The organism is Bacillota bacterium (assembly GCA_013178305.1).
GTDB lineage: Bacteria > Bacillota > Sulfobacillia > JABLXB01 > JABLXB01 > JABLXB01.
On the sequence record JABLXB010000008.1, the window covers coordinates 1 to 57,001 of the forward strand.

Sequence of the window (57,001 nt, forward strand, 5' to 3'; positions counted from 1 at the left end):
GAGACCGTTTGCGCACGGACTCCGAGGTCGGTCTCCACGAGGGCTGGGTTTAGCGGGGGAGGCAGGCGCAAGCCGGCTGAGTTCGCGGACCGCTTCGACGCACACTGTTTAGTTTTGAGAGACCAAGTCATGGGCGCATAGCTCAGGTGGTAAGAGCGCACGCCTGATAAGCGTGAGGTCGGTGGTTCGAGTCCACCTGTGCCCACCATATAAGAAAAGGTTTGCGTGGGGGCGTGGCTCAGTCGGGAGAGCGCCTGCTTTGCAAGCAGGAGGTCGGCGGTTCGATTCCGCCCGTCTCCACCAATTGCACCTTGACAACCGCACAGCGTGAGAAAGGCCGGGTAAAGACCTGCGCGTGGTTGGTGGCTGGTGGTTTGCCGGGGGCGCTCGAGAGGGTGTTTCTGGTGGCCGTGAGGGCCTGGGGTATGATTGGAAGGATACTGCTGGGTATTAGCTGCCGACCTTGGATGGTCAAGATATGAAGGGCGCACGGTGGATGCCTTGGCGCCAAGGGCCGAAGAAGGACGTGGTAAGCTGCGAAAAGCCTCGGGTAGCCGCAAGCGGGCGTAGATCCGGGGATATCCGAATGGGGAAACCTGGCGCGTAGAGATGCGCGTCATCCTTACCTGAATAGATAGGGTAAGGAAGGGCACCGGGGGAACCGAAACATCCAAGTACCCCGAGGAAGAGAAAGCATGAGCGATTCTCCGAGTAGCGGCGAGCGAAAGGGGAAGAGCCTAAACCCTGCGTGCGAGATAGCCAGCTGGCGTTGCATGCAGGGGGTTGTGGGACCCCCACCAGAGGCGGCTGACTCTGGGAGGAGTAAGAAACCTAGCTGCTAGCAGAAGCGGGCTGGAAAGCCCCACCGTAGAAGGTGAGAGTCCTGTAGGTGAAAGCGGGTAGGCTCCTGGGGGTATCCCGAGTAGCACGGGACACGCTAAGTCCGTGTGAATCAGGGAGGTCCACCTCCTAAGGCTAAAGACTCTTGGCGACCGATAGTGGACGAGTACCGTGAGGGAAAGTTGAAAAGAACCGCGGGAGCGGAGTGAAATAGAACCTGAAACCGTGTGCCTACAAGCAGTCCGAGGCCTATGGTGGAGACACCAGGCTGAGGGCGTGCCTATTGAAGAATGAACCGGCGAGTTACAGGTTCAAGCGAGGTTAAGTGCCTGGAGGCATGGAGCCGTAGCGAAAGCGAGTCTGAAAGGGCGAGTAGTTTGAACTTGTAGACCCGAAGCCGAGTGAGCTACCCATGGCCAGAGTGAAACGCGTATAACAGCGCGTGGAGGCTCGAACCACATTAGCGTTGAAAAGCTATGGGATGAGCTGTGGGTAGGGGTGAAATGCCAATCGAACTCGGAGATAGCTGGTTCTCCCCGAAATAGCTATAGGGTTAGCCTCAGGTGATGACGTATGGAGGTAGAGCACTGATTGGGCTAGGGGCCCTACAAGGTTACCGAACCCATTCAAACTCCGAATGCCGTACGTAAAGGAGCCTGGGAGTCAGACTGCGGGTGCTAAGATTCGTAGTCGAGAGGGAAAGAGCCCAGATCATCGGCTAAGGTCCCAAAGGTCAGGCTAAGTGTAAAAGGATGTGGGGTTACTTAAACAACCAGGATGTTGGCTTAGAAGCAGCCATCATTTAAAGAGTGCGTAACAGCTCACTGGTCGAGTGGCGCTGCGCCGAAAATAAAACGGGGCTAAAGCCTGACACCGAAGCCATGGGATGCGCTTATGAGCGCATCGGTAGGGGAGCATTCCGTATTCGCAGAAGGTTGACCGGAAGGACAGCTGGAGGATACGGAAGAGAGAATGCCGGTATGAGTAGCGAAAAGGCTGGTGAGAATCCAGCCCGCCGAAAGCCTAAGGTTTCCTGAGGAAGGCTCGTCCGCTCAGGGTTAGTCGGGACCTAAGGCGAGGCCGCAAGGCGTAGTCGATGGACAACAGGTTGATAATCCTGTACCGTCTCACACGCGATTGGAGCGAAGGGGTGACGCAGAAGGGTAGGCGTAGCCGGTGGATGGAGATACCGGTCCAAGCCTGTAGGGAGTTTCCGCAGGGAAAGCCGTGGGGACAATCCTGAGAGGCGAGAGGGAGCGAAAATAGAGTAGCGAACTAGCCGACCCCAGACTGCCGAGAAAAGCCTCTAGTGAGTGTGTGGGATGCCCGTACCGGAAACCGACACAGGTAGGCGGGGAGAGAATCCTAAGGCGCGCGGGACAACCCTCGTTAAGGAACTCGGCAAAATGACCCCGTAACTTCGGGATAAGGGGTACTCGTTCTGGTGACGCCCGTACGGGCGGAGCTGGGAAGAGTCGCAGAGAAACGGCTCAAGCGACTGTTTAACAAAAACACAGGTCTCTGCTAAAGCGAAAGCTGATGTATAGGGGCTGACACCTGCCCAGTGCTGGAAGGTTAAGGGGAGGGGTTAGGGCTGAGAGGCTCGAGGCTCTGAACCGAAGCCCCAGTGAACGGCGGCCGTAACTATAACGGTCCTAAGGTAGCGAAATTCCTTGTCGGGTAAGTTCCGACCCGCACGAATGGTGTAACGACTTGAGCGCTGTCTCGACGAGGGGCCCGGTGAAATTGAATTACCTGTGAAGATGCAGGTTACCTGCGGCTGGACAGAAAGACCCCGTGGAGCTTTACTGTAGCCTGACATTGGATTTTGGTGTTTCATGTACAGGATAGGTGGGAGGCTGGGAACCACGTTCGTTAGGGCGTGGGGAGCCGGTGGTGGGATACCACCCTTGAGACATTGAAGTTCTAACCTTGGACCCTAGACGGGTTTGGGGACAGTGTCAGGTGGGCAGTTTGACTGGGGCGGTCGCCTCCCAAAAGGTAACGGAGGCGCCCAAAGGTTCCCTCAGCGCGGTTGGAAATCGCGCGGCGAGTGTAAAGGCAGAAGGGAGCTTGACAGCGAGAGAGACATCTCGAGCTGGGACGAAAGTCGGGCTTAGTGATCTGGTGGTACCGGGTGGAAGGGCCATCACTCAACGGATAAAAGCTACCCCGGGGATAACAGGCTGATCTCCCCCAAGAGTCCACATCGACGGGGAGGTTTGGCACCTCGATGTCGGCTCATCGCATCCTGGGGCTGGAGTAGGTCCCAAGGGTTTGGCTGTTCGCCAATTAAAGCGGTACGTGAGCTGGGTTCAGAACGTCGTGAGACAGTTCGGTCCCTATCCACCGCAGGCGCAGGAAACTTGAGGGTAGCTGCCCCCAGTACGAGAGGACCGGGGTGGACGTACCGCTGGTGTACCAGTTGTCCCGCCAGGGGCAGAAGCTGGGTAGCCATGTACGGACGGGATAAGCGCTGAAAGCATCTAAGCGCCAAGCCTCACCCAAGATGAGGTTTCCCACGGAGTCAATCCGGTAAGGTCCCTGGAAGATTACCAGGTAGATAGGCCAGGAGTGTAAGGGCCGCGAGGTCTTAAGCGGACTGGTACTAATAGACCGAGGTCTTGACCATTACGATAGGTCGGCAACTAATACCTGGCGGTATCTCAGCGCTGTGCGGAAGCAAGGTGGCGGAGCAAGGAAGAATGTGCTCCGGTGGATGACATGTGAATAGGGAATAGAATTCCCGGTGGAGATAGCGGAGGAGTCACACCCGATCCCATTCCGAACTCGGTCGTTAAGCCCTCCAGCGCCGATGGTACTTGGGGCGAAAGCCCCTGGGAGAGTAGGTCACTGCCGGGAGCTAAATCGAAGCCCAGCCCAAGAGGACTGGGCTCCTTCATTTCCCCGTCAGCCTCGCGGACTCGAGGCCGCGGTGTCGCCGGGGCCGGCGTGCCCCCCGCCGTTTGCGGTGAGTTCCGGGAGGTCGTGGAGCACTTCAACTATGTCGAGGTCCGGGCGGCGGTCCATCTCCACTTCATACGGGCGCACTGGGCCGAGCCGGTCGTCGGTGAGCACGATCACGATCGGCCGCGCAGGGTCGGAATACGACTGCCGGGAGACGATGCCTACCTGTCCTGTCGACAGCCTCACCGGTGTTCCCGATGGGAACATGGCAAGCCTCGCCAGCAGTGAGCGCACGTAACCAGGGTCGAGATGGTCACCCGCGAGGCTGAGGAGGTACGGTCCGGCACGGTGTGGCGGGAGGGCGTCCCGGTAGGGTCGTTCCGCGGTGAGCGCGTCCATTATGTCGGTAACCGAGGTCATCCGCGCGAAGCGGTGGATCTCACTGCCCTGGAGCCCCCGCGGGTAGCCCAGGCCGTTCATTCTCTCGTGATGCTGGTAGGCGACGTGCGCCGACAACAGGCTGATCCCGGGCTGGACGCGGAGTATTTCGAAACCCTCCGTGGCGTGGATCTTTACGATCTCCATTTCTTCATTCGTAAGCTGCCCGGGCTTGTTCAACACCTCGACCGGTACGACGACCTTGCCGACGTCGTGCAGCAGGGCGCCCACGCCAAGGTCGATGAGGTCGTAGCGGTTGAGGCTGTTCTCGGCGCCGATAATCAGGGACAACACGCAGACGTTGAGGCTGTGGACGAACGTGTACTCGTCGAGGTTCCTTATCGAGGCTATGCCCACTGCGACGCTCTTCCTGGAGTTGACGCTGTCCGCGATTTCCTCCACGACGCCGGTGACCCGAGACGAATCGAGCGGGCGCTTCTCGGCCAGGTCCATGAGGCCATCCTGCAGAGTCGCAAGCGCCCTGGCCTGCGTCATCTCGTCGAGGACGTCATCCGGCTCAATGCCCGCCGAGAAGTCGTCCTCAATGTACAGGAATCTGTAGCCTTTTGCCTGGAGACGAGTGATGTAGGACGACGTTAGCGAGGTCCCTGCCGTCAACAAGGCCCTCCCATCAGGGGAGAAGATGGTCTTGCCGAGGGTTTTCCCCTCCAATGTTGGGGAGAGGCGAGCGATTCTCAATCCAAACCGGGTCCTTTCAAGGCGCTGTTCTTTCCCTAGTCTACCATTTTCGGCTATTATGGACAACGCGCAGGCATACCGGCCGGCGGCGTTGAAATCACAAGGTTGTGACCGGACTCGTATGGGGGTGGCGTGTGTGGCGACGATATACTTGAACGGCAGGATTCACACGATGGGACAGAAGGACTCCATAGCGCAGGGGATGCTGGTGGATAACGGTGTTATCGCCGCGCTGGGTTCGGCGGACGAGGTCAGGAGCCTCGCTCCGAGGGGGACTCGCGAGGTCGACCTCGGCAGCCACGTGGTTGTGCCAGGGCTCACCGATTCGCACACCCACTTCATGATGTTTTCGCTGGGACTCAATAACGTGATCCTCGACGTGGTGCCGAGCCTCAGGGAGGCGCTCTCCAGGGTCGAAGCGGGGGCCCGGAAGCGTCCGAAAGGCTCGTGGGTACTCGGGGGCGGCTTCAACAAGAACCTGTGGGAAGGCGCGAGATTTCCGACGCGACACGACCTCGACTCCGTGTGCCCCGACCACCCTGTAGCGCTGAGAAGCAGCGACTATCACACGCTCTGGGTAAACACGCTCGCGCTGAGGATCGCCGGCATCACGGCGTCAACACCGGTCCCGGACGGGGGCAGGATAGATGCCGGGCCGGACGGGGAGCCGGCCGGGATTATCGGGGAGAACGCAATGCCCCTGATAGAGAAGCACATTCCGAAGCCCACTGAACAGGAAATGGATGAGGCCGCGATTGAAGGCATGAAGCTCTCGAACAGGTACGGCCTGACCGGCGTCCACGTAATGGAAGGCGCCGACTCCCTCCGGACGTTCCAACGGCTCCTCGGGCGGGGGCTTCTCACGCTGAGGGTCTCCATGTATGTACCGGTAGACAACCTCGACGACGTGGCGCGGCTGGGGATCCAGTCGGGCTTCGGCGGGGACATGATCAGGATAGCGGGGATAAAGACGTTCACCGATGGGGCATTGAACTCGCAGACCGCCGACATGCTGGAGCCTTTCGAGGGCACAGACAGCCGCGGAATCGCGACGTTGTCGGAGGAGGAGCTGGACCGGATCGTCGGCAGGGCGGTCCAGTCAGGGCTCGCCGTGGCCATCCACGCGATCGGTGACAGGGCGAACCGGAAGACCCTCAACGCCCTCGCGAAGCACCAGGCGGCCTCCAGGGCAAAGGGCCTTCGGAACCGGATAGAGCACGCGCAGCTCCTCCACCCGGACGAGCTGCCGCGCTTCGCGAGCACCGGAACGATCGCGTCGGTCCAGCCCCTGCACGCGACCTCGGACCGCTACGTTGCGGACCGGCTGTGGGGCAAGCGGGCGAAGTACGCCTATCCGTTCAAGTCGCTCATAACGAACGGGGCCAGGGTCACGTTTGGTTCGGACGCGCCCGTCGAGACGATCGACCCGATGAAGGGGGTATACGCCGCGATCACACGGAAGCGGGAGGACGAGCCCGCCTCCAGACCGTGGTATCCTGAGGAGATCCTGTCCATACAGGAGACCGTCCGCGGATACACGAACGGACCGGCCTTCGCATCTTACAGGGAGGGCACAGAGGGCTCCCTCGAACCCGGCAAGGTCGCCGACTTCATAGTGCTGTCGGAGGACATCTTCTCCGGTCCACCCGAGAGCGTGCTGAGGTGCAGGGTGCTGCTTAACGTGGTCGGAGGGCGCGTGGTGTACGAAGCGTGACCCCGGCAGCCAGCGCGTGAGCGCGGGGCCGCTTTTCTTGAATGTTGGAAGTCTTTCGGGTATAATCAGTTTGCCTAACGACCAGTTGCGGACTGATATGGATTTCCTGGCGCCGATGCCGGTTACGGCATCGCACCTGTTTGTGTGGACAGGGGCGCAATTCGAGGAGGAGTGCTGTGGTAATGAAGCAGTACACTGCGGAAACGATTAAGAACGTGGGCCTCATATCACACGGTGGAGCCGGTAAGACCTCGTTCGCCGAGGCCATGCTGTTCGATGCAGGGATGGTCGATAGGCTCGGCAGGACCGAAGACGGCAACACCACGATGGACTACGACCCCGAAGAGATAAGACGGAAGGTCAGTATCAGCACCTCCATCGCCCCCGCCGAGTGGAACGGCGTCAAGATCAACATCCTCGATACCCCCGGATACTTCGACTTCGTAGGTGAGGTCAAGTCGGCGCTTCGTGTGGTCGACAGCGTCCTTGTGCTGGTCGACGCGGTCGCGGGGGTGGAGGTAGGCACCGAACTCGTCTGGCAGTACGCGGACGAGCGCCACCTTCCCAGGATGGTCGTCATAAATAAGATGGACCGTGAGAACGCGAATTTCGACTCGACGCTCGCCACCCTTAAGCAGGCTTTCGGGGGTAAGGTCGTCCCCCTTCAGATGCCGGTGGGCCAGGAGGCGTCTTTCCGGGGCGTGATCGACCTAGTCGATGTGAGGGCCGTCACCTACCAGGACGGCCAGGGTCAGAAGCCGCAGAGCGGCGACATTCCGGCCGACCTCAAGGGCAGGGCCGGGGAGCTCAGGGATTCCCTCATCGAGGCGGCGGCCGAGGGTGACGACGAGATCCTCATGAAATACCTCGACGGCAACGAACTCACGGCGGAGGAGATCAGGACCGGTCTTCGCAAGGGCGTGATGGTGGGCAAGATAGTGCCCGTTCTCTGCGCGTCTTCGACGAAAAACGTGGGCATCCAGCCGGTTATGGACGCCATCGTGAATTACCTCCCGTCTCCCGCCGGCGCTGGCGAGGTCAGGGGCCTCAACCCCAGGACGAAAGAAGAGGAAACGCGGAAGTGCGCGAAGGACGCGCCGTTCTCCGCGCTCGTGTTCAAGACGATGGCCGACCCGTACGTGGGCAAACTCACCGTTTTCCGCGTTTACTCCGGTACGCTCAAGTCCGACACTCAGACATACAACGCCTCGAAGGATCGTACCGAGAGGATCGGCCAGCTGTTCGTCCTCAAGGGGAAGCAGCAGGAGGCGGTCCCCGAGGTTGGGACCGGCGACATAGGCGCGGTGGCCAAACTCCAGGAGACCACGACAAACGACACCCTGGCGGATGCCGCTAAGCCCGTGGTCTACGAGCCGACGAAGTTCCCAGCGCCGATTTTCTCCGTCGCCGTGCAGCCGAAGGCGAAGGGTGACGAGGAGAAGATCGGGTCGAGCCTCGCAAGGCTTACGGAGGAAGACCCCACTCTGAAGGTGGAACGCAACGCCCAGACGCTCCAGACCATCCTGTCCGGCATGGGAGAACTCCACCTGGATATCACGACCGAGCGTCTCAAGAGGAAGTTCGGCGTCGACGTGACCCTGGGCGCCCCGCGGATCCCGTACAAGGAGACGATCAGGGGCAACACCAAGGTCGAGGGCAAGCACAAGAAGCAGACCGGCGGCCGCGGCCAGTATGGCCACGTTTTCCTTGAGCTCGAGCCGCTCGAGCCCGGCAAGGAGTTCGAGTTCGTCGACAAGATATTCGGTGGTGCGGTTCCGAGGCAGTACATCCCCGCGGTCGAGAAGGGTGTGCGCGAGGCCATGGTGGAGGGCGTGCTGGCGGGCTATCCCGTCACGAACCTCAGGGTGACGCTGTACGACGGCTCGTACCACCCCGTTGACTCGTCGGAAATGGCCTTCAAGATCGCGGCGTCGATGGCGTTCAAGAAGGGCTGCCTCGAAGCGCGACCCGTGATGCTCGAGCCTATCATGAACGTCGAGGTACTCGTGCCAGACCAGTTCATGGGCGATGTCATGGGGGATCTCAACAAGAAGAGGGGAAAGATCCTGGGCATGGAGCCCCGCGGCAGGAATCAGGTAATCAAGGCGCTCGCGCCGCTGGCCGAGATGTCCAGGTATGCGATCGACCTCCGCTCGATCACTCAGGGTCGTGGTGTCTACAGCATGGAATTCTCCCACTACGAGGAGATACCGTCGAACGTCGCTGAGCAGGTCATCGAGCAGGCGAAGAAGGAGAAAGAGGCACAGTCGAAGTAAACGACCAGAAAATCCAGTATTCGGATAAGACTATTCCCGGGCGCTTCTTCGGCCGGGAATTCTTGTCCGGGGAGGTACGAGCGGTGGGTACGTACGATGTCGTGATAATGGGCGCGGGTCCGGCGGGACTCACAGCGGGGATCTACGCCTCGCGGGCGCGGTTGAGCGTGGCGATAATAGAACGAATGGCGCCGGGCGGCCAGGCGGCGACCACCATCCGGATAGACAACTACCCCGGGTTTCCTGACGGGATAGAGGGGCCCGAACTCATGGCGCGGATGGAGCAGCAGGCCCGCAAGTTCGGCGCTGAGATGATCCCGGCGGAGGTGCAGTCCATCGGACAGGCCGCGGCCGGAGCGGCGCGGTTCACGGTGAGCACCACCGGGGGTGAGATCGGCGCGCGCGCGATCATCGTGGCGACGGGCACCCGCGAGAAACCCCTGGGAGTGCCGGGGGAGCAGGAGTTCAGAGGGCGCGGCGTGTCTTACTGCGCCACGTGTGACGGGGCGTTCTTCAGGGATAAGAAGGTGGCAGTGATCGGCGGCGGGGATTCCGCCGTCACCGAAGCGATATTTCTGACGAGATTGGCCTCCAGCGTGACCGTGATACACCGCCGTGACGCGCTGAGGGCGAACAAGTACCTGCAAGAAAAGGCGATGGCCAACCCGAAGCTGCGTTTCCTGTGGGACACGGTGGTCACTTCCATCGACGGCGCCGGCCAGGTCGAGAGGCTGGGTGTCAGGAACGTCAAGACCGGCGAGGCGTCGAGTGTCGAAGCCGACGGGGTGTTCGTATACATTGGATTCCTGCCGAATACCGCGTTCCTCGGGGGACTGGTGAATCTGGACGCGGCCGGGTACGTCGTCGCCGACGACATGATGAGGACGCCGGTCGAGGGAATATTCGTGGCCGGGGACGTGAGGTCGAAGCAGCTCCGGCAGGTCGCCACAGCCGTCGGCGATGGCGCCGTCGCGGCCGTCTCAGTCGAGCGGTACCTTACCGGGACCCTGTAAGGGGCCGGAGCCGGGGGCCGGGTCTACCGGCATCGCGGGCTGAGTAACGGGTGTGCGGCGTACCGGGTGGCCGGTCTGAGGGGGGGCTACACTTGGCGGTCGTCCAGTTGAAGAAGGGCATGCACCACCGGATTGCCTCGGGGCACCCGTGGCTGTACCGGACGGAGATCCTCGAGGTTAACGGCCAATTTCGCCCCGGGGACGTGGTGGACGTGGTGGACTTTCGCGGGAAGCCTCTTGGCCGGGGATACATCAATCCGAAGTCGCAGATAACCGTGCGCATGCTTACGTGGCGTGAGGAATCCGTGGACGAAGCGTTCTTCAGGCGGCGGATCGAGGCCGCCCTGGATTATCGCCGGAGGGTTCTCCCCGGGGAGCGCTCGTACAGGCTCGTGTTCGGCGAGGCGGATTTCATCCCGGGTCTTATCGTCGACAAGTTCGAGGAGTACCTCGTAATACAGACGCTCGCCCTGGGCATCGACAGGTGGAAGGACACAGTAGTGGATATCCTGCGGGACCTGCTGTCGCCGAGGGGCATTTACGAACGGAACGACGCGCCGGTCAGGGAGCTCGAGGGACTCGACAGCCGTGCGGGCTTCATCGGCGAACCGTTCAACCCCACGATACGGATCGAGGAGAACGCACTGTCGTTCCTCGTCGACGTGGAGAAAGGGCAGAAGACAGGCCATTTCCTCGATCAAAGGGCGAACCGCCTCGTGGTGATGCGACTGGCTTCCGGCAGGCGCGTGCTGGACTGCTTCTGCTACACCGGGGGGTTCTCGGTCCACGCGGCCGCCGGTGGGGCGCTGTCGGTCGAAGGGATCGACGCTTCCGAGTGGGCCGCGGGCATGGCGCGGGAGAACGCCTCGCTCAACGGCGTCAGCGGGAGGTGCGCTTTCGTCGCCGGGAACGTGTTCGACGAACTGAGGGGAAGGGAGCATCGCCGCGAGCGCTACGACATGATAGTCCTCGATCCCCCTGCGTTCGCGAAGTCGAGGGGCGCGCTGGAGGGGGCCGTTCGCGGGTACAAGGAGATAAACCTCAGGGCGATGAAACTCTTGAACCCGGGCGGGATCCTGGTCACGTGCTCCTGCTCGAGACACCTGACAGAGGATCTGTTAATCGACGTTGTCCGTGACGCGTCCGCCGACGCGGGGCGCCCAGTGCGTATCGTGGAGAAGCGCACCCAGGCGTCCGACCATCCGTTCCTGGTAGCGGCGCCTGAGAGCTACTACCTGAAATGCCTGGTGCTGCAGGTCATGTGACCCCCGGAGAGCCCGATTCAGGCAGTGGGACTGAGAATGAAGAAGATAGGCCGCACCGTTGCCGGTGAAGAGCCGCAAGGCCGCCGGTTTTGACGCTGAGAGCCCACAATGGGTATTGTGCAGGTTATCCAGGGGGGTTACTATATATGTTGAAGGTCAAAGAAAGTAAAAAACAAGGCGGGCTGTTGAGGCCGGTGGGATTATGAGGAACCTGTGCGACATCATTGAAGCTCACATAAAGGGTCTTCTGGAGGGCGCGGGCGCGGGGCCCATCCTCATCAGGCGCAATACCCTGGCGGAGAAGATCGGGTGCGCGCCTTCGCAGATAAACTACGTCCTCGAGACGCGGTTCAACATCGAAAGGGGTTATTTCGTCGAGTCGAGGAGGGGCGGAGGCGGCTACGTAAGGATAGAGCGCAGGAGACTGGGGCCGGATCGGGATATCATCACCGTTGTGTTCTCGAAGCTTCCCGAAACGGTATCCCGGGCCAAGGCGGAAGATTACGTAACGCTCCTGGAGGAAGAGGGGCTGGTTACCGCGAGAGAGGCGTCCATGCTCAGGCAGGCTTTAGGAGAGGGTATCTCTAGGGTCGACCCCGAGTACAGGGACGTCATCCGCGCCACGCTCCTGCGGTGCATGCTGCTGGGGTTGGCGAAGGCGCAGGCGTCCGGTGTCTAGGGCGGTTCGAACACCGCCGGCCGGTCGCAGCCGGGGTGACACCCAGTCTAGGAGGATGGGCTCATGTTGTGCGAAAAGTGCGGGAAGCGACCCGCAACCGTACATGTCCAGAGAATAGTGAACGGGGAGAAGTCCGAAAGCCATCTATGCCAGAAGTGCGCGGCGGAGAACAACGAGCTTGGCGTATTCATACAGCCGCTCTCGGTGAACAGCCTCCTCTCCGCTATGCTGGGTGGGGCGGAGTCGGCCACCCCGCGAATGCTGGGCGGCGGGAAGATGGTCAGGTGCCCCTCCTGCGGTCTTAGCTACGTGGACTTCGCTCAAAATGGCAGGCTTGGCTGTGGGCGCTGCTACAGCGCGTTTGAGAAGCAACTCGAGGGACTGCTGAGAAGGATTCACGGGTCTGACAAGCACATCGGGAAGATGCCGAAGAAGGCCGCTTCGGATGTCGTAAGAAAGCGCGAGATAGACGAATTGAGGGCCGAGATGGCCCGCGCCGTCGAGGCCGAGGAGTACGAGAAGGCAGCGAGTATCCGCGACAGGATCCGGAACCTCGAGAAGGCGCGAAGCTGAGTGGGGGATGAGTGATGCTCGAGGAGATACTCTCAAGGCCGTCTCCTGAATGGATGGGGGGCTCGGGCCCCGAGCCGGACGTAGTCATTTCCAGCCGGATCCGGCTCGCGCGGAACGTCTCCCGCTACCCGTTCCCCCATATGATGACCAAGCCCATGTCCGAGTCGTTCATGAAGGACATGGCGGCCGCGACGAGGGCGCTCAACGATAACGGCGGCTACGGCAGGTTCGAGATCGTCCGCATGGGCGAGCTGTCGGAGCTCGAGAGGGAAGTGCTGGTCGAGAAGCACCTGATCAGCCCACAGCACGCCCAGGACCCGGCGGAGAAGGGCGTCATCCTCCGCGACGACGAGGTCGTGAGCGTCATGGTGAACGAGGAGGACCACCTCCGGATCCAGGCGCTTTTCTCGGGGCTCCAGCTCGAACATGCCGTGGTACTGGCCAGCGGCGTGGACGACGTCCTCGAATCGTCTCTGGACTACGCGTACTCGTCGCAACACGGTTACCTGACGGCGTGTCCCACCAATGCCGGCACGGGCCTCCGCGCGTCCGTGATGGTTCACCTGCCCGCGCTCGCGGCTCTCAATCAGGCAGGCAATGTCCTGTCTGCCACGGGAAAGCTCGGCGTGGCCGTGAGGGGGCTCTACGGCGAGGGTACGGAAGCGGGCGGGAACCTGTTCCAGATCTCCAACCAGATTACGCTCGGCCAGACGGAAGCCGAGCTTATAAACAATCTCCACGGGTTAGCGGGGCAGATTACCGACCAGGAGAGAAAGGCCAGGTCATACCTGCTCAACAAGGCGAAGGAGCAGGTTGAGGACAGGGTTTGGAGGGCGTACGCGCTCCTGAGTTCGGCGCGGGTGCTTACCTCCGACGAGGCCCTGAAGCTCTGGTCCGAGGTCAGACTCGGGTTTGAGATGGGCCTACTGAAAGGTGTGTCGAGGAAGACAATCAACGAAGTGCTGATAATAACGAGGCCGGCTTACCTGCAGTACGTTGAAGGGCGCGAGATGACGCCATTAGAGCGTGACGCGAAGAGGGCCGCCCTCGTGCGAGAAAGGTTCAAGTAAGGAGGGATTCTTTGTGTTCGGGAGATTCACGGAGAGAGCCCAGAAGGTGCTCTTCCTTGCTCAAGAAGAGGCGAGGCGGCTCGGACACGACTACGTCGGGACCGAGCACCTGCTCCTGGGTCTCATAAAAGAGGGAGGCGGGATCGCCGCGAAGACGCTCCAGAGCATGGGCGTGGACCTCGAGACAGTCCAGGCTGAGGTAGAGAAGGTGATCGGTAGAGGCGAGGCCAAGCCCGGCGGCGAGATCGGCATCACCCCCAGGGCCAAGAAGGTGTTGGAGCTCACGGCCGAAGAGGCAAGGCTCCTGGGCCACAACTACATCGGCACGGAGCACATACTGCTCGGCCTGGTGAAGGAGGGCGAGGGCGTCGCCGCGCAGGTCCTGGGCAGGCTGGGGGTCGACCTCGAGAGGGTCAGGTTACAGGTAATGCAGCTGCTCGGGAGCCCCGGGCAGCAGGCCGGCGCGGCCCCGCAGCCTAAAGGTAAGGCGAGGTCTGACACCCCCACGCTCGACGCGTACGGTAGGGACCTCACCGGCCTGGGGCGGGAGGGCAAGCTCGACCCCGTCATCGGCAGGGAAAACGAGATCGAAAGGGTCATCCAGATACTATCGAGGAGGACCAAGAACAACCCCGTCCTTATCGGCGACCCTGGGGTCGGCAAGACGGCAATCGTCGAGGGCCTGGCGCAGAAGATCGTCGAGGGCAAGGTCCCCGAAATCCTGAGGGAGAAACGCGTCATGACGCTGGACCTCGCGTCGGTCGTGGCGGGGACCAAGTACAGGGGCGAGTTCGAGGAGCGGCTCAAGAAGATAGTCGACGAGATCCGGCACTCGGGCAACGTCGTGCTGTTCATCGACGAGATGCACACGATAATCGGCGCAGGCGCGGCCGAGGGCGCCATCGACGCGGCCAACATACTCAAGCCGGCGCTGGCGAGGGGCGAACTGCAGTGTATCGGCGCGACGACACTCGACGAGTACCGCAAGTACGTCGAGAAGGACCCAGCGCTGGAGCGGAGGTTCCAGCCGATACAGGTAGACGAACCATCTGTCGAGGAGACCATCGCGATACTCAAGGGGCTCAGGGACAGGTACGAGGCTCACCACAGGGTGAAGATAACGGACGAGGCGCTCGAGGCCGCCACCAGGCTGTCGGACCGTTTCGTGACCGACCGGTTCTTGCCGGACAAGGCGATCGACCTCATCGACGAGGCCGCGTCCAGGGTGAGGCTTCGTTCATACGTGGCGCCTCCCGATTTGAAGAAGATCGAGGAGGAACTGGCGCAGACCACCAAGGAGAAGGAAGCGGCCGTCCAAAACCAGGAGTTCGAGAAGGCGGCGCGCCTCCGCGACCAGGAGCAGAAACTCAAGGCCGAACTCGAGCGCCAGAAAGGTGAATGGCAGAAGAAGACCGTCACGGACAAGGCGACGGTCACCGACGAGGACATCGCCCAGATCGTGGCGTCGTGGACGGGGATCCCGGTGCAGAAGCTGGCGACCGAGGAGTCGCAGAGGCTGCTGAACCTCGAGGAAGAGCTCCACAAGCGCCTCATCGGGCAGGACGAGGCAGTCAAGGCGGTCGCGAAGGCGATACGACGCGCGCGGTCCGGCCTCAAGGACCCGAAGCGCCCGATCGGATCGTTCATATTCCTCGGGCCGACGGGTGTGGGCAAGACGGAGCTCGCGAGGGCCCTGGCGGAGGCCGTGTTCGGTGACGAGGACGCGATGACGCGGCTCGACATGTCCGAGTACCAGGAGAGGCACACGGTGTCGAGGCTCGTCGGCGCGCCTCCCGGGTACGTCGGGTACGAAGAGGGCGGCCAGCTCACGGAGGCCGTCAGGCGAAGGCCGTACTCGGTCGTGCTGCTCGACGAGATCGAGAAGGCTCACCCCGACGTGTTCAACGTCCTGCTGCAAGTGCTGGAGGACGGCAGGCTCACCGAGGCCAAGGGGCGCACGGTCGACTTCAAGAACTCGATAATCATCATGACCTCGAACGCGGGGGCGCACCTGCTTAAGGGGACCGGAGCGCTGGGCTTCAGGCCCCAGCACGACGAGGAGCGCACCTACGAGGACATGAAGGACAGGATCATGGAGGAGGTCAAGCACACCTTCCGTCCGGAGTTCCTGAATAGGGTCGACGAGATCATAGTGTTCCACCCCCTGACGGAAGAGCAGCTCGGCCAGATCGTCGATCTGATGCTGAAGCAGGTCTACAAGCGGGTGCGCGAGAACGGCATAACGCTCGACGTCACCGGCGCCGTGAAGGAGAAGCTCCGTAAGGAGGGCATGGACCCGGTCTACGGCGCGAGGCCCTTGAGGCGGGCGATACAGCGAATGCTGGAAGACGAGCTGTCGGAGGCCATACTCCAGGGGCAGTTCGGGCCGGGGGACACGGCCGAGGCGGTACTCGACGAACAGGGCAAGATCGTGTTCTCCAAGAAGGTCGAGGCCTCAGCTGAGTCGAAGTAACCCGCAGGGTGTGGGCGGAGGAATAATCTCCGCCCGGGGTTTGCCGGCGGCAGCCGGAGGTGTAGTTGTTGTCGAAGGATCGATCCACGTTCGTGTGCTCGAGCTGCGGGTACGAAAGCCCCAGGTGGCTTGGGCGCTGTCCGGGCTGCGGAGAATGGAATACGCTTGTTGAGGATGTGGAGACCCGGGGGACCGGCAACCCGACGTCGGGGGGGCGGCCCCCCGTGTCCATTTCCAGCGTGGACGCCTCGCCCGAGGACAGGCTACCCACGGGGTCACCCGAGTTCGACAGGGTACTCGGCGGAGGGATAGTCCCGGGTTCGCTGGTGCTCGTGGGCGGTGACCCGGGGATTGGCAAGTCCACGCTTCTACTGCAGGTTTCCATCAGGGCCGCCGCCGGCGGCAGGGTCCTGTACGTTACCGGGGAGGAATCGGCTACCCAGGTCCGGATGAGGGCCGACCGCCTCGGCCTGCCGGCGAGGCCGTCGCCCGCGCTTCCCCCGGACCTGTTCGTTATGGCCGATACGGACATCACAAGGATAGAGGCTCAGATATCGGAGACAGACCCCGTCCTCGTAGTAGTCGACTCGATCCAGACGGTTTTCGACCCCGGCCTTTCGTCGGCCCCGGGCAGCGTCGCCCAGGTTCGTCAGTGTGCGGCCGCCTTCCTCCGGCTCAGCAAGGAGCGTGGGATACCCGTATTCCTGATCGGTCACGTCACGAAAGGCGGCGACATCGCCGGCCCGAGGGTCCTCGAGCATGTCGTTGACACCGTGCTTTACTTCGAAGGTGAGCGCTACCAGGCGTACAGGATACTGAGGGCGGTCAAGAACCGGTTCGGGTCCACGAACGAGATCGGGATATTCGAGATGAGAGGCGACGGACTGAAGGACGTGGCGAACCCGTCGGGGGTATTCCTCGAGGAGAGGAGCAGGGACGGGATCGGATCGGTAGTGGCGCCCTGCGTGGAGGGGACCAGGCCCCTGCTCGTGGAGGTGCAGGCGCTGGTCACGCCGGCGGTGTTCGGCGTCGCCAGGCGAACCGCGATCGGCGTGGACCACAACAGGGTCTGCCTTATTGCGGCGGTCCTGGAGAAGCGCGCCGGCCTCAACCTGGCATCCCAGGACATCTACGTGAAGGTCGCCGGGGGTCTGGAGGCGGTCGAGCCCGCGGCCGACCTCGCCGTGGCGGTCGCGGTGGCATCGAGCCTGCGCAACCGGCCCGTACCGGGGGACGCGGTGATGATGGGCGAGGTCGGGCTGGGTGGCGAAGTCAGGGCGGCCGGGAAGGCGGGGCTCAGGGTGTCAGAGGCCGTCAGGCTGGGCTTCAGGAGGATCGTGCTTCCCGCGGGGGACCTCCCGTCGATCGAGGACGTCGCCAGCCTGGAGAAACACGGCGCCGTGCTTGCCGGCGCGAGGACGGTCGCGGAGGCCCTGGACGCGGCAGGGCTCTAGTCACGGATTCAGCGTTGAAAACGAAGTGGCCGGGGCGTTTTCCCCGGCCACGCAGTTCTCTGGGACTTAACCAAGGATCACGTGAAGTTGAACAGGCCCAGTGCGGATACTTTCTTGTGCTCGGTCAGCATGATGTCGTAGAGGTTGAGGTTCAGGAGGTTACACAGCGCCGCGAGGTAGAACAGCGACGCGCCGATTTCGCTTTCGACAACTTCCTTACAGTGCTCGCAGAGCTCCCCCTGGAGGTGGGTCCCCATGTAGTTCTTGAGGTCCTGAAGACTCACGTCCACGGGTACCCGCTGCTTCCCCGCCGCTATCTGTACGCAACCGCACGACGTGACGGCCTTGGCGATCGCCCGGTTTATCCTGGCGTTGGCCTCCTGGAGCTTAGACTCGACGTCCAGTATACTCCTGTGGCGCACGAGAAACTCCTCCACCGCTTCCTGAAAGCCGTCGCATAACAGGTCCTTCATCCTGATATGCTCACCCCGCACCAAAAACTTGGTGGACGTGGCGGGATTCGAACCCGCGACCTTTCGGATGCGAACCGAACGCTCTCCCACTGAGCCACACGCCCACACTTCACAACTATTTCCCTCTTGAGCACGCGATCTAATTCTAACCGACTTGCCGGGGCGCGTCAAGCGCGGCACACTCCTTGCATGTACCGGATTCCGGCACTTGGCAGCGGCGCTTCGCCGAACGCGGCCGCTCGGGCCTACACTTGACCGGAGGCGGCCGGCTATGGATTGACTCCACGTGGGGGGCGGTGTTACCATTCAAGCACCGTGCCAGGATGTCTGAGGCAGGTAAACGGTCCTGCGGGCCGGACGGAAGTCCCGGTTGAGGCATTCGAGGAGGCTTGGATAATGGCGAGCAAGCGACCCGGATTCGGCACGCTGGCGGTCCACGGTGGGCTGCGACCCGACCCGGCTACGGGGGCGTGCGCGGTCCCGATATACCAGACCGCGGCGTATGTGTTCAAGGACTGCGATCACGCGGCCTCGCTGTTCACGCACGACGCCGAGGGCTGCATTTACACGCGGATATCGAATCCCACCTGCGAGGTTTTTGAGGCGCGGATGTCGGCCCTCGAGGAAGGCAGGGCGGCGGTAGCCACGGCGTCCGGACAGGCGGCCACTGCGTATGCGGTACTCACCCTGGCCTCACAGGGTGATCACATCGTCGCCATGTCGAACCTGTACGGCGGGACCTACAGCATGTTCTCGGCCACATTCAAGAGGTTCGGGATTTCAGCGACGTTCGTTCCGCCGAACGACGTACGCCTGCTTGAGAACGCCATTACCCCCCGGACCAAGGCGGTTTACGGCGAAACCATCGGGAACCCGTCACTGGACGTCCTCGACATCCGGGAGGTGGCGTCGGTCGCCCACGACCACGGGCTCCCGCTCATCATGGACAACACGTTCGCGACTCCGTACCTGTGCAGGCCGATCGAGCACGGCGCGGACATCGTGCTCCATTCCGCGACGAAGTACATCTGCGGCCACGGTACGTCCATCGGGGGCGTCATAGTCGATTCGGGCCGGTTCGACTGGTCGGGCGGGCGGTTCCCCGAGTTCACCCGCGCCGAGCAAGGCGTGGCCGGGGTGAGCTGGGTCGACAAGTTCGGTGACCTGGCGTACTCGAACAAGGTTCGTTCGCAGATGGTCAGGGACCTGGGCGCGTGCCTCGCCCCCCTGAACGCATTCATGTTCATAGTCGGCCTCGAGACACTCCACGTCCGGATGGACAGGCATTGCTCCAACGCGCTGGCTGTAGCCAGGCACCTGGCGGGCCACCCTTCCGTCGCCTGGGTCAGATACCCCGGGCTCGAGGGAGACCCGGCGCACGGCGTGGCGAAGACCTATCTCTCGGGCGGTTTCGGGGCGATGATAGCGTTCGGAGTCAAGGGAGGGATGGGTGCGGGGCGCAAGTTTGCGGATTCGGTGGAGCTCGTATCTCTCGTAGCCAACCTCGGCGACGCGAGGTCGCTGGTGGTACATCCGGCCAGCACCACGCACCAGCAGCTGGCCCCGGAGCAGCGTAGGGCGGTTGGTATAACCGACGACATGCTCAGGCTTTCGGTGGGTATAGAGGATCTTGACGACATCATCGCAGACGTGGACCAGGCACTCGCCGCGGCCACTCGCCCTTAACGCCGGCCTCGCGGGTTTTGTCGGGGGTATCCGCTTTGGAAGCCTGACGCGACGCGCGAGCCGGATTAACGGGTTTGCCGCCGGGTCTCGCGGGGACCCGGTGCCTGTGGGTTCGATCCAGCGTCTGTACGGGCAAGATTCGCGGATTCACACGGTTCGGCGTGGGGCTCGCGGCCTGGCTTCCGCCGGCGCTCCGGAGGCTGGAAAGCCTTCTCCCAGCGGGGGTTTCCTTGACTTCCCCCCCTGGGTATGCTATCCTGTTTGTAGATGTTGCCAGGGAGGCAAGCGGAAGTGTTCAGCGTCGGCGATAAGGTCGTTTACCCCATGCACGGCGCCGGGGTAATCGAGGCGATCGAAGAGAGGGAAGTTCTCGGGCAGAAGCAAGAGTACTACATCATGCGTCTTCCGGTTGGGGACATGAAGGTCATGATCCCTATTAGCAGTGTGGATAACGTGGGTCTGCGCCAGGTGATTCAGGAAACCGAGGTAGACAAGGTATTCGACGTGCTGAAGGCTTCGAGGACGAAGATGTCGTCCAACTGGAACCGGAGATACAGGGCGAACCTGGAGAAGATCAAAAGCGGTAATATCTACGAGGTCGCCGAGGTCGTCAGGAATCTCGTGCTGAGGGACAGGGAGAAGGGCCTGTCGACCGGCGAGCGGAAGATGCTCGACAGCGCGCGACAGATACTTGTTTCGGAACTTGTGCTAGCCAAAGGTATAGAGGAGAAAGCTGCGAACGTCCTTGTGGACGAGGTGCTGGCCTGAGGCCGGTTCCTGGACTCTTTGGATTGCGTGTTGGGTGTTCGGTAATCACCGGTACACTAAAGTTACTTCCAGCAGCCGGTTTGCGGGCACGTGGCGGGTCCTGGGACGCGCAGCCACGGCCCGCAAACAGCTTGAAAGGGGTAGGGCCGCACCGTATAATGGTTTGGGTGTGACAGGCTATCCTGCAAGTTGAGGGGGAGGTTGAGAGATTTGAGCCAGGTAATCCGCAGGATAGTGTTCTTTGCGGGTCTTGGCCTGGGGGGCGTTGCGGGGTTTTACAGTGTAAGTCCTCTGCTCAGGCTGGGCAACCTGGAGTTCGGCGGAAGCCAATTCCTGGGAGTCGTAATTTTCGGCACCGCGCTCGGGTCGCTCCTGGGAGCGCTGATCGGACCGCGACTTGGGGCCGCGGGCTGGCAACTCGTATCGTGGGCTGAGGGCAGGCTTCAGCGAGCTTCCTTCCAGGACATCGTTTCGGGGGCCCTGGGACTGGTAATTGGACTTATAATAGCTAATCTCCTGAGCCCCGCGCTCACCAGGATCCCCGCAATCGGCTCGTATCTGTCCACGGCGGTGATGCTTCTCTTCGGATACCTGGGCGCCGCCGTGCTCACCCGAAAGAAGGACGACCTGGCCGGCCTGATAGGCCTGGTCAAGTCGGGTTCCCGTGGTGAGCGGGCTTCCGTCGGGGCCGGTACCGCGGTACAGCCCAAGATCCTCGATACCAGCGTGATCATCGATGGGCGGATCGCTGACATCTGTAAGACCGGCTTCATTGAGGGGCCGATAGTCATCCCCGGCTTTGTTCTGGAGGAGCTGCGGCACATCGCCGATTCGTCGGACGTCCTCAAGCGGAACCGCGGCAGGCGCGGCCTCGAGGTTCTCAACAGGATCCAGAAGGAACTGGACGTCCAGGTGCAGATATACGAAAAGGACATTGGGGGCATGTCCGAGGTCGACTCGAAGCTCGTCAAGTTGGCCAGGATACTCGGCGGGAGGATAATCACGAACGACTTCAACCTGAACAAGGTTGCCGAGCTCCAGGGGGTCAGGGTCCTCAACATAAACGAACTCGCCAATTCGGTTAAGCCGGTCGTTCTCCCCGGCGAGGAGATGACTGTCCACGTAATCAAGGACGGCAAGGAGGCCGGCCAGGGCGTGGCCTACCTCGACGACGGCACGATGATAGTCATCGACGGCGGGAAGCGGCACATCGGCGAGACCATCGGCGTAATGGTCACGAGTGTGCTCCAGACGGCGGCGGGCCGCATGATATTCGCAAAGCCGAAGTATCCATACGAGCGCGCCGTGCAGTAATATCCGGGTTGTAATGCGTCAGGAGCCGGACCGTCCGACTCGATCGGGCGCGGTCCGGCTTCAGTCTTCGCCCTCCGCCTCTTCGGCCAGGTAAAGCAGCCTGTTGAGGCGGATTGCATGCTCCATCTCGTCCGTCATGGCCTCGAAGAACACCCTCTGTACCTGCCCGTCGCACGTCGAGAGCAGGATCGACCGGTAGAACTCCGCCGCTTCGAGCTCGTCGTAGTAAGCCCCCTTCAGGCCCTCCATGTACGTCGTGAACGTTGGCGGGGTGACCTGTGCCGGCGGCGGGCTCATGCAGGTTAGCCGGGCGTACAGGTCAGTGAACATCCTCAGGTGCTTGAGTTCGTCATCGAGTATCTGCTGCAGGTTTTCCCTATCCTCCTGGGTGGTGGCCATCTGGAGCAAACGCCTGTAAACCTGCGCCGCTTTCAACTCACCCTGGATGGCCTCGAGGATGTTAAGCGCTAGCTGCTGTGTGGGCCCGTAGGGCGGCACCGGGTAGGGACCGCCGGGGACGCTGGCACCAGGGTAGCCGGGGTAATACGGCATCACGTTCTCAACTCCCCCATTCTATAAGAGTACTCTCACGGGTCCTATCCTTGTAGTCATAATACTCACGCGCCTCGTGTACGGTGACCCCGCACGCGGCTGTCGCCGCGAACGCTGGGTGGCGGGCCGGGCTCCGGCTTGCCGCCATTCCACCACGCGGTCCGGGACACGGCCGGCCAGCCCGTCCTTGAATCGCCGTAATGCAGGAGGTTATAATTGACGTATGCAAATCGTGGAAGGCGTGGGCGCGGCGAAAGGCCGCGCCGCGGCCGTGATTGTGGCGGCGGGGCGCTCGGAGCGGTTCGGCTGCCCGAAGAAGCAGTTCGTAGAGGTAGCTGGAGCGCCGGTGCTTGTACATACCGTCCGGGCGCTCGCCGTGAGCCCGCTTGTCGAATACACTGTCATCGTCGTACCCTCGGAGGATCTGGAACAGGTCAGGGACAGGATGGTCCCGCAGTACGCCCTGACCAGAGTGGCTGCGGTTGTCGCGGGGGGCGCCGACAGGCAGGAGTCGGTGTACAGGGGGCTCCAGGCGCTTACGGGGGACGTCGAGTGGGTGTTGATCCACGACGGCGTGAGGCCCCTGGTGACGCCGGACCTGGTGGACCGGCTGATATCGGCCGCTTCCAGGACAGGGGCTGCGACGCTGGGCGTGCCCGTGAGGGACACGATCAAGCAGGCCTCGCCGGACGGCACTGTGCGGCGGACGATCGACAGGTCGGGTCTCTGGAGGATACAAACCCCGCAGGCGTTCCGGCTGGACGTGATACTCAATACCCACGCGTCCGCGGCGGCCGGGCCGGTGCGGTTCACGGACGACGCGGGGCTGGTCGAGTCGGCCGGCGGCGCGGTGACGGTGGTTGAGGGGAACGAGGCGAACGTAAAGGTCACCACTCGCGGCGACCTGTTCGTGGTGGAGAGCCTCTTGCTCCGGAAAGTAGGACCCGCGGGTGGCCGCGAAGTCGCGGGCGAGTCCCGCGCGCCCGCCACGGATCACGGCGGCCCGGCGCCTGACCGCATTGGCATAGGCTACGACGTCCACCGGGCACGGCCGGGCGATGGAGTCACGCTGGGCGGGGTTTTCATCCCGTGCGGCATGTCGCTCGAGGGCCATTCGGACGCCGACGTGCTCTGCCACGCGGTGATGGACGCGATACTGGGCGCCTGCGGTGAAAGGGACATCGGCACTCACTTCCCACCCGGCGATCCGGCTTACAGGAACGCGTCGAGCGTACGCCTCCTGGGGCGGGTGAGGGAGATGGCGCTCTCGAAGGGGCTCCGGGTGGGCAACGTGGACACGGTGCTGGTTGCGGAGAAGCCGAAGGTATCCGGATATGTCGCCGAGATGAAGCGCGTGCTCGGCGGGGTGCTGGGAGTGAGCGAGGACCGCGTCGGCATTAAGGCGACTACTTCGGAAGGGGTCGGATTCGCGGGGCGCGGCGAAGGGGTGTGCGCGTGGGCGACGGTAAGGCTTGAACCGATTGGGGGCGCTGGTAGTTGCCGCTGAAGGTATACAACACGATGTCCCGCCGGAAGGAACTACTCGAGACCAGGGAGCCCGGGAAGGCCTCGATATATGTGTGCGGGATCACGCCGTACTCGAAGAGCCACGCCGGCCACGCCCGGCCCAGCATCGTCTGGGACACCATTCGCCGTTACCTGGAGTACAAGGGCTACGAGGTGTTCATGGTCCAGAACTTCACGGACATTGACGACAAGATAATCGCCGCCTCGCAGCGCGAGGGGATTCACTTCAAGGAGCTCGCCGGGAAGTACAGCGAGGACTACCTGCGGTCCATGGACCTGCTCAAGGTGAAAAGGGCGAACGTCTACCCGCGCGCCACCAACCACGTCGGCGACATAATTGACATGGTGAAGACGCTGGTCGACAAGGGTTACGCCTACGAGTCGGGCGGTGACGTGTATTTCGACGTCAGCAAATTCGATGGATACGGGAAGCTGTCTCACCGCTCCCTCGACGAGATGCTAGCGGGCGCGCGCGTCGATCCCGGCGAGAAGAAGCGCGATCCCATGGACTTCGCGCTCTGGAAGGCCGCGAAACCGGGTGAGCCTCACTGGGACAGCCCGTGGGGGCCCGGCAGGCCCGGTTGGCACATAGAATGCTCCGCAATGTCGCTCCAGTTCCTGGGGAACGGCTTCGACTTCCACGGTGGTGGCAGTGACCTCATATTCCCGCACCACGAGAACGAGGTGGCTCAATCCGAGGCTTACACCGGCGAGAAGCCGTTCGTAAGGTACTGGTTGCACAACGAGCTGCTCAACATCAAGGGCGAGAAGATGGCGAAGTCGGTCGGCAACGTGGTCGCTCTGAGCGACGTACTGGATAGATACCCGCCCGAGGTCATAAGGCTGCAGATGCTCTCGGCGCATTACAGGACGCCGGTCGAGTTCTCCGACGAAGCCCTCGAGTCGGCCCGGAGTGGGTGGCGCAGACTCGAAGAGACGTTGGCAGAAGCACGGCTGCTGTTAGCGGGCAAAGACGTAGCGCCCGCGGAAGCGGAGGCGGCGCGGGCGGCGCGCGGCAGGTTCGAGGAAGCGATGGACGACGACTTCAACACGGCGCTAGCCGTAGGAGTGCTGTTCGACCTCGCGCGTGATATCAAGGACGTCCGTAACAGACTGGCCAACGCCACCCTGAGTTCCAGCGTCGACCTCGCCGAACTGGCAGGGCTTGTCAAGATCCTTGAGGATCTCGGTGGGATACTGGGTATCCTCAAGGAACCCGCGCAGGCCGGCGTTGCCGGGACGGTGGATGAGAGAACGATTGATGGCCTGATGCGGGTCATTCTGGACCTCAGAGAGGTCGCGAGACGCAAGAAAGACTGGGAAACCGCGGACACCATCAGGGAGCGGCTCGGTGAGATCGGATTCGTCATTGAGGACACCGCGGCGGGTCCAAGGTGGAAGCGGGAAAGGCGGGACTAGACTGTTGCAGGTGATTCTGCTCGGCCATACCCCCGAACCGGAAAAAGCCGTGGCCATGGCCGCCAGGCTGTGCTATTCAGCGTCGGAGATTGCCTCTTTGCGGGACAAGCTTGACGGGCCCGAGGTCGAGCGGCTCGTCAGGAGCCTGAGGGACATGGGTCACATGTCGCCGTTCGAGCACGCGTCGTTCACCTTCGGCGTCTCGGGTGTGAGCAGGGCTCTATCGCACCAGCTCGTCCGCCACAGGATCGCCTCCTACTCTCAGAAGTCACAGCGATACGTGAGCGAGAAGCAGTTCGAATTCGTCACGCCGCCATCCATAGCGGGCAAGCCCGAAGCGATCGACACGTTCAACGAAGGGATGCGCTTGATCCAGGATTGGTACAACCGCCTCGTGGGGCTCGGGATCCCAAAAGAAGACGCCCGCTACGTCCTGCCCAATGCATGTACCACCCAGGTCATCTGCACGTTCAACGCCCGTAGCCTGTTCAATTTCTTCACGCTCAGGTGCTGCGCCAGGGCGCAGTGGGAGATCCGCTCGATGGCCGAGTCGATGCTCGCCCTCGTCAGGGAGGTCGCGCCAGTCATCTTCGAGAACGCGGGGCCGGCGTGCGTGAGCGAGGGCCGGTGCAGAGAAGGCGAGATGTCGTGCGGGCGATACAGGACCGTGCAGGAGCGGCGCGATGGGCGTCGCACCGGCCGGTCAGGGCCAGGAATGTCCAGAGGGGAAGGCTCATAGATTGGGTGAGGAGTTGGTCCTCGGCCGGAACCCGGTAATGGAGGCGCTCCGCGGGGGCAGGGCCGCCAGGGTGATGATCGCGCGCGGCTCCCGGGGAGGCGCTTTCGAAGTGCTACTCCGTGAAGCGCGTTCCAGGGGCGTCCGGGTCGAGGAGATGGACAGGTCGAGGCTCGACCGTATGGCCGCGGAGCACTGCGGGGATCAGGGGCCTCTGAGACACCAGGGCGTGATCGCGTACGTCGCCCCTCTTCCACCCTCCGACATCCCTTCAATCCTGGAGTCGGCTCGTTCCCGCGGGCAGGACCCGCTCGTCGTGGCGCTCGACGGGATTGAGGACCCCATGAACCTGGGTTCCATAATACGTACCGCGGAGGCTTCAGGCGCGCACGGCGTCATAGTGCCGCGCAGGCGCGCCGCGGGGCTCACCCCTGCCGTTGCGCGGGCATCGGCGGGCGCCATCGAGCACCTGCCCGTGGTGGTTGTCTCCAATCTGGTCTACGAATTGCGTGCTCTCAAGGAGCGGGGACTGTGGATCGCCGGGTTGGATGCCGGCGGCGACCCGCTATGGGAGACGGATCTCAAGGGGCCCCTGGCCATCGTCGTGGGTGGCGAGGGAAAAGGCATCGGCCGCCTGGTCAAGGAGACCTGTGATTTTCTGGTCGGGATCCCGATGATGGGGAGAATGGAATCCCTGAACGCCGGCGTAGCGGCGGCCCTGGTCATGTACGAGGCGCTTCACCAGAGGATGATCGGCCGGAGCCCGGCCACTTGATCGGCCGGAATAGGGCGGGGTATAATCAGTGTATGGCCGGGGACGAGGCCTGGGGTATCGGGGAGGGGAAGCCTGGTGGGAGTCAGCCCGCAGAGAGACGTTTTCCATGAGTACGAGGCAATGATCGATGAAGACATCGTGGAATACGCGCGGGAAGGTTCCGATGTCGCCCTCGAATACCTTATCAATAAATATAAGAACTTCGTTCGAGCCAAGGCGCGGTCGTACTTCCTGATCGGCGCCGACAGAGAAGACATAATACAGGAAGGCATGATCGGGCTCTACAAGGCGATAAGGGACTTCAGGAGCGACAAGCTCTCATCCTTCAGGGCGTTCGCCGAGTTATGCATCACCCGCCAGATCATCACGGCCATCAAGACCGCAACTCGCCAGAAGCACATACCGTTGAATTCTTACGTATCGCTCAACAAACCGATATACGACGAGGACTCCGACAGGACGCTCCTCGACGTGATCTCGGGCTCCAAGATAACCGACCCCGAGGAACTTATCATCAACAGGGAAGAATTCGGGGACATCGAGGAGAAGATGGGCGAAATCCTGAGCGACCTCGAGTGGAAGGTCCTCATGTCGTACCTCGACGGGAAGTCGTACCAGGAGATCGCCTGCGACCTCAACCGCCACGTCAAGTCCATCGACAACGCCCTTCAGAGGGTCAAGAGGAAGCTCGAGCGGTACCTCGAAGACCGCAACGGACGCCGTTACCCGGACGCGGGGAAGGTCGAACTGGCCCGGTAGGCCGGCGTTGAGCGGCAGCCGGTTCGACAACGGGTGCGCGTTCTGGCAAACTCCGGTCCTTGACCCGCCGCTGTAAAAGTCGTATAATCTGTTATTGCTGAGATGCTGGCGTAGCTCAACGGCAGAGCAGCTGATTTGTAATCAGCAGGTTGCGGGTTCGAATCCCATCGCCAGCTCCACTATTGGGAACATGTTTGACAGAGTGGAGAGGTACCCAAGTGGCTAAAGGGGGCAGACTGTAAATCTGTTGGCTGGCGCCTTCGCTGGTTCAAATCCAGCCCTCTCCACCATAAAAAGATGCGTCGCGGGGTAGAGCAGTCAGGTAGCTCGTCGGGCTCATAACCCGGAGGTCGTAGGTTCAAATCCTACCCCCGCAACCAAGAAATCGACGCCCGGCCCGATTCGGGCCGGGCGTATCATAAATGAAGACGTAAGAGGCCTTTTCTAGGCAGCGGGCTCACATAGCTCAGTCGGTAGAGCGCGTCCTTGGTAAGGACGAGGTCACCGGTTCAATCCCGGTTGTGAGCTCCATTTATTTTGCGTTGAGACCGCGCACGTCGGCGTGCCGGGGCGCGAGTAAGCGCGTCAGGGTGTGCCCACGTCGCTGCCTGATTCCTCGCTCATGCCTGGGCCCCAGCCGCCACCCCAGCCCATTCCCGGGTCCCAGCCACCGCCCCAGCCCATACCTGGGCCCCAGCCACCGCCAGGCGTACCGCCCCAGCCCATACCTGGGCCCCAGCCACCGCCAGGCGTACCACCCCAGCCCATACCTGGGCCCCAGCCACCGCCAGGTGTACCACCCCACCATGGACCCCACGGACGCCACCACCACGGGGGCATCGACCTCCGCCACCACCACGGGGGCATAGGCCTCCGCCGCCACCACGGACCCCACGGGCTCCAGCCCGGCTGTCCAAAACCACCCTCGGGCATTTCCGGATCCTCCCTTCGCAGCACGGTTGTTACATAATATGTAGATCCGGTACCGTTGGGGACTTCACCTTGCCGCGAGATTCTGTCGGTTCCCGGATGCTCAATCATAGAGGCGGGGTATTACGGCCGTTCACTGTCCCGGTTCATATTGGGTGCGGTTCTGGCGGACGTCAACGTCCCTCCCAGGACGCTTCCGATGATAGGAAGGAGCATTGCCGCCGCCAGCCATGTGCGGCGAGTCAATGCGCTGCGGTTTACCAGGTTTATGAAGAGAAACAGGACGTCTGTTAATGCGGGGCCCCTGCCGCGGTACATGTAATAGACCATCAACCACCAGCCACCCGTGAGTCCGAGCACCAGAAGCGCTCCAGGCAGCCAGAGGAGTAGGTGGGGCAACTCCCGGGAGACCATTCGCCCGGAAGCGAACCCCAGCGTAAGCAAGATAAGCCCGGAAACGGTCATATGGACATAATGCGAATTGCTGTGAACGAAGAACCAGAAGTAGGTCAAGTACAGGAACGGGCTGACAATAAGGCACTTGGCCACCGCAACCAGGACAGCAAGAGTTGCCTTCAAGTGCTACCACTCCCGTGTGCAGATTAGAATCGCTTGTTAGCGTGAAGGAAAGAGAAGCTCTGTGAAGAATTCCGCGTTGGTGGATCTGGCCACCTGCAGTTTTCCGCTGAGATACCGCACCTTCTCCGCTCAATTGTGGTGTTTCGAGGGCAAGAGTTGTCGTAGTGTGGGAGTTCGAACTGGCTGGATACCTGGGGAAGATCGGCAGGTTTGTATCCTACTAACTAGACGAATGAAAGCGGCCCTCGGTTCCCTTTATGTGGTTGAACAGGGCACATCCTCCAATTCGTCGTGGAGCGTTCATGCTCTACAACATTCATGAATGCCCGGGTGCGCCCCGGTGGCAGGATTTTTTTGGAGCGCTAAGGAAATACTTGTCCCGCAAATTACAAAAGAATAACCTGGGTTGTCCGGGTTCGGTATGGCGAGGGGAGGATTTTCGAGATGGGCAAGAAGAGGTTTGAGAGGACGAAGCCGCACGTCAACGTAGGAACGATTGGACATATCGACCACGGGAAGACGACGCTGACGGCGTGCATCACGAAGGTTTTGGCGGGTGCAGGATTTGCTGAGTACACGCCGTTCGACCAGATAGACAAGGCGCCGGAGGAGAAGGCGCGGGGGATCACGATCGCGACTGCGCACGTTGAGTACGAGACTGCGGCGAGGCACTACGCGCACGTGGACTGCCCGGGTCACGCGGACTACATCAAGAACATGATTACTGGTGCGGCGCAGATGGACGGAGCGATCCTGGTGGTGAGCGCGGCTGACGGTCCGATGCCGCAGACGAGGGAGCACATACTGCTTGCGCACCAGGTAGGCGTACCCACGATGGTGGTATTTTTGAACAAGGCTGACATGGTGGACGACCCCGAGCTATTGGAGCTTGTAGAGATTGAAGTGAGGGAGCTTCTGACGAAGTACCAGTTCCCCGGGGACGAGACTCCTGTGATAGCGGGTTCAGCGCTCAAGGCTCTGGAATGCGGATGTGGTAAGAGGGATTGTCCGTGGTGCGGGAAGATATGGGAGTTGATGGATGCGGTAGACAGGTACATTCCGACTCCTGTGAGGGATACTGAGAAGCCGTTCCTGATGGCGATAGAGGACGTATTCACGATAACTGGTCGTGGGACAGTTGTGACGGGCAGGATAGAGCGCGGCCAGGTGAAGGTAGGGGACGAGATCGAGATAGTTGGGTTCATAGAGAGGCCGAAGAAGACTGTAGTGACGGGTGTAGAGATGTTCCGGAAGCTGCTGGACCAGGGACAGGCTGGGGACAACGTTGGGTGTTTGCTCCGGGGTATAGATAAGGACGAGGTATTCCGTGGGATGGTGCTGGCGAAGCCGGCGTCGATAAAGCCACACACGAAGTTCGACGCCGAGGTGTATGTGCTGACGAAGGAAGAAGGGGGGCGGCACACGCCGTTTTTCAACGGATACAGGCCGCAGTTCTACTTCAGGACGACGGACGTGACGGGCGTGGTTAAGTTGCCCGACGGAGTGGAGATGGTGATGCCTGGAGACAACATCCGGATGGAGCTCGAGTTGATCGCGCCGATAGCGATGGAGGAAGGCTTGAGGTTCGCGATCCGCGAGGGCGGCAGGACGGTTGGAGCGGGGGTTGTCACCAAGATCAACGAGTGACCAGCCCAGGGGGCAAGTCGGCCGTCCTGACTGCTATTGACAGTGATGTGGGCCTATGCTAAATTGAAGGGGCGACTGTGCGGCCGTTGAAATTTGAACGGGGGATAGAGATGCGGCAGATCATTACTCTGGCTTGCGGCGAATGCAAGCGCAGGAACTATACGACGATGAAGAATAAGAAGAACGACCCCAACCGCCTGGAGATGAAGAAGTACTGCAGGTGGTGCCGCGAGCACACTGTTCACAAGGAGACGAGGTAGGGCGTAAGCTCTAACGAAAGCGGTCAATAGGAACCCCGCAGGCCCGTAGCTCCAATCGGTAGAGCAGCGGACTCCAAATCCGCGAGTTGGGGGTTCGAGTCCCTCCGGGCCTGCCATTTGATTTAGAGGAACGGATCAGGGGGACGTGATCGTCCAGATGAAGTTCAACGTCAAGGGAACCGCGAACAGGGTCGTACGATACCTTCGAGAGACCAGGTCGGAACTGAAGAAGGTGCTTTGGCCCAGCCGGAAGGAGACCATCGTATTCACGTCGGTGGTCGTGCTCATGGTTGTGGTTGTATCAGGAGTAATGTGGGTCATGGACGCGGTATTCAGCACCATACTGGGCCTCATAATAAAGTAGTCTGGGGGTGAGGGACCCCGGGGGCTCGACCCCCTGCCGGTCCCTTGTGTTATGGAAAAGAAGTGGTACGTGGTACATACGTACTCGGGATACGAAAATAAGGTGATGGCTAACCTCCAGAGGCGCGTGCAGTCGATGGCCATGGAGGACAAGATCTTTCGCATCGTCGTCCCCACCGAGGAAGAAGTCGAGATCAAGGACGGCAAGCGGAAGATTACGAAGCGCAAAACCTACCCGGGCTACGTGATGGTGGAAATGATAATGAGCGACGACTCCTGGTACGTGGTGCGGAACACGCCCGGCGTAACCGGTTTCGTCGGTTCGGGATCGAAGCCGATCCCGCTGCAGCCGTCGGAGGTAAGGTCCATACTCCGGCAGATGGGCATCGACGAACCCAGGCCCAAGGTCCAGTTCAAAGTCGACCAGAACGTGAAGGTCGCGTTCGGGCCATTCGCGGGGTTCATCGGGACCATCCAGGAGATCAACAACGAGAAGCAAAAGGTCAGGGTCCTGGTATCCATGTTCGGGAGAGAAACGCCCCTCGAATTGGACTACATGCAGGTCGAGGAGCTCGAATAGGGAGGAAGCGTTCGTGGCCAAGAAAATTGCCGCAATAGTGAAACTACAGATCGTGGGCGGAAAGGCGACCCCGGCACCGCCGGTGGGTCCCGCGCTGGCGCCCCACGGCATCAACCTCATGCAGTTCTGCAAGGAATTCAACGATCGCACCAAGGACCAGGCGGGAACAGTAATCCCGATCGAGCTCACCGTATACGAGGACAGGTCGTTCACTTTCATCACCAAGACCCCGCCCGCGGCCGTCCTCCTGAAGAAGGTGCTGGGGATCGAGACCGCGTCGGGCGAGCCGAACAAGAAGAAGGTTGGCAAGGTGAGCCGCGCGAAGGTGCGCGAGATCGCCGAGATGAAGATGCAGGACCTCAACGCGGCGAGCGTCGAGGCGGCTATGCGGATGATAGAGGGTACCGCCAGGAGCATGGGAGTCGAGATCACGGAATAAACGCCCTTGCGGCGTATACGGCTACGGGCCGGATGGCCGGTGGCTGTTGTGTGGGAGGAGCAATCCGCTAACACCACAGGGAGGGGTATTGAGATGGCATCCCGCGGCAAGAAGTACCAGGAAGCGGCAAAGCAGATCGACGGGGCGAAACTCTTCGACCCCGCCGAGGCGCTCGACCTCGTGAAGAAGACGGCGGCCGCGAAGTTCGATGAGACTGTCGAGGCGGCGATCAGGCTCGGGGTCGACCCGAAACACGCGGACCAGATGGTCAGGGGCGCCGTGGCGCTCCCTAACGGGATCGGCAAGAGCGTGAGGATCCTCGTGTTCGCCAAGGGCGATAAGGCGAAAGAGGCCGAGGAGGCCGGCGCCGATTTCGTCGGGGCCGAGGACGTGGTCGAGAAGATAAAGGGAGGCTGGATCGATTTCGACATGACCATAGCCACGCCCGACATGATGGGCGCGGTCGGCAAGCTGGGCAAGATCCTCGGTCCGAAGGGCCTCATGCCTAACCCGAAGACCGGCACCGTCACGTTTGAAGTGAAGAACGCCGTCAAGGAATTCAAGGCCGGCAAGATCGAGTACCGCACGGAGAAGGCGGGCATAGTGCACGCCCCGATCGGCAAGGTCTCGTTCCCGTCAGAGAAGCTCGCCGAGAACTTCTACGCGCTGATGGACGCCCTGATCAGGGCAAAGCCGGCGGCCGCGAAGGGCACGTACATCAAGAGTGTCACGGTGTCCTCGACGATGGGCCCCGGTGTGAAGATCAATCCGTTGAAGGTCACCAGGCCGGCGGAAAAGTAGCGGCGCGCGAGCGCCAAGCTGCGGACCACCGTTACAAGTGAACAGGTCTCCTGCCGCAGACAGCAGGCGCGGCGCCGGGAAGCGCGCTTAATGGGACGGTTCAGGCTGGACCGCCTGCCGAGGCGAGGGCTATGAGTCTACGGAGTCATTTCGGCCCCCGTGTCTGCGGGGGCCTGTATCTTTTTCAAAGGAGGTGTGAGTTTGGCGAACGAGAAGGCGCTCGAAGAGAAGAAGCAAGCCGTTTCCGAGATCAAGGACTCGATATCTCGCTCGAAGAGTGCGATACTCACGAACTACCGCGGGCTGAACGTGGCCCAGGTTACGAAGCTCCGCAGGGGCCTGCGTGAGGCTGGGATCGAGTACAAGGTCGCGAAGAACACCCTGATCAGGCTGGCGGCGCGCGAGGCGGGGATAGAGGGGCTCGACAAGTTCCTGGAGGGCCCAACGGCCATCGCGTTCGGTTACGCCGATCCTGCGCTGCCCGCGAAGCTCCTTGCAGATTTCGCGCGGGAAAACTGGCAGCTCGAGGTCAAGGCCGGCATACTCGAGGGGCGCATCATCCAGGCGGACCAGGTAAGGTGGTTGGCGGACCTCCCGTCGAGGGAAGTGCTCCTGGCCAGGGTCGCGGGCGCGATGCAGGCCCCGATGGCCGGTTTTGCCGGGGTATTGCAGGGTACTATCAGGTCGTTCGTGTACGCCGTTGACGCCCTGAGGAAGCAGCGCGAGGCCGGCGAGGCCACGACTTGACGACTTGACGGCCGCCAATTGCGGCATCCAAATCTTGAGGAGGTCATATAAGAATGTCGAAGGTCCAGGAAGTTCTCGAGATCGTAAAGGGAATGACAGTACTCGAGCTCGCGGAGCTCGTAAAGGCGTTCGAGGATGAATTCGGCGTCAGCGCAGCGGCACCCGTAATGGCGGCAGCCCCGGCAGCGGCCGCGCCGGCGGCGGCCCCCGCGGCCCCGGCTGAGCAGACGGAGTTCGACGTGATCCTCACCTCGACCGGCGACAAGAAGGTCCAGGTAATCAAGGTCGTGAAAGACATCACCGGTCTCGGGCTGAAGGAGTCCAAGGACCTCGTGGACAGCGCCCCGAAGGCCGTGAAGGAGAAGGTCTCGAAGCAGGACGCCGAGGCTATCAAAGTGAAGCTCGTTGAGGCGGGCGCTACCGTAGAGATAAAGTAAGAAGGCTGGCAATTGTGGCTTGAGCGTTCCGGCGAGCGAACGTCGCCGCCGGGAAGGGGAGGAAGGGGTCCCGCCGCGGGACCCCTTCCGGCTGCCCGGCTCAGGGTTCGAATTGCTTGACTATCAGCGATACATTCTGTCCTCCGAAGCCGAAGGAGTTCGACATGGCGGCCCTGACCCCTCGCTTCCTCGCGGTGTTTGGGACGTAGTCGAGGTCGCAGTCGGGATCCGGCTCCTCGTAGTTGATCGTCGGAGGTATCATCCCTTCCACAATAGCCTTTACACACGCGATCAGCTCCACTATCCCGGCTGCGCCGAGCAGATGACCGGTCATGGATTTCGTGGAACTCACCGCGAGGCTGCGGGCGTGTTCACCAAACACACGCTTTACCGCGATTGTCTCCGTCTTGTCGTTCAACGGTGTGGACGTCCCGTGAGCATTGATGTAGTCGATCTGGCCGGGGGACATCCCGGCGTCCTCGAGCGCCGCCGCCATAGCCCTGGCGGCGCCGTCGCCGTCCGCGGCGGGCGCCGTTATGTGGTAGGCGTCAGCGGACTGCCCGTACCCCGCCATCTCGGCGAGGATCTTCGCCCCTCGCGACTTCGCGTGCTCCAGGGACTCGAAAACGACGACCCCGCCGCCCTCGCCCATGACGAACCCGTCTCGGCCCTTGTCGAAGGGCCGGACCGCCCTGGCGGGCTCGTCGTTGCGGGTCGACATCGCCTTCATCGAGCAGAACCCCGCGAACGATATCGGGGTTACCGGCGCCTCGCTGCCGCCAGCGAGCATGACGTCGGCGCGCCCGCGCCTGATCGCCTCGAACGCCTCACCCGCGGAGTGGGCCGAGGCGGCGCACGCCGTCGTGAGCGTGGCGTTGGGCCCCTTCAGGCCGAATTGTATGGCGATGTTCCCCGCCGCCATGTTGGATATCATCATGGGGATGAAGAACGGGCTCACCCTCGATGGTCCTTTCTCGAAGAGCACCCTGAACTGCTGTTCGAGCGTTTCCATTCCGCCGATGCCCGTCCCGAAGCACACGCCGCCCCGCTCGGGGTCGAATCCCGAGAGTCGCGCGTCCGCGACAGCCTGGGCAGCCGCCACGACGCCGAACTGCGTGTAGCGGTCCATGCGCCTGGCTTCCTTCCGGTCGATCACGGTCGTGGGGTCGAACTCCTTGACCTCCGCCGCGATCCGCGTTTCGTATTCCGAAGTGTCGAAACGCGTCACGGGGCCGATCCCCGATACACCTCGGATCAGGCTGGTCCAGAGCGCATCGACTCCGGAGCCGATCGGCGTTACCGCTCCCATGCCCGTGATCACTACGCGGGTGTTCAATGTGACCACTCCCTCAGGCCCGCGGGCTAAAGCCGGCCCGCGATGTACTCCACGACGTGCTTGACGCGGCTGAGCTTCTCGGCGTCCTCGTCGGGTATCTCTATTCCGAACTCTTCCTCCAGACTCATAACGACCTCCACGATGTCGAGGGAGTCGGCGCCCAGATCGTCGATGATCGACGCATCGGGCGTGACTTTCTCCTCTTCCACCTCGAGCTGGGACGCGATTACCTTGCGGACCTTCCCGACGATTTCCTCTCTGGTCATGGTCTTATCCGGCATTCGAAAACAGCCTCCTTTGTCACCGTTGTCAGCACCTGCGAAGACTGAACTCCATCAACACGTAAGCCCGCCGTCGACGACTAGCACGTGCCCCGTTATGTAAGAGGCTCCGGGGGCCGCGAGGAACGCCACCACGGGTGCGACATCCTCCGGTGTCCCGGGGCGACCGAGCGCTATCCGCGACTGGAGCGAATCCCTCGCCTCAGCGGGCAGTGCCTGCGTCATCGAGGTCTCAATGAGACCCGGCGCCACCGCGTTAACGGTAATACCGAACGGCCCGAGCTCGCGCGCCAGCGTCCTTGTCATCCCGATAAGCCCCGCCTTCGCGGCCGAGTACGCCGCCTGGCCCGGGTTCCCGACGATCCCCGAAACCGAGACCACGTTGATGACCCTGCCCCACCTCTGCTTCATCATCGGTCTCATGACGGCGCGGCAGCAGTTGAACGCGCCGGTGAGGTTGACGCCTATCACGTCGGCCCAGTCTTGCGGCCTCATCCTTGCCAGCAGCCGGTCCCTCGTAATACCGGCGTTGTTGACGAGAATGTCGACGCGACCCCACTCGGACACCACCCGCTCGAACATCCCCGCCACGGCCTCGTAATCCGCGACGTCGGCCTTCGCGTCCATGGCGCCGGCCCCGCACTCCCGCACGAGGCGCGTCGTCTCGGCGCCGCCGGCCGAGTCGGCGGAGTAGTTGACCACCACGTCCGCCCCGGCCCGCGCAAGCGCCACGCAGACGGCCCTCCCGATCCCCCGAGACGCGCCCGTGACCACCGCTTTCCTTCCCCCGAGCGCCGCCAACTCAGGCTCCAACCGTCGCCGCCTCCTTCCACGCCATCACGCCGTCGAAAGACGCCCTGTCCTGCACGCTGAACACGGAGACCGAGTGATCGATCTTGCGGATCATCGAGGTGAGGGTCTTGCCCGGCCCCACCTCCACGAACGCTCGCGCTCCCGCCGCTATCATCGCGCGGATACTGGCCTCCCACTGGACGGGCGAGTATACCTGGCGGTAAAGGAGTTCGCGTATCCCGGAGGGATTCTCCACCGGCTGTGCCGTGACGTTGGCGTAGACCGGGATAGAGGGCCGGGTTATCTCGACGGATTCCAGGTGAGGCAGCAGCCGGTCGGCAGCCGGCTTCATGAGGCTGCAGTGGAACGGCGCGCTCACCTTGAGATGCACCGCCGATCCGCCCCTGGATTTCGCGAGCGACATCACCTTGAGTACCGCGGGGACGTGGCCCGATACCGATACCTGCCCCGGGCTGTTCAGGTTGGCGACCTCGACGATTCCAATCGCCAACGCCTCGCGGCACAGGTCACGGACGGCGGGCTCGTCGAGGCCGATGATCGCGGCCATCGTGCCCCCACCCTCGGGCACCGCCTCCTGCATGTATGTACCCCGCGCCCTGACGAGCCTTATCGCGTCCGGGAAAGACACGGCCCCCGCGGCGACAAGCGCGGAATATTCGCCGAGGCTGAGCCCCGCAACCGCGGCGGGAGCGAGCCCCGCCGGAGCGAGCGCCCTCAGTATCGCCACGCTCGCCGTGAGTATGGCCGGCTGGGCGTTCGCCGTCAGGGTCAGTTCGGATTCGGGCCCGGAGAAGCACAGGTGCGCCATGTCGCGGCCGAGGGAATCCGATGCCTCGTCGAACACCGCCTTCGCCTCGCCGGAACCATCGTGGATGTCCCTGGCCATTCCCACGTATTGAGTGCCCTGGCCTGGGAACACGAATGCTATCATTGATTTCCCTCCCCTACCAGCGCAGCGTCATAGCCGCCCACGTAAGGCCGCCACCGAACGCCACCATCACGACGGTGTCGCCCTTCTCCAGGCGCCCCGAGCGCACTGCCTCGTCGAGCGCGACCGGGATAGACGCTGACGACATGTTTCCGTACCGGTCGATGTTGACCGCTATCTTTTCCAGGGGGATCTTGAACCTGGTCGACGCCGACTCAATTATCCGCGTGTTGGCCTGGTGCGGTATGAGGAGATCGATGTCGGCGTGGGTGAGGCCGCATTTCTCGAGACACTCGTTAACGGCGTTGCCCATCGCGCGTACCGCGAACTTGAATACCTGGTTCCCGTTCATCTTGATGGTGTGCAGGCGTTGCGCCACCGTTTCCTCCGACGCGGGCATCCGCGATCCCCCCGCGGGCTGCATCAGGGTGTCCCACCCGGTCCCGTCTGCGCCGAGGCACCACCCGAGTATTCCGCGGTCGTCCCCGGACCGATTGGCGGCCTCGAGCACCACGGCGCCCGCGCCGTCCCCGAACAGCACGCAGGTCGCCCTGTCCGTCCAGTCGGTTATCCTCGACAGCGTCTCGGCCCCTATCACCAGAACCGTCCTGTAACACCCCGCCTCGATGAACGAGGCGGCGGTCGCCATTGCGTACAGGAACCCCGAGCACGCCGCACCGACGTCGAAGGCGGCCGCGCGGCCGGCGCCGAGGTTGCGCTGGACCAGGCAGGAAGCGGAGGGGAACACCATGTCGGGCGTTACAGTGGCCACTATGATCAGGTCGACGTCGGCCGGACCACGGCCGGCGCACTCCAGCGCCTTTCTCGCGGCAGCGGTGGCCATGTCGGAGGTCGCCTGATCGCGGGGGAGGATCCTGCGCTCGCGCACCCCCGTGCGCTCCAGGATCCATTCGTTCGAAGTGTCGACCATCTTCTCGAGGTCCGAGTTGCGGAGGACGTTGTTGGGAACGAACGACCCCACTCCAGTTACGATCGCCCTGGATGTACTCGAGCCCACCACCCCATCCCTCCATTGGACCGGATCATGATATAATCCAGCTATTAATACCTGGGTACTAATATCTGCTACTAATACCTATCATAATCTGGTGCCAGTCCGCGGTCAAGTTGCTGTGTGCGTCGTGTTTCGACGGGAAACGACCGCCGCGGTTGCCCTTTTGACACACCGGCATTGAATGGTAGAATCATTACTAGCCGTGTCAACCCGGGGGTGTGCTCGATGATGTCGGTGCAGGAGATCCGCAGGATACTGCCACACAGGGAGCCGTTCCTGTTCCTGGACAGGATCGTCGAGCTCGACCCCGGCCGCAGGGCGGTGGGTGAGAAGGACGTGCTGGAGTCCGAGCCGTTCTTCCAGGGACACTTCCCCGGCATGCCGGTGATGCCCGGTGTGCTAATCATCGAAGCCATGGCGCAGTGTGGGGCGGTGGCGGTGCTGTCATGCCCTGAGTATCAAGGGAAGATCCCGCTCTTCGCCGGGATCGATGGCGCCAGGTTCAGGAGGGTGGTCCGCCCCGGGGACAGGCTCGTGATCGAGGTGGAAATACTGAAGATGCGTTCGGGTGTCGGCAAGGGCAAGGGGGTAGCCCGTGTGGGCGACGAGGTGGCAGCCGAGGCCGAGCTCATGTTCAAAATCGCCAGCAAGCCGGGAACACCAGGTGCGCCGTGACGGCGGCGCGATGATCGCGAAGATGATCGCGATGCTGTTGACAAGCTCGATTCCTGGTGATAGTATGGGTTATTGCCATCCGCTCACTGCGGAGCGCACGTCATAGCGAGAATACCGTTAGATTGGTGCGGCACAGGTGGGGATTGGCGATATCAGGCTTCAGGATGTTAACCCAAAGGTGAAGTGAGGCGGGCTACGGCCCGGAGCATTTTACTTTTGGTTATTTTGCTTTTAGAGGAGTGAACCATGGATGGCCCGTCCACTCAGGGTTGGCCGGCGTGAGAGACTCAGCTTTTCCCGCATCGAGGAAGTCCTCGAAGTCCCGAATCTGATCGAGATACAGCAGAACTCATACCAGTGGTTCTTGCGGGAAGGCCTTCGCGAGGTCTTTCGCGACATCTCTCCGATCCAGGACTTCACGGGAAACCTGATCCTCGAGTTCACCGATTACAGCCTTGGAGAGCCCAAGTACTCGGTGGATGAGTGCAAGGAGCGGGACGTCACTTTCGCCGCGCCCTTGAGAGTGAAGGTCCGCCTGATCAATAAGGAGACAGGCGAGGTCAAGGAGCAGGAGGTCTTCATGGGGGACTTCCCCCTGATGACCGACAAGGGCACGTTCATCATCAACGGGGCTGAGCGGGTCATCGTCAGCCAGCTCGTGAGGTCGTCGGGCGTCTACTACAGCGAGCAGATCGATCTCACGGGCAAGAAGCTGTACTTCGCCACGGTAATCCCCAACAGGGGCGCCTGGCTCGAGTTCGAGACCGACCCGTCGGACGTGATTTCCGTCCGGATCGACCGGACCAGGAAGGTCCCCGTGACCGTGCTCCTCAGGGCGGTCGGCCTCGGCACGGACGCGTCCATTCTCGAGACCCTTGGCGAGAGCGCGCAGCTCAGAACCACTCTCGACAAAGACTCGACCGACTCCGAGGAAGAGGCGCTGGTCGAGATATACAAGCGCCTCAGGCCGGGCGAGCCGCCGACAATCGAGAACGCGAGAAACCTGCTCGAGAGCCTGTTCTTCGAGCCTAGGCGGTACGATCTGGCGAGTGTCGGGCGGTACAAGCTCAATAAGAAGCTGACGTTAAGGCGGAGGATCATAGGTGCCACCACGGCTCAGGCGGTGCGCGTTCCGGCGACAAACGAACTCATCGCGGACGCCGGCGTGTTCATCGACAAGAGGCTGGCGGAGAGGATCGAAGCCGCCGGCGTGACCCAGATCGAGGTGCAGACCAGAGACCAGTCCATCGTAAAAGTCGTGTCCAACGGTCTCCCGGGAATAAACGTGCGCACTATCACCAGGGAGGACATCGTTGCCTCCATAAGTTATCTCCTGAACCTGTTCAAGGGGATCGGCACACTGGACGACATCGACCACCTCGGGAACAGGCGGCTCCGTTCGGTCGGCGAGCTCCTGCAGAACCAGTTCAGGATCGGCCTCGCCAGGATGGAACGAGTCGTTCGCGAGAGGATGACCATCCAGGACGTCGACATCATTACGCCACAGGCGCTGATAAACATAAGACCGGTGGTCGCCGCGGTTAAGGAGTTCTTTGGGTCGAGCCAATTGAGCCAGTTCATGGACCAGACGAACCCGCTGGCGGAGCTTACCCACAAGAGGAGGCTCAGCGCGCTCGGGCCGGGTGGCCTGTCCAGGGAGCGGGCGGGGTTCGAGGTCCGCGACGTGCACAACTCCCACTACGGCAGGATGTGCCCGATCGAGACCCCTGAAGGTCCGAACATCGGCCTCATCGGCTCGCTCAGCACGTACGCGAGGATAAACGAGTTCGGTTTCATCGAGACGCCGTACCGCAAGGTCGACAAGGAGAAAGGGGTCGTAACGGATCAGGTCGACTACCTCACCGCGGACGAGGAGGACGAGTGCGTCATCGCCCAGGCCAACGAGCCCCTCGACGAGAGCGGCCGCTTTTTCGAGCCGCGCGTAACCGCGAGGTACAGGGATGAAATACTCGAAGTGCCAGTGGGCCAGGTGGACTACATGGACGTCTCGCCCAAGCAGGTGGTCAGCATCGCGACCGCCTTGATCCCGTTCCTCGAGCACGACGACGCGAACCGTGCGCTCATGGGCTCCAACATGCAGCGCCAGGCCGTTCCGCTTATACGGACCGAGGCCCCGCTCATCGGCACCGGCATGGAGTACCGCGCGGCGCGTGATTCGGGCGTGGTCATGATCGCCCCCGAGGCGGGGGTCGTCGAGAAGGCGACGGCGGACGAGATCGTGCTGAAGAGCGACCAGGGTGAGATTCACCGCTACCCGCTCATGAAGTTCTCGAGGTCGAACCAGGGGACGTGCATGAACCAGCGGCCCATCGTGGCCCCGTCGCAGAGGGTCGAGAAGGGTGAAGTCATCGGCGACGGCCCGTGCACCGACCAGGGCGAGCTCGCGCTCGGCCGGAACGTCCTCGTGGCGTTCATGCCGTGGGAGGGCTACAACTACGAGGACGCCATACTCATCAGCGAAAAACTGGTCCGCGAGGATACGTTCACTTCGATTCACATAGAGGAATACGAATGCGACGCCCGCGACACCAAGCTGGGACCCGAGGAGATAACCCGCGACATTCCCAACGTGGGTGAGGACGTTCTGAAGGACCTCGACGACCGCGGGATCATCAGGATCGGCGCCGAGGTGCGGCCCGGCGACATCCTGGTGGGCAAGGTCACGCCGAAGGGCGAAACGGAGCTCACCGCCGAGGAGCGCCTGCTGCGCGCGATATTCGGCGAGAAGGCTCGGGAGGTCCGGGATACCTCGTTACGCGTCCCGCACGGTGAGAGCGGGATCGTCGTCGAGGTAAAGGTGTTCTCGAGGGAAAACGGCGACGAACTCGCCCCCGGCGTAAACCAGCTCGTGCGCGCCTACATCGCGCAAAAGCGCAAGATCAGCGTCGGTGACAAGATGGCTGGCCGCCACGGCAACAAGGGCGTCATTGCGCGCATACTGCCTGCGGAGGACATGCCTTTCCTGCCTGACGGTACCCCCGTCGAGATAGTCCTGAATCCGCTGGGTGTGCCGTCCCGTATGAACCTGGGACAGATTCTCGAGTGTCACCTCGGCTGGGCGGCCAGGACACTCGGGTTGTGGATAGCCAGCCCCGTATTCGACGGCGCCAGGGAAAGCGAGATCATAGAGTTCCTGAACAAAGCAGGGCTTTCTCGCGAGGGCAAGACGGAACTGCGTGACGGCAGGAACGGCGAGAAGTTCGCCAACCAGGTCACCGTCGGATACGTGTACATGCTGAAACTGGCGCACCTGGTCGACGACAAGATCCACGCGCGTTCGACCGGCCCTTACTCCCTCGTTACCCAGCAACCGCTGGGTGGCAAGGCACAGTTCGGTGGGCAGAGGTTCGGCGAGATGGAGGTGTGGGCGCTTTACGCGTACGGAGCCGCGTACACCCTCCAGGAACTGATCACCGTCAAGTCCGACGACGTGGTCGGGCGCGTGAAAACGTATGAGGCGATAGTGAAGGGTGAGAACGTGCCCGACCCGGGTGTGCCTGAGTCGTTCAAGGTCCTGATCAAGGAACTCCAGAGCCTCGGGCTCGATTTCAAGGTACTTACCGAGGACAGCCGCGAGATCGAGATGAGGGAGGCCGACGAGGATATAGCCGAGACCGCCAGGGAGCTCGAGATCCCGATCGAGGGCGAGGAGGTCAGGATACCGCCTTCCCCCGACCGCAGCCGCCAAGCTGTACGGGTTATCGACACCGAAACCGCCGGCGTTGAGGCTGACGAGGCCGAAGACGACGAGATCATTGCGGAGGAGGTCCCCGGCATCGACGAGGTCGCCGACGTGCTGGTCGAGGGGGCGGAGCCGGCCGGTGAGGTTGCGGACGAGATACCGGCGTTCGAGGATGAACTGGAGCCGGTAGAGACACCCGAAGAGGCCGTCGAGGGCGAACCGGATGATGGTGTTGAGCCGGGATTGCTCGAGCCGGTAGCCGGCGAACCCGTCGTGGTCGACCTCCAACAGGAGGAACAGGCGGAGGAGCGCGAGGCCTCCCGGAAAAAGAAGAAGACCCTGAAGACCAAGGTCGAGAGGCGTAAGCCGACCAAGAGGGATATCGAGGAGGAGATCGACCTCCGCGGGCTGAGCGCCGTGGGCGAAAACCCCGGAGACGAGGCCGGCGAGGCGGAAGACGCGAACGACTGAGACGACTACTAGGCCGGGAGGAGAGCGTTGTTGGACGTCAACAACTTTGATTCCGTACGGATTGGCCTGGCATCCCCCGATCAGATCAGGCAGTGGTCGCGGGGCGAGGTCAGGAAGCCCGAGACGATAAACTACAGGACCCTCAAGCCGGAAAGGGAGGGCCTGTTCTGCGAGAGGATTTTCGGCCCGACCAGGGACTGGGAGTGCCATTGTGGCAAGTACAAGCGCGTCCGGTATAAGGGTATCATCTGCGACAGGTGCGGCGTCGAGGTCACGCGGTCGAAGGTCAGGCGCGAGCGCATGGGTCACATCGAGCTCGCCGCGCCCGTGTCGCACATCTGGTACTTCAAAGGTATCCCGAGCCGGATGGGCTTGCTCCTCGACATGTCTCCGAGGTCGCTGGAGAAGGTCCTGTACTATGCCGCCTACATCGTGACGGACCCGGGCGACACGCCGCTCATGCAGAAACAGCTCCTCGTAGAGAGCGAATACCGCGACGCCCGAGAGAAGTACGGGAGCGGGTTCAAGGCCGGCATGGGCGCCGAAGCGATCAAGAAGCTTCTCGAGATCATCGACCTCGACCAGATGTCCAGGGATCTCAGACAGGAGCTCAAGCAAGTAAGCGGGCAGAGAAGGGTCCGGGCCGTTCGCCGGCTGGAGGTTGTGGAATCGTTCCGCAAGTCGGGCAACAGGCCGGAGTGGATGGTACTCGACGTAGTTCCAGTCATACCGCCGGAGCTCAGGCCGATGGTACAGCTCGATGGCGGACGCTTCGCCACGTCCGACCTGAACGATCTTTACAGGCGCGTCATCAACCGAAACAACAGGCTCAAGAGGCTGCTCGACCTGGGCGCCCCGGACATAATCGTGCGGAACGAGAAGCGCATGCTGCAGGAGGCCGTCGACGCGTTGATCGACAACGGCCGCCGCGGCAGGCCCGTCACCGGACCCGGCAACAGGCCCCTCAAATCGCTGAGTGACATGCTCAAGGGCAAGCAGGGCCGGTTCCGCCAGAACCTGCTCGGCAAGCGCGTGGACTACTCCGGGCGTTCGGTCATCGTGGTCGGTCCGAACCTGAAGTTCCACCAGTGCGGGCTGCCCAAGGAGATGGCGCTGGAGCTGTTCAAGCCGTTCGTGATGAAGAGGCTCGTCAAGGACGGCCTTGCGCACAACATTAAGAGCGCCAAGCGCATGGTCGAAAGGGTCAAGCCCGAGGTGTGGGACGTACTCGAGGACGTCATCAAGGAGCACCCCGTGCTCCTGAACCGCGCGCCCACGCTTCACAGGCTGGGTATCCAGGCGTTCGAGCCCGTGCTCGTCGAGGGCCGCGCGATCCAGATTCATCCCCTGGTGTGCACTGCATACAACGCCGACTTCGACGGTGACCAGATGGCCGTGCACGTTCCGCTTTCCGCGGAGGCTCAGGCGGAGGCGCGTGTTCTGATGCTCTCGGCCCACAACATATTGAACCCGAAGGACGGGTCGCCGGTGGTTACCCCGACCCAGGACATGGTGCTCGGCTCGTACTACCTCACGATCGAAGACCCGAACGGCAAGGGTAAGGACAGGAAGTTCTCGAGCCTGGACGAGGCGATCATGGCCTTCAGCGACGGCATGATTAGCCTGCAGGCGCCCATCGAACTCCGCCTGGGCGGGCGGCGGGTCAAGACTACCCTCGGACGGGCGATGCTCAACGAGAGGCTGCCCGAGGACATGAGATTCATCAACCAGATGGTCGACCGCAAGATGCTGACGAGGCTCGTGGCCACCTGCTACCGCAGGCACGGCGCGGGAGTCACCGCGATGGTGCTGGACGGGATCAAGGAGCTTGGCTTCACCTTCGCTACCAGGGCGGGGACCACGATCGGAATCGAGGACATCGCGATTCCGGAGGACAAGGAGCAGATCATACGCGACACCGAGGCCGAGGTCGAGAAGATACAGCAGCAGTTCAACAGGGGACTGATCACTTCGGAGGAGCGGTACCAGAAGGTCGTGGCGCTCTGGAACGAGGCGAAGGACAAGATCACCTCCTCGCTGATGGACGGCCTGTCCAGGTTCAACCCGGTGTACATGATGGCCATATCCGGGGCCCGTGGTAACGTGCAGCAGATTTCCCAGCTGGGCGGCATGCGCGGCCTCATGGCCGACCCGTCCGGCCGGATCCTCGAGATGCCCATCCGGGCCAACTTCCGCGAGGGCCTGACGGTGCTCGAGTTCTTCACGTCGACCCACGGCGCCAGGAAGGGTCTCGCGGACACTGCGCTCAGGACGGCGGACTCGGGATACCTTACGAGGCGACTCGTGGACGTCTCGCAAGACATCATAGTCAGGGAAGAGGACTGCCACGGCCACGAGGGTATCCTGGTTAGCGAGGTTCGGGACGGCTCGGAGATCATCGAGTACCTCAAGGACCGCATAATCGGCCGCACCGCGCTGAACGACATCGTAGACCCGAGGGACGGGGGCGTGATCGTTCCCGCGGGTGAGGAAATAATGGAAGAGCATGCGGACAAGATCGTGGAGGCCGGTATACAGGAGGTCGCCATCAGGTCCGTGCTGACTTGCCGGACGAGGTACGGCGTGTGCGTCAAGTGCTACGGCCGTAACCTGGCGACAGGGGGAATGGTGGAAGTCGGCGAGGCCGTGGGCATCATCGCGGCGCAGTCCATCGGCGAGCCGGGCACGCAGCTCACGATGAGGACGTTCCACACCGGCGGCGTCGCGGGCGAGGACATCACCCAGGGTCTGCCCAGGGTCGAGGAGCTGTTCGAGGCGCGCAAGCCGAAGGGCCAGGCGATCGTCTCCGAATTGGGCGGCGCTGTCCGCATCACCGAGGGCAAGGACAAGCGCGAGGTCGAGGTCGTTTCGGACGAGGGCGAGGTCGCTTCGTATTCGGTCCCCTACGGGGCCAGGCTTCGCGTCAAGAACGGCGACCGCATACAGACAGGGGACGTGCTGACCGAGGGCTCGATCAACCCGCATGACCTGCTCAGGATCAAGGGCGTGCGCTCGGCGCAGGTTTACCTGCTGAGCGAGGTTCAGCGTGTGTACAGGCTGCAGGGCGTCGATATCAACGACAAGCACATCGAGATAATCATCAAGCAGATGCTGCGCAAGGTGAAGGTGGAGGAACCGGGCGATACCGAAATGCTGCCGGGCGGGCTGATAGACCTGTTCGAGTTCGAGGACGAGAACGTCACCGTCATCGCCGGCGGCGGGGTGCCCGCCGTGGCGCGGCCGGTGCTGCTCGGCATCACGAAGGCCTCCCTCGCGACCGACTCGTTCCTGTCGGCGGCGTCCTTCCAGGAGACCACGCGCGTCCTGACCGAGGCCTCGATTAAGGGCAAGCGCGACCCGCTGATCGGGTTGAAAGAGAACGTCATTATCGGCAAGCTGATCCCGGCCGGCACGGGGATGTCGAGGTACCAGAACATAAGGCCGGTGGAGACGTACGTGCCCGAGCCGGAGTACGAAGACCCCGCCGGTGAAAGCTGACGTCGGGGGGCGGCACGACGCCGGCAGGGGCGCGCGCGTCCGCCATTGGCGCGGCCGGAGCCCTTGCGGGACGACTGGCGCTGATTGACACGCACTTTCGCTGGTGCTAAAATCATAAAGTGCGTCTGTGCTGCCGGGGGGAAAGTCCTATGCCGCTTGAGGCTTTGAGGAAGGCGAAGAGGCGCACTGTCGGAACCAAGCAAACCGCAAAGGCGCTCGAGAGGAACGTCGTGGAGATGGTGTTCGTCGCGAGAGACGCCGACGAGCGGGTGATCCGGGACATCGTCAAGCGATGCGGTGACAGCGCCGTCAAGGTGGAGTACGTTGACACCATGTCCGCCCTGGGCAAGGCCTGCGGGATCGAGGTCGGGGCGGCGTCGGCGGCGATATTGAAAGAGGAAGCGGAAAGCGGGAGGTGACAGTGTGCCGACCATCAGCCAGCTGGTGCGCAAGGGAAGGGAAGCGGTAGGGCAGAAGTCCAAGGCCCCCGCGCTCAAGCAGAACCCCTTCAAACGGGGCGTATGCACCGTGGTCAAGACGACCACCCCGAAGAAGCCCAACTCCGCCCTCCGGAAGATCGCGAGGGTCAGGTTGACGAACGGCATTGAGGTAACGGCGTACATCCCGGGTATAGGCCATAACCTGCAGGAGCACTCGGTCGTGCTCGTACGCGGAGGCAGGGTAAAGGACCTTCCCGGTGTACGATACCACATCGTTCGCGGCGCCCTTGACTCGGCGGGAGTAGCCAAAAGGATGCAGGGGCGTTCGAAGTACGGGGCCAAGGCCCCGAAGAAGGCGTAACGCGGAACTCCGCTCAGAAGGGGGGAGATGGATGCCCAGGAGAGGTATTGTTTCGAAGCGGGAAATACTGCCGGACCCGGTTTACAGCAACGTCACAGCCGCCCGATTCATGAACAAGATCATGTGGGACGGCAAGAAGTCCCTCGCTCAGCGGATATTCTACGGTGCGATGGACATGATCGCGAAGAAAACGGGCAAGAACCCGATTGAGGTTTTCGAGCAGGCAGTGAAGAACGCGATGCCGGCTGTCGAGGTGCGGCCGAGGCGGGTAGGCGGCGCCACTTACCAGGTCCCGATGGAGGTAAGGCCCGACAGGCGACTTTCGCTGGCGTTCCGCTGGCTCATTCAGTACTCGCGCGACAGGTCCGAGCGGACCATGCAGGAGAGGCTTGCCAACGAGTTGATGGATGCAGCCAACAATACGGGATCGACCATAAAGAAGAAGGAAGACACTCACAAGATGGCTGATGCCAACAAGGCGTTCGCGCATTACAGGTGGTAAGGGACCGATTTCTAGTCCATGTCGAAGATTACGGTGAAAGGAGGGGATACCATGCCGCGGGCGTACCCGCTTGAACGGACCAGGAACATCGGAATAATGGCCCACATCGATGCGGGCAAGACCACCACCACGGAGCGGATCCTCTTCTACACCGGCCGGGTTCACAGGATGGGAGAGGTGGACCAGGGCTCGGCGACCATGGACTGGATGGTCCAGGAGCAGGAGCGAGGGATAACGATCACCTCCGCCGCTACTACCTGTTTCTGGAAAGACCACCGGATTAATATTATAGACACACCAGGCCACGTTGACTTTACGGTGGAGGTCGAACGCTCCCTCAGGGTGCTCGACGGCGCGATCGCGATATTCTGCGCCAGGAACGGCGTCGAGCCTCAGTCCGAGACGGTATGGCGCCAGGCGGACAGATACCACGTCCCCAGGATGGCCTACGTCAACAAGATGGACTCTGTCGGGGCCGACTTTTTCCGCGTCGTGGACATGATTGAGGAACGCCTCGGGATGAAGCCCGTCGCGGTGCAGATCCCGATCGGAGCCGAGGATTCGTTCAGGGGTGTCGTCGACGTCGTGACGATGAAGGCGACCACCTGGGCGGACGACCTGGGTACCCAGGTCGTCGAGGAAGAAATCCCCGCGGAACTCCGCGAGTTGGCGGAGGCGACCCGCACGTCCGTGCTCGAGGCGGTTGCGGAGTTCGACGACCGCTTGATGGAGATCTACCTCGAGGGCGGCGAGATCTCGCCCGGCGACATACGCCGCGCCATACGCAATGGGACGCTCGCCGCGAAGATTGTCCCCGTCCTGTGCGGAGCTTCCTTCAGGAACAAGGGAGTGCAGCCGCTACTCGACGCGGTCGTGGACTATCTCCCGTCTCCGCTCGACATCCCACCCGTCAAGGGCACGAACCCCGAAACCGGCGCCGAGGAAGAGCGCAGGCCGTCCGACGACGACCCGTTCTCCGCGCTGGCGTTCAAGATCGCGGTGGACCCGTACGTGGGCAAGCTCACATACGTCAGGGTATACTCCGGCGTGCTGTCGGCGGGGTCGTACGTGTACAACGCCACGCGCGGTAGGCGCGAGCGGGTCGCGCGACTCGTGATGATGCACGCGAACCGGCGCGAGGATGTGCCCGACATCCGCGCGGGTGATATTGCCGCGACCCTCGGGATGAAGGAAACGACCACCGGCGACACGCTCGCGGTGGATGCTCACCCGATCGTGCTCGAGGCCATGCATTTCCCGGTCCCGGTGATATCGGTGGCGATTGAGCCCCGCACCAAGGCGGACCAGGATAAGCTGGCGCTCGCGCTGGCAAGGCTCGCGGACGAGGATCCGACGTTCCGGACTCACACCGACCCCGAAACTGGCCAGACGCTGATATCGGGGATGGGCGAGCTTCACCTCGAGATCATCGTCGACAGGCTGCTTCGCGAGTTCGGGGCTGAGGCCGAGGTCGGAAAGCCGCAGGTCGCCTACAAGGAGACCGTCACCAGATCCGTGTCCGCCGAGGGCCGCTACGTGAAGCAGACCGGCGGGCGGGGCCAATACGGGCACGTGGAGGTCGAGGTCGAGCCGCTCAAGCGCGGCAGCGGCTTCGAGTTCGTCGATGCCGTGCAGGGCGGGGCCGTACCAAGAGAGTTCATCCCCGCCGTGGAGGCCGGCGTTCGTGAGGCGATGGAGAGCGGAGTGATCGCGGGGTATCCGGTCGTCGACGCGAGGGTAACGCTTACCGGCGGGTCGTACCACGAGGTTGACTCGTCCGAGGTGTCGTTCAAGATCGCCGGCTCGATGGCGTTCAAGAACGCCTGCCAGGATGCCAATCCCGTGCTCCTCGAGCCGATAATGGAGGCCGAGGTCGTGGTTCCGGAGGCATACGTGGGCGACGTCCTCGGGGACCTCAGCGCCCGGCGGGGCGAGGTCCAGGGCATAGAGCGACGTTCCGGTCTGCAGGCGATCCGCGCGCTGGTGCCGCTTGCGGAGATGTTCGGCTACGCAACCGACCTGCGTTCGAGGACTCAGGGGCGTGGCACGTACACCATGCAGTTCTCCCAGTACAGGGACGTGCCGCCCAACGTCAAGGAGCAGATCCTGCAGAATCTGTTGGGTATCGTGTAATCCGGTAGGGGTTCCGGCAGTCTGTAAACCGTTTGATACAATCTTGATCCCAATCTACCACGGGTAAGGAGGATTTTCGAGATGGGCAAGAAGAGGTTTGAGAGGACGAAGCCGCACGTCAACGTAGGAACGATTGGACATATCGACCACGGGAAGACGACGCTGACGGCGTGCATCACGAAGGTTTTGGCGGGTGCAGGATTTGCTGAGTACACGCCGTTCGACCAGATAGACAAGGCGCCGGAGGAGAAGGCGCGGGGGATCACGATCGCGACTGCGCACGTTGAGTACGAGACTGCGGCGAGGCACTACGCGCACGTGGACTGCCCGGGTCACGCGGACTACATCAAGAACATGATTACTGGTGCGGCGCAGATGGACGGAGCGATCCTGGTGGTGAGCGCGGCTGACGGTCCGATGCCGCAGACGAGGGAGCACATACTGCTTGCGCACCAGGTAGGCGTACCCACGATGGTGGTATTTTTGAACAAGGCTGACATGGTGGACGACCCCGAGCTATTGGAGCTTGTAGAGATTGAAGTGAGGGAGCTTCTGACGAAGTACCAGTTCCCCGGGGACGAGACTCCTGTGATAGCGGGTTCAGCGCTCAAGGCTCTGGAATGCGGATGTGGTAAGAGGGATTGTCCGTGGTGCGGGAAGATATGGGAGTTGATGGATGCGGTAGACAGGTACATTCCGACTCCTGTGAGGGATACTGAGAAGCCGTTCCTGATGGCGATAGAGGACGTATTCACGATAACTGGTCGTGGGACAGTTGTGACGGGCAGGATAGAGCGCGGCCAGGTGAAGGTAGGGGACGAGATCGAGATAGTTGGGTTCATAGAGAGGCCGAAGAAGACTGTAGTGACGGGTGTAGAGATGTTCCGGAAGCTGCTGGACCAGGGACAGGCTGGGGACAACGTTGGGTGTTTGCTCCGGGGTATAGATAAGGACGAGGTATTCCGTGGGATGGTGCTGGCGAAGCCGGCGTCGATAAAGCCACACACGAAGTTCGACGCCGAGGTGTATGTGCTGACGAAGGAAGAAGGGGGGCGGCACACGCCGTTTTTCAACGGATACAGGCCGCAGTTCTACTTCAGGACGACGGACGTGACGGGCGTGGTTAAGTTGCCCGACGGAGTGGAGATGGTGATGCCTGGAGACAACATCCGGATGGAGCTCGAGTTGATCGCGCCGATAGCGATGGAGGAAGGCTTGAGGTTCGCGATCCGCGAGGGCGGCAGGACGGTTGGAGCGGGGGTTGTCACCAAGATCAACGAGTGACCAGCCACGTAGCGAGGAGGGGAATTGATGCCTGCCCAAAAGATCAGGATCCGCCTCAGGGCGTTTGACCATAAGATCCTCGACCGCTCGGCGGAGAGGATAGTGGACACCGCGAAACGTACCGGCGCCTCGGTTTCGGGCCCGGTGCCGCTCCCGACGGAGAAGAGCGTGTACACGATCCTGGTCGCGCCCAACGGCGAGAAGGACATTCGCGAGCAGTTCGAGATGCGGATTCACAAGCGCCTGATAGATATAGTCGAACCGACGTCCAAGACGGTGGACGCCCTCATGCGGCTGGATCTGCCGGCAGGGGTTGATATCGAGATCAAGCTCTAGGTCGGGCGGATACCAGGTTACTGAGGGAGGTGGACTCGATGCGGAAGGGAATCATTGGCCGTAAACTCGGCATGACCCAGGTGTTCGACGACAAAGGGGTGCTCATCCCCGTGACGGTCGTCGAAGCCGGGCCGTGCGTGATCGTACAGAAGAAGACGGTCGAGAGCGACGGGTACCAGGCGCTCCAGGTCGGGTTCGGGCCCGCACGCGAGAAGTCGCTGCGCAAGCCGGTCAAGGGGCACTTTGCGAAGGCGAGGGTACCCCTGGCGAGGCGCCTGCGCGAGCTCAGGCTCGACAAGGTGGACGGGTACGAGGTCGGCAGCGAGATCAAGGCCGACATATTCTCGGCCGGCGAACTCGTGGACGTGATAGGCCTCACCAAGGGCCGTGGCTTCGCCGGCGGCGTCAAGAGGTGGGGGTTCCACCGCGGGCCGATGGCCCACGGCTCCAAGTACCACCGCGGACCCGGTTCGCTCCAGTCCCGTAAAGCCGCCCGCGTATTCAAGGGCAGGCTCATGCCGGGCAGGTACGGCCAGGAGCGCGTGACGATCCAGAATCTCAGGGTCGTGAAGATCGATCCTGACAGGAACCTCATGTTGATACGGGGCGCGATCCCCGGGGCTAACGGCTCCCTGGTCACGATCAAGAATGCCGTGAAGGCCTCGTAGAGGGGAGGGACCAGGAGTGCCTAAGGTCGACGTTGTGAATGTAACCGGCGCAAAAGTCGGCGAGATGGATCTGAACGATTCGGTGTTCGGGGTCGAGGAAAACGAGCACCTGATGCACATGGCTGTCAGGATGCACCTCGACAACTCCCGCGTGGGGACTGCGGATACGAAGACCCGCGCGGAGGTCGACGGTGGCGGCCGGAAACCGTGGAGGCAGAAGGGGACCGGTCGCGCGAGACAGGGGACTATTCGTTCCCCGCTCTGGCGCAAGGGCGGTGTCGTGTTCGGCCCGCACCCGAGGGATTTTGGGTTCGAGATGCCGAGGAAGCAGAGGAGACTCGCTTTGAAGTCGGCGCTGTCGTCGAAGCTCCGTTCGGGGGAGATCATCGTGTTGGACGAGCTTCGCCTGAGCGAGCCCAGGACCAGAGAGATGGTCAAGGTGCTTTCGAACCTGAACGTAGGGGGGCGTACCGCTCTGGTGGTTACCGCGGCTCCCGACGAAAGCGTCTCGAGGTCTTCGAGGAACATAGCCGGAGTCACCACATCGACGGCGCAAAACCTTAACGTGTACGACGTCCTCGCTCACGAGAAGGTCGTTCTCACAAAGGACGCCGCCAAACGCGTCGAGGAGGTGCTCGGCACGCCATGACGGCGAGAGACATAATCATCCGGCCGATAGTGACTGAGAAGAGCAACACCGCGATGGGCCACTCGATTTACACGTTCGTCGTGGCCGAGAGGGCCAACAAGACCCAGATCAGGGACGCGGTGGAAGAGATATTCAAGGTCAAGGTGAAGGCCGTCAACACAATGCGGATGCTGGGCAAGGTCAGAAGGATGGGCGTCCACAGCGGGCGGCGGCCCAACTGGAAGAAAGCCATGGTGACCCTCGAGGAAGGCCAGAAGATACAGTTCTTCGAGGGCATGTAAGCGACTTGCTCGCTGGGAGGTAGTCGCAGATGGGTGTGAAATCGTTCAAGCCGACGTCCCCCGGCATCAGGGGGATGACGGTCAGCACATTTGAAGAGATAACCAGGACCAGGCCCGAGCGGTCGCTTATCGCCAATCTCAAGAAGCATGCAGGCCGCAACGCGCGCGGCAAGATCACCGTCCGTCACCAGGGGGGCGGCTCGAGGCGGGCGTACCGCATCGTCGACTTCCGCCGCGACAAGGACGGGATTCCTGCCAAAGTGGCGACGATCGAGTACGACCCGAACCGCTCGGCGAGGATCGCGCTGCTTCACTACGCCGACGGCGAGAAGCGCTACATCCTCGCGCCGGTGGGCGTGGCGGTGGGCGATACACTTCTCTCGGGGCCGGACGCCGACATAAAGGCCGGCAACAACCTGCCCCTGAGGAACATCCCGACCGGCACGATGGTGCATCATATCGAGCTGCAACCGGGAAAGGGCGCCCAGATCGCCCGCGCGGCGGGCGTCAGCGCGCAGATAATGGCGAAGGAAGGACCGCACGCCTTGCTCAGGATGCCGTCAGGCGAGCAAAGGCTGGTCAGCCTCGATTGCAGGGCGACCATAGGCCAGGTCGGCAACGTGGAGCATGAGAACATCTCGATAGGCAAGGCAGGGCGGAGCCGCTGGATGGGCAAGCGGCCGGCGGTGCGCGGGGTCGTCATGAACCCCGTAGACCACCCGCACGGCGGCGGCGAGGGCAAGTCGCCGATCGGGCGCAAGCACCCCGTTACGCCGTGGGGCAAGCCGACGCTGGGTTATAAGACGCGGAAGAAGCGCAAGCCGTCCGACATCTACATCGTCAAGCGGCGGAAGTAAGAAGGGAGGCCTGTGAATGTCCAGGTCCGTCAAGAAGGGGCCGTTTGTGGACGAGAAGCTGCACGCTCGAGTCAAGGCCATGAACGCGAAGGGCGACAAGAGGGTCATCCGCACGTGGTCCAGGGATTCGACCATTATCCCCGACATGGTCGGGCACACCATAGCGGTATACGACGGGCGGAAGCACGTCCCCGTGTACATCACTGAGGAAATGATCGGTCACAAGCTGGGAGAGTTCGCTCCCACGCGCACCTTCCGCGGTCACGGTGCTCACACGGAGCGGTCGACCGCGTTGAAGTGACCTTAGGGAGGGGTCTTTCGGTGGAGACGGGTTCGGCCGGAGCAAGAGCGGTGGCCAGGCACATCCGCATATCGCCGACGAAGGTCAGGATAGTCGCGAACCTGATCAAGGGCAAGAAAGTGGATGAGGCTTTCGCAATACTGCGCTTCACGCCCAAGAGGGCTTCGGTGATCATAAGTAAGGTGCTCAAGTCGGCGGTTGCCAACGCTGAGAACAACTTCGAAATGAACGGGAAGAACCTCTACGTCGCTGAGGCGATAGTCGACCAGGGCCCGACCTGGAAGCGGTATCAACCCCGGCAGAGGGGGCAGGCTTTCCCGATTCTCAAACGTACCAGCCACATCACCGTGGTTGTCAAGGAGAGAAAGGAGGGGAAGTAATGGGCCAGAAGGTCCATCCAAAGGGACTCAGGATAGGCATCATCAAGGATTGGGACGCAAAGTGGTTCGCGGATAAGAAGGAGTTTCCGTCCATCCTCATGGAAGACGTGAAGATCCGCGAGTTCTTGAAGAAGAAGCTTTACATCACGGGCGTGTCTCGGATTGAGATAGAAAGGGCGGCCAACAGGCTGAAGGTCACCATCTACACGGCCAAACCCGGTATGGTCATCGGCCGCGGCGGGGCCGGCGTGGAGGACATCAGGAAGCAGGTTGAAGCCCTGACAGGCAAACAGGTCGCCCTCAACATCGTCGAGGTCAAGTCGCCCGAAACGGATGCTCAGCTCGTGGCCGAGAACGTCGCGCAGCAGCTCGAGAAGAGGATATCGTTCAGAAGGGCCATGAAGCAGGCGATATCCAGGGCGATGAGGCTCGGGGCCAGGGGCTGCAAGGTGAGGATCTCGGGACGTCTCGGCGGCGCCGAAATGGCGCGTAGGGAGAGGGATGTCGAGGGCACGGTCCCGCTCCACACCCTGAGAGCCGACATAGACTACGGCTTCGCGGAAGCGACGACGACTTACGGCAAGATCGGCATCAAGGTGTGGATATACAAGGGCGAAGTCCTTCCGGCGGCGCCCCGCAGAGACAAGGAGAAGCCCAAGGCGGCGGTTGAGGGAGGAGAGTAACCCATGTTGATGCCCAAGAGGGTCAAGTACCGGAAGCAGCACCGCGGGCGCATGACCGGAAAGGCCTACAGGGGTTCGGAAGTGCTTTACGGCGAGTACGGCCTGCAGGCTCTCGAGCCGGCGTGGGTTTCCGATCGCCAGATTGAGGCAGCGCGTGTGGCCCTGACCAGGTATATCAAGAGGGGCGGGAAGGTCTGGATCAAAATATTCCCCGACAAGCCCGTTACCCAGAAGCCTGCCGAAACCCGGATGGGCTCCGGCAAGGGCAACCCCGAATTTTGGGTCGCCGTGGTGAAGCCGGGCCGCGTGCTGTTCGAACTTGCCGGGGTTAGCGAAGATGTCGCGAGGGAGGCCATGAGGCTTGCCGCGTTCAAGCTGCCCTTGAAGACGCGCTTCGTGAAGCGCGAGGAAGTGGGTGGTGAAGCGAATGAAGGCTAAGGATCTTCGCGATATGGAGGGCGCCGAGCTGGCCAAGAAGCTCGAAGGCCTCAAGGAGGAATTGTTTAACCTGCGGTTTCAGCTGGCCACAAACCAGCTCGAAAACCCGATGAGGATCAGGGAAGTCCGTCGCGACATCGCAAAGATCAAGACGATCCTCAGGGAGCGGGAACTCCAGGCCGGCCGGGCCAGGGCATAGAACAGGGGGACGCTGACATGGAAGAGAGGCGGGGAGCGAGGAAGGTAAGGGTGGGGACGGTCGTGTCCGACAAGATGGACAAGACAGTCGTGGTCGCCATTGAAAGGTTCACGTCCCACCCATTGTACGGGCGCCGCCTTAAGGTTACCAAGAAGCTGAAGGCACACGATGAAACGAACGACTGCAAGGTCGGCGACAAGGTGAGAGTGATGGAAACGCGACCGCTCTCCAGGGAGAAGCGGTGGCGCGTGGTAGAGGTGCTCGAGCGAGCCAAGTAACCGGAAGGCCGGCGATCGAGGGGAGGTTACGGGCGTGATACAGAGTTACACCAGGCTGACGGTTGCCGACAACACCGGGGCCAAGAAGATCATGTGTATCAGGGTGCTCGGCGGGCATTATCGCAGGTATGCCAACATCGGCGATGTGATCGTGGCGTCGGTGAAGGAGTCGACCCCCGGCGGAGTAGTCAAGAAGGGCGACGTCGTGAAGGCTGTCATCGTGAGGTCCAGGAAGGGCCTCAGGCGCCCGGACGGGTCGTACATCAAGTTCGACGAGAACGCCGCCGTCATACTGAAG

General features: G+C 62.1%; 55 protein-coding genes, 8 tRNA genes, 2 rRNA genes and 1 other annotated feature (1 of these 66 cut by a window edge). Of the genes, 54 read left to right on the top strand and 11 right to left on the bottom strand.

Going from position 1 to position 57,001, the window contains the following annotated elements; translation table 11 throughout:
• Positions 1-131 precede the first annotated feature (131 nt).
• The 4 genes from HPY55_13975 (at position 132) to rrf (ending at position 3,702) form a co-directional block, all read left to right on the top strand.
• A tRNA-Ile gene (locus HPY55_13975) sits at positions 132-208 on the top strand.
• A 19-nt stretch (positions 209-227) separates the two neighbouring features.
• Positions 228-303 (top strand) — tRNA-Ala (locus HPY55_13980).
• Between the two features lie 164 nt (positions 304-467).
• Positions 468-3,472 (top strand): 23S ribosomal RNA (locus HPY55_13985).
• Positions 3,473-3,585: 113 nt separating this feature from the next.
• Positions 3,586-3,702 (top strand): 5S ribosomal RNA (gene rrf / locus HPY55_13990).
• Positions 3,703-3,750: 48 nt separating this feature from the next.
• On the opposite strand, the gene HPY55_13995 is transcribed toward rrf, so the two are convergent.
• Entirely contained in the window at positions 3,751-4,803 is a 1,053-nt protein-coding gene (locus HPY55_13995; protein NPV71729.1) for an HD-GYP domain-containing protein, read from the bottom strand.
• Between the two features lie 217 nt (positions 4,804-5,020).
• Between HPY55_13995 and HPY55_14000 the strand changes: the two genes are divergently transcribed.
• From HPY55_14000 to radA, 9 genes are all read left to right on the top strand, one after another.
• The gene (locus HPY55_14000) at positions 5,021-6,598 is read left to right on the top strand and encodes an amidohydrolase (GenBank protein ID NPV71730.1); all 1,578 of its coding nucleotides are present in this window, start codon (positions 5,021-5,023) and stop codon (positions 6,596-6,598) included.
• 182 nt (positions 6,599-6,780) lie between these two features.
• Positions 6,781-8,874: an elongation factor G gene (gene fusA / locus HPY55_14005; protein ID NPV71731.1), complete on the top strand. Its 2,094-nt coding sequence runs from the start codon at positions 6,781-6,783 to the stop codon at positions 8,872-8,874.
• 83 nt (positions 8,875-8,957) lie between these two features.
• Positions 8,958-9,887: a thioredoxin-disulfide reductase gene (gene trxB / locus HPY55_14010; protein NPV71732.1), complete on the top strand. Its 930-nt coding sequence runs from the start codon at positions 8,958-8,960 to the stop codon at positions 9,885-9,887.
• A gap of 92 nt (positions 9,888-9,979) precedes the next feature.
• On the top strand, positions 9,980-11,152 hold the full coding sequence (locus HPY55_14015) for a class I SAM-dependent rRNA methyltransferase (GenBank protein ID NPV71733.1): 1,173 nt from the start codon (positions 9,980-9,982) through the stop codon (positions 11,150-11,152).
• A gap of 202 nt (positions 11,153-11,354) precedes the next feature.
• Complete coding sequence (locus HPY55_14020) at positions 11,355-11,831, top strand: CtsR family transcriptional regulator (protein ID NPV71734.1); 477 nt, start codon at positions 11,355-11,357, stop codon at positions 11,829-11,831.
• Positions 11,832-11,894: 63 nt separating this feature from the next.
• On the top strand, positions 11,895-12,404 hold the full coding sequence (locus HPY55_14025; GenBank protein ID NPV71735.1) for a hypothetical protein: 510 nt from the start codon (positions 11,895-11,897) through the stop codon (positions 12,402-12,404).
• A 14-nt stretch (positions 12,405-12,418) separates the two neighbouring features.
• The gene (locus HPY55_14030; GenBank protein ID NPV71736.1) at positions 12,419-13,474 is read left to right on the top strand and encodes a protein arginine kinase; all 1,056 of its coding nucleotides are present in this window, start codon (positions 12,419-12,421) and stop codon (positions 13,472-13,474) included.
• 13 nt (positions 13,475-13,487) lie between these two features.
• On the top strand, positions 13,488-15,947 hold the full coding sequence (locus HPY55_14035; GenBank protein ID NPV71737.1) for an ATP-dependent Clp protease ATP-binding subunit: 2,460 nt from the start codon (positions 13,488-13,490) through the stop codon (positions 15,945-15,947).
• A 68-nt stretch (positions 15,948-16,015) separates the two neighbouring features.
• Positions 16,016-17,401 (top strand): DNA repair protein RadA, encoded by a 1,386-nt coding sequence (radA, locus tag HPY55_14040; GenBank protein NPV71738.1) that lies wholly within the window; start codon positions 16,016-16,018, stop codon positions 17,399-17,401.
• Positions 17,402-17,478: 77 nt separating this feature from the next.
• Here the strand turns inward: radA and HPY55_14045 are convergent, their stop codons facing one another.
• Together HPY55_14045 and HPY55_14050 are read right to left on the bottom strand one after the other, a co-directional pair.
• Positions 17,479-17,874 carry a DUF1573 domain-containing protein gene (locus HPY55_14045; GenBank protein NPV71739.1) on the bottom strand — a complete coding sequence of 132 codons (396 nt, stop codon included), beginning with the start codon at positions 17,872-17,874 and terminating at the stop codon, positions 17,479-17,481.
• A gap of 29 nt (positions 17,875-17,903) precedes the next feature.
• Positions 17,904-17,978, bottom strand: a tRNA-Ala gene (locus HPY55_14050).
• Between the two features lie 292 nt (positions 17,979-18,270).
• Between HPY55_14050 and HPY55_14055 the strand changes: the two genes are divergently transcribed.
• The 3 genes from HPY55_14055 to HPY55_14065 all read left to right on the top strand — a co-directional run bounded on the left by HPY55_14055 (position 18,271) and on the right by HPY55_14065 (position 21,642).
• The gene (locus HPY55_14055; protein ID NPV71740.1) at positions 18,271-19,560 is read left to right on the top strand and encodes an O-acetylhomoserine aminocarboxypropyltransferase/cysteine synthase; all 1,290 of its coding nucleotides are present in this window, start codon (positions 18,271-18,273) and stop codon (positions 19,558-19,560) included.
• 291 nt (positions 19,561-19,851) lie between these two features.
• Positions 19,852-20,328: a CarD family transcriptional regulator gene (locus HPY55_14060; GenBank protein ID NPV71741.1), complete on the top strand. Its 477-nt coding sequence runs from the start codon at positions 19,852-19,854 to the stop codon at positions 20,326-20,328.
• Between the two features lie 210 nt (positions 20,329-20,538).
• Complete coding sequence (locus tag HPY55_14065; protein ID NPV71742.1) at positions 20,539-21,642, top strand: PIN/TRAM domain-containing protein; 1,104 nt, start codon at positions 20,539-20,541, stop codon at positions 21,640-21,642.
• A gap of 60 nt (positions 21,643-21,702) precedes the next feature.
• Here the strand turns inward: HPY55_14065 and HPY55_14070 are convergent, their stop codons facing one another.
• Entirely contained in the window at positions 21,703-22,197 is a 495-nt protein-coding gene (locus tag HPY55_14070) for a ferritin-like domain-containing protein (protein ID NPV71743.1), read from the bottom strand.
• Between the two features lie 220 nt (positions 22,198-22,417).
• Here HPY55_14070 and ispD point away from each other — a divergent pair, with 220 nt between their 5' ends.
• The 9 genes from ispD to HPY55_14115 all read left to right on the top strand — a co-directional run bounded on the left by ispD (position 22,418) and on the right by HPY55_14115 (position 27,941).
• Positions 22,418-23,701 (top strand): 2-C-methyl-D-erythritol 4-phosphate cytidylyltransferase, encoded by a 1,284-nt coding sequence (gene ispD, locus HPY55_14075; GenBank protein NPV71744.1) that lies wholly within the window; start codon positions 22,418-22,420, stop codon positions 23,699-23,701.
• Complete coding sequence (locus tag HPY55_14080; GenBank protein NPV71745.1) at positions 23,692-25,140, top strand: cysteine--tRNA ligase; 1,449 nt, start codon at positions 23,692-23,694, stop codon at positions 25,138-25,140. The genes ispD and HPY55_14080 overlap by 10 nt, the downstream gene beginning before the upstream one ends.
• Before the next feature lie 4 nt (positions 25,141-25,144).
• The gene (locus tag HPY55_14085) at positions 25,145-25,879 is read left to right on the top strand and encodes an FAD-dependent thymidylate synthase (protein NPV71746.1); all 735 of its coding nucleotides are present in this window, start codon (positions 25,145-25,147) and stop codon (positions 25,877-25,879) included.
• Positions 25,824-26,651 (top strand): 23S rRNA (guanosine(2251)-2'-O)-methyltransferase RlmB, encoded by an 828-nt coding sequence (gene rlmB / locus HPY55_14090; protein NPV71747.1) that lies wholly within the window; start codon positions 25,824-25,826, stop codon positions 26,649-26,651. The genes HPY55_14085 and rlmB overlap by 56 nt, the downstream gene beginning before the upstream one ends.
• Before the next feature lie 75 nt (positions 26,652-26,726).
• Positions 26,727-27,410, top strand: a complete 684-nt coding sequence (gene sigH, locus HPY55_14095) for an RNA polymerase sporulation sigma factor SigH (GenBank protein NPV71748.1) — start codon at positions 26,727-26,729, stop codon at positions 27,408-27,410.
• 104 nt (positions 27,411-27,514) lie between these two features.
• A tRNA-Thr gene (locus tag HPY55_14100) sits at positions 27,515-27,589 on the top strand.
• A gap of 25 nt (positions 27,590-27,614) precedes the next feature.
• A tRNA-Tyr gene (locus HPY55_14105) sits at positions 27,615-27,700 on the top strand.
• 13 nt (positions 27,701-27,713) lie between these two features.
• Positions 27,714-27,790, top strand: a tRNA-Met gene (locus HPY55_14110).
• Positions 27,791-27,865: 75 nt separating this feature from the next.
• Positions 27,866-27,941: transfer RNA gene (locus tag HPY55_14115), tRNA-Thr, on the top strand.
• A gap of 1 nt (position 27,942) precedes the next feature.
• Here the strand turns inward: HPY55_14115 and HPY55_14120 are convergent.
• Positions 27,943-28,293: a hypothetical protein gene (locus tag HPY55_14120; protein ID NPV71749.1), complete on the bottom strand. Its 351-nt coding sequence runs from the start codon at positions 28,291-28,293 to the stop codon at positions 27,943-27,945.
• Positions 28,294-28,463: 170 nt separating this feature from the next.
• Entirely contained in the window at positions 28,464-28,919 is a 456-nt protein-coding gene (locus HPY55_14125; GenBank protein ID NPV71750.1) for a hypothetical protein, read from the bottom strand.
• Positions 28,920-29,363: 444 nt separating this feature from the next.
• On the opposite strand from HPY55_14125, the gene tuf (HPY55_14130) reads away from it, so the two are divergent.
• The 9 genes from tuf (HPY55_14130) (at position 29,364) to rplL (ending at position 34,193) form a co-directional block, all read left to right on the top strand.
• Positions 29,364-30,566, top strand: a complete 1,203-nt coding sequence (gene tuf / locus HPY55_14130; protein NPV71751.1) for an elongation factor Tu — start codon at positions 29,364-29,366, stop codon at positions 30,564-30,566.
• Between the two features lie 110 nt (positions 30,567-30,676).
• Positions 30,677-30,826, top strand: a complete 150-nt coding sequence (rpmG, locus tag HPY55_14135) for a 50S ribosomal protein L33 (GenBank protein ID NPV71752.1) — start codon at positions 30,677-30,679, stop codon at positions 30,824-30,826.
• A gap of 39 nt (positions 30,827-30,865) precedes the next feature.
• Positions 30,866-30,942: transfer RNA gene (locus HPY55_14140), tRNA-Trp, on the top strand.
• Between the two features lie 29 nt (positions 30,943-30,971).
• The gene (secE, locus tag HPY55_14145) at positions 30,972-31,190 is read left to right on the top strand and encodes a preprotein translocase subunit SecE (protein NPV71753.1); all 219 of its coding nucleotides are present in this window, start codon (positions 30,972-30,974) and stop codon (positions 31,188-31,190) included.
• 51 nt (positions 31,191-31,241) lie between these two features.
• On the top strand, positions 31,242-31,769 hold the full coding sequence (gene nusG, locus HPY55_14150; GenBank protein ID NPV71754.1) for a transcription termination/antitermination protein NusG: 528 nt from the start codon (positions 31,242-31,244) through the stop codon (positions 31,767-31,769).
• Positions 31,770-31,782: 13 nt separating this feature from the next.
• On the top strand, positions 31,783-32,208 hold the full coding sequence (gene rplK / locus HPY55_14155; protein ID NPV71755.1) for a 50S ribosomal protein L11: 426 nt from the start codon (positions 31,783-31,785) through the stop codon (positions 32,206-32,208).
• 93 nt (positions 32,209-32,301) lie between these two features.
• Positions 32,302-33,009 carry a 50S ribosomal protein L1 gene (gene rplA / locus HPY55_14160; GenBank protein NPV71756.1) on the top strand — a complete coding sequence of 236 codons (708 nt, stop codon included), beginning with the start codon at positions 32,302-32,304 and terminating at the stop codon, positions 33,007-33,009.
• A gap of 35 nt (positions 33,010-33,044) precedes the next feature.
• Positions 33,045-33,198: a sequence feature (ribosomal protein L10 leader region), on the top strand.
• 12 nt (positions 33,199-33,210) lie between these two features.
• A complete protein-coding gene (locus HPY55_14165; GenBank protein NPV71757.1) occupies positions 33,211-33,756 on the top strand; it encodes a 50S ribosomal protein L10 in 546 nt (181 codons plus the stop codon).
• Between the two features lie 53 nt (positions 33,757-33,809).
• Positions 33,810-34,193 carry a 50S ribosomal protein L7/L12 gene (gene rplL, locus HPY55_14170; GenBank protein ID NPV71758.1) on the top strand — a complete coding sequence of 128 codons (384 nt, stop codon included), beginning with the start codon at positions 33,810-33,812 and terminating at the stop codon, positions 34,191-34,193.
• Positions 34,194-34,293: 100 nt separating this feature from the next.
• On the opposite strand, the gene fabF is transcribed toward rplL, so the two are convergent.
• The 5 genes from fabF to HPY55_14195 all read right to left on the bottom strand — a co-directional run bounded on the left by fabF (position 34,294) and on the right by HPY55_14195 (position 38,569).
• Positions 34,294-35,529, bottom strand: a complete 1,236-nt coding sequence (gene fabF, locus HPY55_14175; protein ID NPV71759.1) for a beta-ketoacyl-ACP synthase II — start codon at positions 35,527-35,529, stop codon at positions 34,294-34,296.
• A 26-nt stretch (positions 35,530-35,555) separates the two neighbouring features.
• Entirely contained in the window at positions 35,556-35,795 is a 240-nt protein-coding gene (gene acpP / locus HPY55_14180; protein ID NPV71760.1) for an acyl carrier protein, read from the bottom strand.
• Positions 35,796-35,864: 69 nt separating this feature from the next.
• Positions 35,865-36,611 (bottom strand): 3-oxoacyl-[acyl-carrier-protein] reductase, encoded by a 747-nt coding sequence (gene fabG / locus HPY55_14185; GenBank protein NPV71761.1) that lies wholly within the window; start codon positions 36,609-36,611, stop codon positions 35,865-35,867.
• A gap of 1 nt (position 36,612) precedes the next feature.
• Positions 36,613-37,554 (bottom strand): ACP S-malonyltransferase, encoded by a 942-nt coding sequence (gene fabD, locus HPY55_14190; protein ID NPV71762.1) that lies wholly within the window; start codon positions 37,552-37,554, stop codon positions 36,613-36,615.
• A gap of 13 nt (positions 37,555-37,567) precedes the next feature.
• On the bottom strand, positions 37,568-38,569 hold the full coding sequence (locus tag HPY55_14195; GenBank protein ID NPV71763.1) for a ketoacyl-ACP synthase III: 1,002 nt from the start codon (positions 38,567-38,569) through the stop codon (positions 37,568-37,570).
• 222 nt (positions 38,570-38,791) lie between these two features.
• Here HPY55_14195 and fabZ point away from each other — a divergent pair, with 222 nt between their 5' ends.
• The 20 genes from fabZ to rplN all read left to right on the top strand — a co-directional run.
• Positions 38,792-39,241 carry a 3-hydroxyacyl-ACP dehydratase FabZ gene (fabZ, locus tag HPY55_14200; GenBank protein NPV71764.1) on the top strand — a complete coding sequence of 150 codons (450 nt, stop codon included), beginning with the start codon at positions 38,792-38,794 and terminating at the stop codon, positions 39,239-39,241.
• Between the two features lie 250 nt (positions 39,242-39,491).
• Positions 39,492-43,415, top strand: coding sequence for a DNA-directed RNA polymerase subunit beta (rpoB, locus tag HPY55_14205; GenBank protein ID NPV71765.1), 3,924 nt, complete (start codon positions 39,492-39,494; stop codon positions 43,413-43,415).
• Between the two features lie 27 nt (positions 43,416-43,442).
• On the top strand, positions 43,443-46,913 hold the full coding sequence (rpoC, locus tag HPY55_14210; GenBank protein ID NPV71766.1) for a DNA-directed RNA polymerase subunit beta': 3,471 nt from the start codon (positions 43,443-43,445) through the stop codon (positions 46,911-46,913).
• A gap of 149 nt (positions 46,914-47,062) precedes the next feature.
• The gene (locus HPY55_14215) at positions 47,063-47,332 is read left to right on the top strand and encodes a 50S ribosomal protein L7Ae-like protein (protein NPV71767.1); all 270 of its coding nucleotides are present in this window, start codon (positions 47,063-47,065) and stop codon (positions 47,330-47,332) included.
• A 4-nt stretch (positions 47,333-47,336) separates the two neighbouring features.
• Complete coding sequence (locus tag HPY55_14220) at positions 47,337-47,714, top strand: 30S ribosomal protein S12 (protein NPV71768.1); 378 nt, start codon at positions 47,337-47,339, stop codon at positions 47,712-47,714.
• Between the two features lie 31 nt (positions 47,715-47,745).
• On the top strand, positions 47,746-48,216 hold the full coding sequence (gene rpsG / locus HPY55_14225; protein ID NPV71769.1) for a 30S ribosomal protein S7: 471 nt from the start codon (positions 47,746-47,748) through the stop codon (positions 48,214-48,216).
• A gap of 51 nt (positions 48,217-48,267) precedes the next feature.
• Positions 48,268-50,349 carry an elongation factor G gene (gene fusA, locus HPY55_14230; GenBank protein ID NPV71770.1) on the top strand — a complete coding sequence of 694 codons (2,082 nt, stop codon included), beginning with the start codon at positions 48,268-48,270 and terminating at the stop codon, positions 50,347-50,349.
• A gap of 81 nt (positions 50,350-50,430) precedes the next feature.
• A complete protein-coding gene (gene tuf, locus HPY55_14235) occupies positions 50,431-51,633 on the top strand; it encodes an elongation factor Tu (GenBank protein NPV71771.1) in 1,203 nt (400 codons plus the stop codon).
• A gap of 27 nt (positions 51,634-51,660) precedes the next feature.
• Positions 51,661-51,969, top strand: a complete 309-nt coding sequence (gene rpsJ / locus HPY55_14240; GenBank protein ID NPV71772.1) for a 30S ribosomal protein S10 — start codon at positions 51,661-51,663, stop codon at positions 51,967-51,969.
• A gap of 38 nt (positions 51,970-52,007) precedes the next feature.
• Entirely contained in the window at positions 52,008-52,637 is a 630-nt protein-coding gene (rplC, locus tag HPY55_14245) for a 50S ribosomal protein L3 (GenBank protein NPV71773.1), read from the top strand.
• Between the two features lie 16 nt (positions 52,638-52,653).
• Complete coding sequence (rplD, locus tag HPY55_14250; GenBank protein NPV71774.1) at positions 52,654-53,286, top strand: 50S ribosomal protein L4; 633 nt, start codon at positions 52,654-52,656, stop codon at positions 53,284-53,286.
• Complete coding sequence (rplW, locus tag HPY55_14255; protein NPV71775.1) at positions 53,283-53,567, top strand: 50S ribosomal protein L23; 285 nt, start codon at positions 53,283-53,285, stop codon at positions 53,565-53,567. Before rplD ends, rplW begins: the two co-directional genes overlap by 4 nt.
• Positions 53,568-53,596: 29 nt before the next feature.
• Entirely contained in the window at positions 53,597-54,424 is an 828-nt protein-coding gene (rplB, locus tag HPY55_14260) for a 50S ribosomal protein L2 (protein ID NPV71776.1), read from the top strand.
• Positions 54,425-54,440: 16 nt separating this feature from the next.
• Entirely contained in the window at positions 54,441-54,725 is a 285-nt protein-coding gene (rpsS, locus tag HPY55_14265; GenBank protein ID NPV71777.1) for a 30S ribosomal protein S19, read from the top strand.
• A gap of 20 nt (positions 54,726-54,745) precedes the next feature.
• Positions 54,746-55,105, top strand: a complete 360-nt coding sequence (gene rplV, locus HPY55_14270; GenBank protein NPV71778.1) for a 50S ribosomal protein L22 — start codon at positions 54,746-54,748, stop codon at positions 55,103-55,105.
• Positions 55,105-55,788, top strand: coding sequence for a 30S ribosomal protein S3 (gene rpsC / locus HPY55_14275; GenBank protein NPV71779.1), 684 nt, complete (start codon positions 55,105-55,107; stop codon positions 55,786-55,788). Before rplV ends, rpsC begins: the two co-directional genes overlap by 1 nt.
• A gap of 3 nt (positions 55,789-55,791) precedes the next feature.
• Positions 55,792-56,226 carry a 50S ribosomal protein L16 gene (rplP, locus tag HPY55_14280; GenBank protein ID NPV71780.1) on the top strand — a complete coding sequence of 145 codons (435 nt, stop codon included), beginning with the start codon at positions 55,792-55,794 and terminating at the stop codon, positions 56,224-56,226.
• On the top strand, positions 56,216-56,425 hold the full coding sequence (gene rpmC, locus HPY55_14285; GenBank protein NPV71781.1) for a 50S ribosomal protein L29: 210 nt from the start codon (positions 56,216-56,218) through the stop codon (positions 56,423-56,425). The genes rplP and rpmC overlap by 11 nt, the downstream gene beginning before the upstream one ends.
• Before the next feature lie 17 nt (positions 56,426-56,442).
• Positions 56,443-56,703 (top strand): 30S ribosomal protein S17, encoded by a 261-nt coding sequence (gene rpsQ, locus HPY55_14290; GenBank protein ID NPV71782.1) that lies wholly within the window; start codon positions 56,443-56,445, stop codon positions 56,701-56,703.
• A gap of 34 nt (positions 56,704-56,737) precedes the next feature.
• On the top strand, positions 56,738-57,001 hold the 5' portion of the coding sequence (gene rplN / locus HPY55_14295) for a 50S ribosomal protein L14 (GenBank protein ID NPV71783.1). The gene runs 105 nt beyond the window's last position; only the first 264 of its 369 coding nucleotides appear in the window; the start codon lies at positions 56,738-56,740; its stop codon lies off the right edge, out of view.

What these genes read in the sequence shown, in the direction of transcription:
- fusA (NPV71731.1), top strand. Translation starts at nt 6,781, where the DNA reads ATGAAGCAGTACACTGCGGAAACGATTAAGAACGTGGGCCTCATATCA.
- HPY55_14020 (NPV71734.1), top strand. Translation starts at nt 11,355, where the DNA reads ATGAGGAACCTGTGCGACATCATTGAAGCTCACATAAAGGGTCTTCTG.
- HPY55_14025 (NPV71735.1), top strand. Translation starts at nt 11,895, where the DNA reads ATGTTGTGCGAAAAGTGCGGGAAGCGACCCGCAACCGTACATGTCCAG.
- HPY55_14030 (NPV71736.1), top strand. Translation starts at nt 12,419, where the DNA reads ATGCTCGAGGAGATACTCTCAAGGCCGTCTCCTGAATGGATGGGGGGC.
- HPY55_14045 (NPV71739.1), bottom strand. Translation starts at nt 17,874, where the DNA reads ATGAAGGACCTGTTATGCGACGGCTTTCAGGAAGCGGTGGAGGAGTTT.
- HPY55_14055 (NPV71740.1), top strand. Translation starts at nt 18,271, where the DNA reads ATGGCGAGCAAGCGACCCGGATTCGGCACGCTGGCGGTCCACGGTGGG.
- ispD (NPV71744.1), top strand. Translation starts at nt 22,418, where the DNA reads ATGCAAATCGTGGAAGGCGTGGGCGCGGCGAAAGGCCGCGCCGCGGCC.
- rlmB (NPV71747.1), top strand. Translation starts at nt 25,824, where the DNA reads ATGGGCGTCGCACCGGCCGGTCAGGGCCAGGAATGTCCAGAGGGGAAG.
- tuf (NPV71751.1), top strand. Translation starts at nt 29,364, where the DNA reads ATGGGCAAGAAGAGGTTTGAGAGGACGAAGCCGCACGTCAACGTAGGA.
- rpmG (NPV71752.1), top strand. Translation starts at nt 30,677, where the DNA reads ATGCGGCAGATCATTACTCTGGCTTGCGGCGAATGCAAGCGCAGGAAC.
- nusG (NPV71754.1), top strand. Translation starts at nt 31,242, where the DNA reads ATGGAAAAGAAGTGGTACGTGGTACATACGTACTCGGGATACGAAAAT.
- rplA (NPV71756.1), top strand. Translation starts at nt 32,302, where the DNA reads ATGGCATCCCGCGGCAAGAAGTACCAGGAAGCGGCAAAGCAGATCGAC.
- rplL (NPV71758.1), top strand. Translation starts at nt 33,810, where the DNA reads ATGTCGAAGGTCCAGGAAGTTCTCGAGATCGTAAAGGGAATGACAGTA.
- acpP (NPV71760.1), bottom strand. Translation starts at nt 35,795, where the DNA reads ATGACCAGAGAGGAAATCGTCGGGAAGGTCCGCAAGGTAATCGCGTCC.
- fabD (NPV71762.1), bottom strand. Translation starts at nt 37,554, where the DNA reads ATGATAGCATTCGTGTTCCCAGGCCAGGGCACTCAATACGTGGGAATG.
- fabZ (NPV71764.1), top strand. Translation starts at nt 38,792, where the DNA reads ATGATGTCGGTGCAGGAGATCCGCAGGATACTGCCACACAGGGAGCCG.
- rpoB (NPV71765.1), top strand. Translation starts at nt 39,492, where the DNA reads ATGGCCCGTCCACTCAGGGTTGGCCGGCGTGAGAGACTCAGCTTTTCC.
- HPY55_14215 (NPV71767.1), top strand. Translation starts at nt 47,063, where the DNA reads ATGCCGCTTGAGGCTTTGAGGAAGGCGAAGAGGCGCACTGTCGGAACC.
- rpsG (NPV71769.1), top strand. Translation starts at nt 47,746, where the DNA reads ATGCCCAGGAGAGGTATTGTTTCGAAGCGGGAAATACTGCCGGACCCG.
- fusA (NPV71770.1), top strand. Translation starts at nt 48,268, where the DNA reads ATGCCGCGGGCGTACCCGCTTGAACGGACCAGGAACATCGGAATAATG.
- tuf (NPV71771.1), top strand. Translation starts at nt 50,431, where the DNA reads ATGGGCAAGAAGAGGTTTGAGAGGACGAAGCCGCACGTCAACGTAGGA.
- rpsJ (NPV71772.1), top strand. Translation starts at nt 51,661, where the DNA reads ATGCCTGCCCAAAAGATCAGGATCCGCCTCAGGGCGTTTGACCATAAG.
- rplC (NPV71773.1), top strand. Translation starts at nt 52,008, where the DNA reads ATGCGGAAGGGAATCATTGGCCGTAAACTCGGCATGACCCAGGTGTTC.
- rplW (NPV71775.1), top strand. Translation starts at nt 53,283, where the DNA reads ATGACGGCGAGAGACATAATCATCCGGCCGATAGTGACTGAGAAGAGC.
- rplB (NPV71776.1), top strand. Translation starts at nt 53,597, where the DNA reads ATGGGTGTGAAATCGTTCAAGCCGACGTCCCCCGGCATCAGGGGGATG.
- rpsS (NPV71777.1), top strand. Translation starts at nt 54,441, where the DNA reads ATGTCCAGGTCCGTCAAGAAGGGGCCGTTTGTGGACGAGAAGCTGCAC.
- rpsC (NPV71779.1), top strand. Translation starts at nt 55,105, where the DNA reads ATGGGCCAGAAGGTCCATCCAAAGGGACTCAGGATAGGCATCATCAAG.
- rplP (NPV71780.1), top strand. Translation starts at nt 55,792, where the DNA reads ATGTTGATGCCCAAGAGGGTCAAGTACCGGAAGCAGCACCGCGGGCGC.
- rpmC (NPV71781.1), top strand. Translation starts at nt 56,216, where the DNA reads ATGAAGGCTAAGGATCTTCGCGATATGGAGGGCGCCGAGCTGGCCAAG.
- rpsQ (NPV71782.1), top strand. Translation starts at nt 56,443, where the DNA reads ATGGAAGAGAGGCGGGGAGCGAGGAAGGTAAGGGTGGGGACGGTCGTG.